Raw genomic sequence first — 56,535 nt, forward strand, 5'->3', positions numbered from 1 at the left:
TGGATGGCCGGATGGTGCGGATCCTGAGCTGGTATGACAACGAATGGGGCTTTTCCAACCGCATGGCCGACACCGCCGTCGCGATGGGCAAGTTGATCTGAGCAAGCCGGGGGCCAGCCCCCGGACCAAGCTGACGCGATGAGGGGGCCCGTTGCGGCCCCCTCTTTTTTGCCCATCACGCGCGCCTCACAGGTAGCGCACGGTTGCTCACCCGCAATGCCCCCAGCTTGAAAAGGGTTGAGCGAACCCGATCCCACCCCAGACGTTTCTCAGACATCCAAAGCGGCACTGGGCTGCCTTGGACGTAACCCACCTTTGAAAAGGGATTTGAGTCATGAAACGGAACACCACATTGCTCGCCTTGGCGATGTCCGGGGCGCTTATTGCAGGGCCCATGAGCTATATCGCGCCCGCTTTTGCTGGCTCCACGCCCGCCGCCAGCACGCAAACCAAAGACTCTGTCGCCAAAGCCACCGCAAGTTCGGCCAACAAACAACTGCTGACCACAGTCAATGATGCCTATACCTCGATGCGCGATGTGCGCGCGGCGCGGCTTGCCTTGTTTGACGGCAATACCGACATGGCCGGCAAGATGACCAATGACGCGATCGCCAAGATGAAGTCAGCCCAAGCCTCTGAGGCGAAATGGGGCGTGACCTCGAAAGCGGGCAAACAGGGCGTCACCTATGTGCCCTTTGACAGCTCAATCGCACTGGGTGAAGATTTCTCCGTCACGCCGGACAACGCCAAAACGGTGAGCAAAGCCAATGACCAGATGGCCAAAGGCGATGCGAAAGGTGCTGCGGAGACGCTTAAATCCGGCGATATCGCAGTCTCGCTAAGCGCGGCATTGGTGCCTACGAAACTCTCGCTGACACATCTGCAAGATGCCGCCAATCTGATCAAGAAAGGCAGCTATTACGAGGCCAATCTTGCGCTCAAAGGTGTTGAAGAAGGCGTGGTGATTGACCAATGGGCGCTGAACGATCTACCCCAACAGGCCGGAAACACGCAAACGTCGCAAACCACCACGCCAAGCGCCAAAACAGCGGGCTAAGACTTTAGTCCTTTGAATAGGCTTGCGAAATAGCTTCGCGCACGGCGGGGGTTACGAATTTCGACACATCCCCGCCGAGCCGCGCGATCTCTTTGACCAGCTTGGAAGCAATCGCCTGACGGCGCGCATCTGCCATCAAGAACACAGTCTCGATCTGCGGATCCAGTGCCCGGTTCATCCCAACCATCTGAAATTCATATTCAAAATCGGCAACGGCGCGCAGTCCCCGAATGATCACATTGGCCCCAACATCGCGGGCGCAATCAATCAGCAGATTCTCGAACGGATGCACAACGATCTCACCGCCACATCGCGCGGTGATAGCGCCGCATTCGGCCTTGAGCATCGCCACCCGCTGTTCAAGCGTGAAAAGCGGCCCCTTGTCACGGTTGATCGCGACGCCAATCACCAACCGGTCCACCAGCGCCAAGGCGCGTTCGATGATATCGATATGACCAAGCGTGACCGGATCAAATGTTCCGGGATACAGACCGATGCGCATGGCAACCCTCCTCTAAGTCCCCGTTTTCGGGTGCGCGCACGCAACTATATTGCGCACCCGAATGCAAGACCATTGTTGCCGCGACGCAGCATCAGTTGCCCATGATCATGCCGGTGAGCGCTTCTTTTTCCATATGCAGCTCGGCCAGGCGAGCCTTGACTACATCGCCGATCGAGATCACGCCGATCATCTCACCCTTGTCGCGCACCGGCATGTGGCGGAAACGCCCTGCGGTCATGCGCTCCATCACCTCATCGGTGCTGTCCATCGGGCCACAGCATTTGATCTCGCGCGTCATCACGTCGGAGGCCTTGAGCGTCAGGCATGCCGCACCGCGCCGCGCCACTTCGCGCACGATATCGCGCTCGGACACGATACCGGCGACATTGTGACCATCGGACAACACAACCACCGCACCGATCCGTTTGGCCGACAAAGTCGCCACGACATCGGCCAAACTGGTGTCCGGAGTCACCGTGACCACCGATGTTTGGCCCTTATCCTTTAAAATTTGCATCACTTGCATGGCGGTCTCCCTGAAACTTCTCGTTGAATCAAGCGTCTCACCGCGAAGAGCGGTTTGTCAACGGAAAGGCGATCACGGCGTCGCCAGAGTTGTGTCAGCTGCACGACGCTCCAACCGGGAAACCTCGTCACGCAAGCCCTGCCCCAGCGCCTCGGCAAAGCGCGTCAGCCGTTCCGAGCGTCGGTCATCCGCGTGACGGATCAGCCAGAAAGCACGCTTGAGCGAGACCTCATCGGCCAGTACCCGCACCACACCGGGCGCAAAGGGAATGGCAAAATCATGCACGATGCCAATCCCCGCCCCGCTTTGCACCATGCGCGTCTGCACCGAGGCCGAGTTTGAGGCCAGCCCAACCACCTGCGCCTCAGTTTCGGCAAAGTAATCAAGCTCTTTGTCGAAAATCATGTCGGGAATATAGCCGATCATGCGATGCGCGCGCAGATCGCCCTTACAGGTCAGCGGCGCCGATCTGGCCAGATAATCGCGATGCGCGGCGAGATGCAGGTGATAATCGGTCAGCTTTTGCACCGTCAGCCGCCCCGCTGTCGGGCGCGACACGGTGATCGCCATATCGGCCTCGCGCTTGGAGAGGTTGAACACCCGGGGCAGTGCCACGATCTGAATTTCCAGCCCCGGGTTGGCGTCTGAAATCTTGGCGCAAACCTGTGGCAGCAGGTAATTCGCACAACCATCGGGCGCACCGATGCGCAACTGCCCGCTCAACTGGCCCGCGGTGCCCGACAGCTCTTCTTGCGCGCCCCCAAAGGCCTGCTCGGCGGCCTCGGCATGGGGCAACAAACGGTCCCCCGCCTCGGACAGCGCATAGCCCTGCGGCGATTTCACGAACAGCTTGGCCGACAGCGCTTCTTCGAGGCGCGCGACGCGCCGCCCCACCGTCGCGGCATCCAGTTTCAACGCGCGCCCCGCCCGCGACAGGCTTTCTGCCCGCGCCACAGCCAGGAATATGCGCAGATCATCCCAATCGAGCATCACTCACCTTTGCAAAACTGCAAAACGCTTTTGAGTTACTTCCCCTTTTATCTACATTTTCGCAAGGCTATTGTTATGCCAAACCACAATCCCGTTTGGAGGAGAACCCTATGGAAGAGATCGGTCACTGGATCAACGGCAAGCGCGTTGCAGGCACGTCGGGCCGCTTTAGCGATGTCTACAACCCCGCCACTGGTGAAGTGCAAGCGCGCGTAGCGCTGGCCTCTCCGGCGGAAATCGACGTCGCTGTCGCAGATGCCGCCAAGGCGCAGCTGGATTGGCAAAAGGTCAATCCGCAGCGCCGCGCCCGCGTGATGATGAAATTCGGCGCGCTGATCGAGCGCGACATGGACAAGCTCGCCGAAGTTCTCTCGCGCGAGCATGGCAAAACCCTGCCCGATGCACGCGGCGATGTGCAGCGCGGTCTTGAGGTGATCGAGGTCTGCATGGGCGCGCCTGCTTTCCTCAAGGGCGAATTTACCGGCGATGCGGGCCCCGGCATTGATCTGTATTCGATGCGTCAGCCGCTGGGCGTCGTGGCGGGTATCACGCCGTTCAACTTCCCCGCGATGATCCCGCTGTGGAAAATGGGCCCAGCCCTGTCCTCGGGCAACGCGATGATCCTCAAACCGTCCGAGCGCACGCCCAGCACGGCGCTGATGCTCGCTGAAATCGCTCAAGAGGCCGGTCTGCCCGATGGCGTCTTGCAGGTGATCAACGGCGATAAAGAGGCGGTCGATACGATCCTGGATCATGAAACGGTTCAGGCGGTCGGCTTTGTCGGCTCGACCCCGATTGCGCAATATATCTACGGTCGCGCCGCCAATAACGGCAAGCGCGCGCAATGTTTCGGCGGTGCCAAGAACCACATGCTGATCATGCCCGATGCCGATATGGACAAGGCGGCCGATGCGCTGATCGGTGCCGGTTTTGGCGCGGCGGGCGAACGCTGCATGGCGATTTCGGTCGCAGTGCCGGTGGGTGACGCAGCCGCAGACGCGTTGATCGAACGCCTCGTGCCGAAGATCGAAAAGCTCAAAGTCGGCCCCTACACGGGTGGCGATGATGTCGATTACGGCCCCGTCATCACCGCAGCCGCCAAAGAGCGCATCCTTGGCCTGATCAACTCGGGCGTCGAGCAAGGCGCGAATCTGGTCTGTGATGGCCGCGACTTCAGCCTGCAAGGCTATGAAGACGGCTATTTCGTCGGCCCGTCGCTGTTTGACAACGTCACCCCCGAGATGGACATCTACAAAGAAGAAATCTTTGGCCCCGTCCTGTCGATGGTGCGTGCGAAAACCTATGAAGAGGCGCTCGATCTGGTGATCGACAACCCTTATGGCAACGGCACCTCGATCTTCACCGCTGACGGCGACACCGCACGCGACTACGCCGCGAAAGTGAATGTGGGCATGGTCGGCATCAACTTCCCGATCCCGGTTCCGCTGAGCTATTACACCTTCGGTGGCTGGAAAAAGTCGGGCTTTGGCGATCTTAACCAATATGGCCCCGATGCGTTCCGCTTCTACACCAAGACCAAGACGGTCACGGCGCGCTGGTTCTCGGGCATCAAGGATGGCGCCAGCTTGAACTTCAAAGCGCTCGACTGATCGCGCCCCCGATACAAACGAAAAGGCCGCGCATCACGCGCGGCCTTTTTCTTTATCGCTAACCCAAACGACTATCCAAGCTTTGCCAGCCCCGGGAAAGTATCAAGCAGCCAGAAACTAATGTTCGAGAACGCATTGGTCAGCAGCAAAATCCCGACAATCACCAACAGCGCGCCCATCGTTTTTTCGATGATGCCCATGTAGGGCTTGATGCGGTTCATCACGCCAATCGCGCGCTGGATGAACAGCGCCGCCAGTAGGAACGGAATCCCCAGCCCCAGCGCATAGACCGCCAGCAATCCGGTGCCGCGCGCCATATCCCCGCCTTGTGCTGCAATCGACAAGATCGCACCCAGTTGCGGGCCGATGCAGGGCGTCCAGCCAAAGGCAAAGGCCAACCCAAGCACATAAGCGCCTAAGCTGGAGCCGCCGCGATCCCCCGCGTCCAGCCGCGCCTCACGGTCGAGAAACCCGATCCGGAACAGGCCAAGGAAATGCAGGCCCAGCACGACAATCACACCGCCCGCGATACGCCCGAACAGCACCTGATTGGTCAGAAAGAACCGCCCGAAAGCCGAGGCCGTGAAGCCGAGGAACAAAAACACCGTCGACAGGCCCAGCACGAAGAAGATCGCAGGCACGACAGCCGAGCGTTTCCCCTCGCGCAGCTCGCCCATGCTCACCCCGCCCATATAGGCCAGATAGGGCGGCACAATGGGCAGCACACAGGGCGACAAAAATGACAAAAGACCCGCAGACAACGCGACAAACGCGGCGGGCAGGAAGGCGGCACTGGCAAGATCGATTCCAAACATGCCACAGCCTTACCCTATCGCGCAGGCGCGGTCACCTGTCCGTGAGATAACAACCTCGTGGACAAATCCGCGCGGGCGGCCTAATGCGATTTTCATGAGCGATACCCTAGAGATCGACGCGCGTGGCCTGCTGTGCCCGCTGCCCGTTTTGCGGCTACGCAAGGCGCTGGAGGGGCGCGCCCCCGGCACTTTGGTGCGCCTTGAGGCGACCGATGGCGCCAGCTGGGTCGACGTACCCCATTTTTGCGCCCAATGCGGCCATACGCTGATCTCGGCCGAGGATTGGGAAGGCGTGAAGGTCTATTTGGTGCGCAAGGGCTGAGGCCACCCCGCCCACGGCTGACATGTGCCCCCACACCCAATAGCAAAAAGGCCGGGCGCTGTGCCCGGCCTTTTACATGTTTCACAGCGCGATCTTAACCCCGGCTCCACCAACCGCGACGGCGGGATTTGGCGGGCTCGGGCTTTGTCTCAACCATCGTGTCGCCTTGCGGAATCTCGATGGGGGCCTCGGGCGGTGCCTCGGGAGGCATCTCCACCGGCGCTTCGCTTGGCGGGCTTGCCGGGGTTTCGTCAGGCACCTGCACCGGCATTTCGCTGGGTGCGGGCGGGGTTTCGACCGGCGCATTCGGCTGCGGCGCAGGCGGCGTTTCAACCGGTGCGTCGGGCTGCGGCGTTGCAGGAACATCCGGCGTTTCAACAGCTTCGGCAGCGACCGGCTCGGGCTTTTTACGCGTGCGCGTCCGGCGTTTCGGCTTGGGGGCCTCTTCAGCCACCGGAGCCTCAGCCTCGCCTTCAGCCACGGCTTGCGCCTCGGCGTCGGGTTCAACCTTCTTGCGCGAGCGGGTGCGCCGTTTCGGCTTGGGTGCCTCTTCCTCGGCAGCCGGTTCAGCCGCCTCAGTCGCAGGCGCGGCCTCAGCAACGGCCTCTCCCTCAGTCACAGGGGCTTCGACCTTCTTGCGCGACCGCGTGCGGCGCTTGGGCTTGGGGGCCTCTTCAACGGCCTCTTCGCTCACGGCAGCCTCAACCGGGCTCGCAGCAGGCTGATCGGCCCCGTCCGCTTGCACCGCATCAGCGGCATTTTGCGAATCGCTCTCGCCCTCGTCGCCATTCTGCGCGCCCTCTTCGCCATTGCCGCGCTTCTTACGACGACGACGACGGCGTTTTTTCTTGGGCTGATCGTCTTCACTCAGCTCGGGCGTTTCGGCCTCGGCCTCAACGATTTCCGCCTCTTCAACGGCCTCGTCCTCTTCATCCAGATCAATCTCGGCCATCAGGCTTGCCGTGGCAGACACCACCGCGCTGGAGACTTCGGGCACCAGACGGGTCGCGGTTTTCAGCTTTTCCATCGTGAAGTCGGGCGAGATCAGATCGGGGGCCGCTTCGATGCGCACGGACATGCCATAGCGCGCCTCAATCGAGGCGATATGTTCGCGCTTGGCGTTGATCAGATAGTTGGCCACGGCCACCGGCGCACGCACCAGAACCTCGCGCGAGCGTTTGCGCGTGCCCTCTTCTTCGATCGCGCGCAGAACCGACAGCGCGAGGCTGTCATCCGAGCGGATAATCCCCGTGCCATGGCAATGCGAGCACGGCTGCGTGGTGCTTTCCAGCATCCCCGGACGCAGACGTTGGCGCGACATTTCCAGCAGACCAAAGCCCGAGATGCGCCCGACTTGAATGCGCGCACGGTCGGTTTTCAGCTTGTCTTTCAGACGCTTCTCAACCGCAGCATTGTTGCGCCGCTCATCCATGTCGATAAAGTCGATCACGATCAGACCGGCCAGATCGCGCAGGCGCAACTGGCGGGCCACCTCTTCGGCGGCCTCAAGGTTGGTCTTGGTCGCGGTTTCCTCGATCGAGCCCTCTTTGGTGGCCCGGCCCGAGTTCACGTCGATCGCCACCAGCGCCTCGGTGATCCCGATCACGATATAACCGCCCGATTTGAGCTGCACGGTCGGGTTGAACATGCCCGTCAGATAGCTTTCGACCTGATAGCGCGCGAAAAGCGGCAGCGATTCCTGGTAGTGCTTCACGTTTTTGGCGTGGCTCGGCATGATCATACGCATGAAGTCTTTGGCCACGCGATAACCGCGCTCGCCCTCAACCAGCACCTCGTCGATCTCTTTCGAATACAGATCACGGATCGAGCGTTTGATCAGATCGCCTTCTTCATAGATCGGCGCGGGGGCGATGGATTTCATCGTCAGATCGCGGATCTGCTCCCACAGGCGCATGAGATATTCGTAATCGCGCTTGATTTCCGTCTTGGTGCGTTGCGCGCCAGCGGTGCGCACGATCAGGCCCGCGCCCTTGGGCACGTCGAACTCACTGGCGATTTCCTTGAGCTTCTTGCGGTCTGCGGCATTGGTGATCTTGCGCGAAATGCCACCACCACGCGCGGTGTTGGGCATCAAGACGCAGTAGCGACCGGCAAGCGACAGATAGGTAGTAAGCGCCGCGCCTTTGTTGCCGCGCTCTTCCTTGACGACCTGCACCAGCATGATCTGGCGCACTTTGATGACTTCTTGAATCTTGTAGCGGCGTGCGCGGGCCTTGCGGGGCGTGCGCATTTCTTCCTGAACGTCCTCATCGGCAATCGATTCAATGCCGCTGTCTACGGCGCGTTCGGCGGCGTCACTGTCGTCATCGTCTTGCGCGTCATCGTCGGAATCATCGCTGGACTCGTCATCGCTGGCGTCAGAGTCGGCTTCATCAGCAACAGGTGCCTCTGCAACAGGCGCATCCTCGGCGGGGAGATCTGCTGCGACGATTTGCGCTGCATCATCTGTCTCGACCGGAGCGGCCACAGCTTGCGCCGCATCGCCATCCTGCGCGTCGTCGGCCTCGTGATCGACAATCGCCATGCCCGGGATTTCGTCCGAGCTGACAACGGCCTCATCGTTCGTGGCCTTTTCGGCCTTGGCCGGACGGCGCGAGCGGCGGCGGCGCGTCGGTTTGGGTTTGTCTTCTTCGGCGTCGGCGGCCTCAGCCAACTGGCGCTCTTCCTCGATCAGAGCCTCACGGTCAGCGACCGGGATTTGATAATAATCGGGGTGGATTTCCGCAAAGGCGAGAAATCCGTGACGATTGCCACCGTAATCGACAAAAGCGGCCTGGAGCGAAGGCTCCACCCGCGTTATTTTTGCCAGATAGATATTGCCGGCGAGTTGCCGTCTGTTGATGGTTTCAAAGTCAAATTCCTCGACCTTGTTGCCGTCTGCCACCACGACGCGGGTTTCTTCCGCGTGGGTTGCATCGATAAGCATCTTCTTTGCCATGTAATTCCATTGCCCATGCCCTTGGCGCCAAACCCGGAGGGTCCAACGTACAAGCAGCATGATGTGTCCATGAGGCGATGGGCGGGCGGCACAGGCAAGCGGGCGCGGCCATTTCTGGCCCACCCTTGATCATTTGCCTCAGCTCGACACGCATCATCGCGGTTCTTTCCCAGGCGCACGGTTGTTCCGGCACCCCATTCATAACCTCCTTGCCCTGAAATCGGCAGAGGGAGGCAAACTAGCGGCCTTGCGGCCAATCGGTTGATCCAAAACACGCGCCACCTGCGCGTATTTTGCGCATCGGGGCTGCTTGGAGATCAGCGAATTTCGGTGGGTCACATAGGGCAGTGCCAAAGTGCGACCGACTGTTTATGACCATAGCGGCACGTTTGCCCGAAATACAATCGAATTTTCGTTGCGCTTGCGTTAATCGCACCGCCCAAACCGCACAACGCCCCCTCGGAGGTCCTCCGAGGGGGCGTGCTGATTGCAAGGTTTCGCGCGCCGCGCGGGCGCGAAACTTAAAGCGAGTTGATCTTGAGCAGGCGCGCCAACTCGCCCACGATACCCCGGCGGAACAGCAACACGCAGGCGATGAAGGTGCCCCCGATCACGACCTGCACCCAGGACCCGATGCCGCTTAGGACATGCTGCAACGTGACCACGACGAACGCGCCCACGACGGGGCCAAAGATCGTGCCCATGCCGCCCAGAAGCGTCATCAAGATCACCTCACCCGACATCTGCCAATGCGCATCCGTCAGCGAGGCGAACTGGAACACCAGCGCCTTGGTCGAGCCCGCAAGCCCCGCCAGCGCCGCCGACAGCACGAAAGCCAACAGCTTGAAACGGTCCACATTATAGCCCAGCGACAGCGCGCGCGGCTCGTTCTCGCGGATTGCCTGCAAGACCTGACCGAAAGGCGAATGGATGATCCGATAGATCACTAGGAACCCGACAAGGAAGATCGCCGCGACCGTGTAATACATCGCCAGTGGTTGGTTGAGGTCGATGAAGCCCAGCAGATGGCCGCGCGGAATGCCTTGCAAGCCGTCCTCGCCGCCGGTGAAAGGCATCTGCAGCACGAAGAAATACACGATCTGCGCCAGCGCCAGCGTGATCATCGCAAAGTAAATCCCCTGACGGCGGATCGCCAATGATCCCACGGCCCAACCCAACGCAGCCGCAAACAGCGTGCCCGCAGCGATCCCCAAAAGCGGCGGAAAGCCCCAGACCTTGAGCGCGTGCCCCGCGATATAAGCCGCGCCGCCAAAGAAGGCGGCATGACCAAAGGACAACAGCCCGGTAAAGCCGATCAGCAGGTTGAAGGCGGCCGCAAACAGCGCGAAACACAGCAGTTGCATCACGAAGACCGGGTAGAAAAGCGTCGGGGCAATCAGCAAGAAGCCGATCAACGCGACCCAGAACACTCCTTGCCAGATCCGCGAGCGCGTGCGGTGTTCGGGTTCTCCGGTGTTTTCCTCGAACTCGCCGATTTCGGTGGTCGTATCGCTCATATCTTGCACCCCTTAACTCTGACGCCCGAACAGCCCATTGGGCCGAACCAGCAAGACGATCACCATCAACAGAAAGATCACGGTATTGGCGGCGGGTGCGTAAAAGACCTTGGTGATCCCCTCGACCAGACCCAGCGAGAAGCCAGTCACCACCGCCCCCGCAATCGAGCCCATACCCCCAATCACCACCACCGCAAAGATCACGATGATCAGGTTGGCCCCCATCAACGGGCTCACCGAATAGATCGGCGCGGCCAGCACGCCCGCAAGCCCCGCAAGCCCGGTGCCAAAGCCAAAGGTCAGCATCACCATCAAGGGCACGTTGATGCCAAACGCTTTCACCAGTTCCGGATTTTCCGTGCCTGCGCGCAGGCGCGAGCCGATCCGGGTGCGCTCGATAATGTACCAGACCACGAAACAGACGATGATCGAGAAGATGATCACGAACAGGCGGTATTTCGGGAACATCATAAAGCCAAGGTTCACCACCCCGCGCAGGCTTTCGGGCATACCCGGATAGGGCGTTCCCGAGGCGTTGAAGAAGTTGATGAACAGCCCTTGCAGCACCAGTGTGACGCCAAAGGTCAGCAGCAAGGAATAGATCGGATCGAGTTTATAGAGACGGCGCAGCATAAAGCGCTCGATCAGCATCCCGAACCCGGCCACCATCAGTGGCGCAAGGATCAGCGCGGGCCAGAAGCCGATATGCAGCGCATCCAGCCCCACCCATGCCCCGGCATAGGAATACAGGATCAGCGCCAGAAACGCGCCCAGCATATACAGCGCGCCATGGGCGAAATTGACCACGTTCAGCAGGCCAAAGATCACCGCCAAGCCAAGGCTTAGCATCGCGTAGAACACACCGTTATTTAGGCCCAGCATACCCTGGGCGAGGATCAGTCGGATCATAGGGTCCATGTTTGGTCTCCCTCCTTACACGCTCAGGTAATGGTTGAGGCGGTCCATGCTCGCCTCGACATCGGCGGCCTCGATCGTGTCGATCACCTCGCCATGTTCGATGACGTAATGACGATCGGCCAACGGCGCGGCAAAGCGGAAGTTCTGCTCCACCAGCACAATCGTGTAGCCCCGCGTCTTGAGGTCGCGAATGACCCGGCCCAGCGTTTTCACGATCACGGGGGCCAGCCCTTCGGTGATCTCATCGAGCAACAACAATCGCGCGCCGGTGCGCAAGATACGCGCAATCGCAAGCATCTGCTGCTCGCCCCCCGACAGCCGTGTGCCCATGCGTTTGCGCACATTGGCGAGGTTGGGGAACATGTCGAACAGCTCTTCAATCGACATGCCATCGGCGCCCACCATCGGCGGCAGCAGCAGGTTTTCTTCCACCGTAAGCGAGGCAAAGATGCCGCGTTCCTCGGGGCAAAACCCGATCCGGCCATCGGGCGAGATGCGATGCGCGGGCTTGGTGATGAACTCTTGACCGTTGATCGCAATCGAACCCGTCCGGCGATCCACCATCCCCATGATTGAACGCAGGGTCGTCGAGCGCCCTGCCCCGTTGCGCCCGAGCAGCGTGATCAGCTGCCCCTCGCCCAGTTCCAGATTGACCCCGTGCAGGACATGGGATTCGCCATACCACGCATGCAGGTTTTCGATTTTCAGCATCGGTTTGATCAGGGTTGTCGTGCTCATACGGCCTCCTCCTGCTCATCGGCAGAGACGCCCATATAGGCCTCCATGACATTCGGGTTCTTGGACACCTCGGAATATGGCCCCTCGGCTAGAACCTCGCCGCGCGCCAGCACGGTGATCGTGTCGGCCAGTTCGGCCACGACGCCAAGGTTATGCTCGACCATCACGATCGTGCGGCCATCGCGCACACGCCCGATCAACTCGGTCACAGCACCCACATCTTCGGTGCCCATGCCCTGCGTCGGCTCATCCAGCAGCATCAACTCGGGCTCCAGCCCCAGCGTTGTCGCGATTTCCAGCGCCCGCTTGCGCCCATAGGGCAGCTCGACCGCGCGCAGGGTGGCGTAATCAGCCAGCCCCACCTGTTCCAGACGCGCCATCGCCTGCGCATCCAGATCATGCAGCAACGCCTTGGAGCGCCAGAAATGATAGCTCACCCCCAGCCCGCGCTGCAGCGCCAGGCGCACGTTTTCCAGTACGGTGAGGTGGGGAAACACAGCCGAAATCTGGAATGAGCGCACAACACCCATATTCGCGATCTCGGCGGGTTTCTTATTGGTAATATCGGTGTCGTTGAACAATATCTTGCCCGATGTGGGCGTGATGAACTTGGTCAACAGGTTAAACATTGTCGTCTTGCCCGCGCCATTGGGCCCGATAATGGCATGGATCGAACCGCGCTGGATGCGCAGATCAACCCCGTTCACAGCCACAAAACCGCCAAAACTTTTGGTCAGGTTGCGGGCCTCGAGGATGATGTCACTCATGGTCTGGCCTTCGCACTGATACGCGTTCGGGGGCGGCCTGTCGGTCGCCCCCGTCCGAGTTTTGATTGGCTTATTTATTGACGAGCGGGCAACCGCCAGCCGCAAGCGACGCATAGGCTTCATCGCCCGGAATGGTGCGCACGACATCGGCCACATCCCACGGGTCGGTGCCGCCGTCTTTGACTTTGAGCAGATACATATCATGCACCAGCAAACCGTCTTGACGGATCTGACCGCCCTTGGCGAAGAAATCGTCGATCTTCATTTTGCCAAGCTGTTCGCGCACCTTGTCGGGATCATCCGTGCCAGCCGCCTTGATCGCCTCAAGATAGGCCATCGTCAGCGAGTAATCCGCCGCATGCACAAAGGTCGGAGCCTCACCGCCCGAGAATTTCTCGTATTCGGCTTTCCACGCTTTGGACTTGTCGTCAGAGTTCCAATACCAGCCGCTGGTGAATTGCAGCCCCTTGGCCACATCCGTGCCCAACGATTTCACGTCCGAAATCAGCACCAGCATACCCGCCAGCTGCTGACCGCCCTCGACGATACCGAATTCATGCGCCTGCTTGATCGCGTTCACGGTGTCTTGGCCCGCATTGGCCAGACCGATCACCTTCGCGCCCGAGCTTTGCGCCTGCAGCAGGTAAGACGAGAAATCGGTCGAGCTAAGCGGCACGTCCGAGCTGCCCAGAACCTTGCCACCAAGGCTGTTGATCACCTCGGTGGTGTTGTCTTGCAGCGCATGACCAAAGGCGTAATCGGCGGTGATGAAATACCAGCTATCGCCACCGTTTTTCACAACGGCCGTCGCCGTGCCCACGGGCAGAGCGTGCGTGTCATAACCGTAGTGGATGCCGTATTTCGTGCAATCCGCACCCGTGAGCGCAGCAGAGGCCGCGCCCGTTGCCATCGTGATCACATGCTTGTCGGAGGCCAGTTTCTGCACTGCCAGCGCCACCGCCGAGTTGGTGAGATCGGTGATCATGTCGACATGCTCTTCGTCGATCCACTGACGCGCGGTCGCCGAGGCCACATCGGCCTTGTTCTGGTGATCCGCCGAGATCACTTCGATCGGCTTACCCAGAACGGTGCCGCCGAAATCACGCACGGCCATGTTCACCGCATCCACAGCGCCCTTGCCCGAGAAACCGGTCGAATAGACGCCCGACATATCGCCCAGCACGCCGATTTTCACGACGCCGTCCGAAACCGCGTCCTGCGCCAGCGCGCCATTTGCAGCCAGCATCAGCGCTGCGGCACTCACACCTGCATAAATTGTTGATTTCATGAATCTTCCTCCCTGATTGTTGTCTATTGTCCGCCCGAAACCACCCGCAAGCGGCATCGTTTGGATCCGTCTTGATCGCGCGAGCCCCAGCCTTGGGGGGCGATACGCAATTCTTGCGCCATCCTCACACACCCCGGTCCCGTCCTCCAATGGGGTGCGTCGTGAAGTCTTGCCAGACCGGCACTCACACGTTCACGTGTTGCATAAACCGCCACGACCCTCACTCAGAGTCAACATAGCGTTATCACACGCAAAACAAGCAATCACCGATCTAGGCCTAAAGGATAGGTGGGAGACGCCGCGCGGCCATGCCACGATTTGCGAAGTTGATGTGCGCAAATGCCCATACCCGTTCAGGAGATGTTATGACTTTCGATTGGGACGATCTTCGCTATTTTCTGGCCGTGGCGCGCGCGGGTCGTCTGACGGCGGCAGCGCGGATCATCGGATCGGATCATGCGACCGTGTCGCGCCGGGTGGGGGCGCTGGAAAAACAGCTTGGCGCGCAGTTGTTTGAACGCAGCCCGCGCGGCTATGCACTGACGAGCGCGGGCGAGCGGCTGCTGCGTCATGGCGAGCAGATCGAAAGCGTCGCGGCCAAGGTGCATGACGATATCGCAGGCGAGCTATATGCGCTGTCGGGTTCGGTGCGAATCGGCGCGCCCGACGGGTTCGGTGCGTTTTTCCTCGCCCCACGGCTGGCCGATTTCGCGCGCGACAATCCCGACCTCGAGGTGCAACTGGTCGCCACGCCGCGCATTTTCAGCCTGTCCAAACGCGAAGCCGATATCGCCATCACCCTGTCACGGCCCGAAAAGGGGCGGCTGATTTCGCGCAAACTGACCGATTACACGCTGCATCTCTATGGCGCGCCCGATTATCTAGACGCTCATCCCGTCACCGATACCGAAACCTTGGGCCAGCATCTGCTGATCGGCTACATCCCCGAGCTGATCTACACGCCCGAGCTGGATTACCTGTCACTGGTGATGGGCGATCACGTGCCCCAGCTGTCTTCGACCAACCTGTTTGCGCAGATGCGCGCGGTGGCGGCAGGCAAAGGTTTGGGGATTTTGCCCGATTTCATGGCTCAACACAGCCCCGAATTGATCGCCGTTCTGCCCGAGCAGATCGAAATCCGGCGTTCATTCTGGCTGGTGGCGCATCAGGATTTACGCGACAGCGCGCGGGTGCGCACCACGATGCGCTTTATCGCCGATCAGGTGGGGGCGGCGCGCGGCGAGTTTCTGCCCGACGCGCCGCTGCCCTGTCACAAATAATCTGACCGCTGAAGCCCGTATTTCGCCATCTTCTCGTTCAGGGTGCGGCGCGGCAGGCACAGTTCTTCCATCACCGCCGCGATAGATCCCTTGTGACGGCGCATCGTGTTGTCGATCAGCATTTTTTCAAAGCTCTCGACATATTCTTTCAGCGGCTTGCCCTCGGTGGTGATCGCCGCAGGGCCGGTATCTTCGTCATCGGCCATCAGAAGCGAGGCAATCGAACCCGAACCGCGCCGCGATTGCAGCACCGCACGCTCGGCCACGTTGATGAGCTGGCGCACATTGCCCGGCCACGGCGCTTGCAGCAGTTGCGCGGCCTCTTGCGCGGTCACCTCGGGGACGTCGCAGCCATATTCATCGGCGAATTGCTCTGACATCCGGTTGAACAGTGTCAGAATATCTTCACCGCGCGCACGCAGCGGCGGCAGGGTGATTTTCAACGCGGCAAGGCGGTAATACAGGTCGGGACGCAGCGCATCCTCGACCGTCTTGCCCTCGCCATGGGTGTTGCAGATCGCCACGATCCGGGTCTCGGCGGGCGTGCCTTGATCGTTGATGAATTGCAGCAACCGCGCCTGAAGCGGTTGGCTCAGCGCCTCGACATCCTCAAGGCAAAGGGTGCCGCCGCGCGCCTCTTCGACAAGGGGCAAACCGCCCTCTTCGACGGGGCCAAACAGCTTGGCCGCCAGCGCCTCTTCGGTGAAGGCGGCACAGGAAACCATGACGAATTTCTTGCCCGCGCGCGGGCCCGTGGCATGCAGCGCATGCGCCACCAAGGTCTTGCCCGACCCGGTCTCGCCATCAATCAGCACATGGCCATCGGCCTGACTGAGATCAAGCACGTCCTCGCGCAGCCGCTCCATCGGTTCAGAGGTACCGATCAGTTTGCCGATCACCTTTTCGCCCTTGGCCAGATCGCGACGCAGCGCGCGGTTGTCCAGCGTGGTGCGCCGGGCTTGCGTGGCACGTTTGGCCAGCTCGGTCATCCGGTCGGGGCTAAAGGGTTTTTCCATGAAATCCATCGCGCCAAGGCGCATCGCCTCAACCGCCATGGGCACATCGCCATGCCCGGTGATCATGATCACCGGCAAACCGCTATCAATGCCCATCAACCGCTTGAGAAACGCCATCCCGTCCATCCCCGGCATCCGAATGTCGGAAATCACAACGCCCGGCCAATCCGCGCCAATTTCCTTGAGCGCATCCTCAGCAGTGGGATAGGTCTCGGTGTCAAACCCCGACAGCGCCAGCCATTGGCTGACCGATTGGCGCATGTCCTCTTCATCATCGACGATCGCGACCTTCATCATTCTAGCCATATCTTACTCCGCAGCCCTAATGGACCTGTTCTTATCCGACAAAAGCGGCAACTGCACTTCGAACACAGCGCCCCCACCCTCAGAATTATGCGCGGTCATGCGACCGCCGAAATCAGCCACGATGGACGAGGAAATCGCAAGGCCAAGCCCCGTTCCCTCGCCCGGTTTCTTTGTCGTCCAGAACGGCTCGAACAGCTTGTCGAGATCGCTGATCCCGGGGCCATTATCGCGCACGCTCAAAACGGCAGTCTCCCCCGCCGTCAGCATCAGCTCGACCTGGGGTTCGGCCACTGACTTGGTGGCGTCCAAGGCATTGCGCAACAGGTTAATGATAACCTGCTCCAAACGGATGCGATCAGCCATCACCATAACAGATCCGCGCGGCATCGTGCGGATGATGTGCAATTTGCGGGTTTTAAGCTGCGGTTCCATCATCGCGAGCGCCTCAGAGAGCGCGGCGCGCAGATCGACTGGCTCAAACGCCTCGCCGCCTTTTCGGGCATAAGATTTCAGCTGACGCGTGATCGCCCCCATCCGCCCGATCAGATCGTCAATCCGCTGGAACGAGGAGAGCGCCTCTTCGGTGCGCGCGCGCTGGAGCAGAAGCTTCGCCCCCGCCAGATAGGTTTTCATCGCAGCCAGCGGCTGATTCAACTCGTGGCTCACTGCCGCCGACATCTCGCCCAAAGCGGCGAGTTTGGAACTTTGCGCCAAGGTTTGTTCGGCCACGGCAAGGTCCATCTGGGCTTTCTCGCGCTCGGCAATCTCGCGCGACAGGCGCACGTTCAGAGTGCGCAGCTCTGCCGATTCGGCGCGCAGGGCCTGACTTTGGCGCCGCGCACGCCGTGACAGCGCGTAAAACACCAGCGCCAGCAAAATCGCGAACCCCATGATTTCCAGCGCCAGCACCGCATTCACCCGCTCGCGGACCGAATCATAGCTGGTAAACGCGATCATTTTCCAACCGCGGAACGGCACGCGCGCCTCGGTGCGCATCACGGCCTGCCCCTTGAGATAGGCATCCGGGGCCTCATTGGCCCAATCGGCTGTGGCTTGCAGCGCGCGCTGAATCGCCGTGGGGGCCGAGCGCGCCGCCAAAGCCTGCGCCATCGTCAACCCGCGCCAACGCGGCTCGGTCGTCAAAATGATCGTGCCCGCACTATCCGTCACCGCCACCGCATCCGAAATGCCCGCCCAAGAGCGCTCGAACTTCGACAGATCGGCCTCAACCACGATCACTCCGACGGGGCGATTATCTTGAACGACGGCGCGCGAATAGTCGAACTCCGCGCCCCCCGCCGTATTGCTGTTAAGCGAAAAGATCGTATCGCGCGAGCGCGTCGCATCGACGAAAAACGCCTCTGTGGAAAAGCCCATGCCGATCTGCGTGCGGTTGGTTGAGGCCACCACCCGCCCCTGCATGTCCAGCAAGCGGATCGAGGCCACCGCCACCTCTTTGCGCGCCGATATCAGCTGCGCCGAGGCCGTAGAATAGTCATTTGAATCAAGCGCTTGTATCAGTTGCGGGTCACGCGCCAGCAAGAGCGGCACAACATTGGTGCGCTGCAACTCGGACATGATGTTGCCGGTATAAAGGGCCAGTCGCAACTCGGCGCGCACGCGCGTGGTTTCGGTGAAGCGCTGCGTCAGCCAGAGATTGCTGACCCACATCACTGCCACGGCCAGCACCAAAACCGCCGCCACAGCGATCCGCATCAGCCAGCGGGCACGCACGCGGCGCGCATTGGGCGCGGGCTCGTCTGCCTCGGGCAATATCAGATCTTGCGATGTTTCATCAGACATGGCGCCAACTTACGCCAGTGCAATGAGCGCGGGCAAGCATGCGCTCTCAGGCGCTTGCCATGATCCCAGACAACGCGCGGAAAAGCGCCGCCCCATCGGCGCCACCTTGCGCAGGCTCAATCGCGCGCTCGGGATGGGGCATCATACCCAGAACCCGACGGTTTTCGCTAAGCACTCCGGCGATATCATCAACCGATCCATTGGGGTTGTCGACATAGCGAAACGCCACCCGATCCTCGGCTTTCAGCGCGGCCAACCCCTCGGGGTCGATCTGGTAATTGCCGTCGTGATGCGCGATCGGAAAGGTCACCTGCGCCCCCGCCCCGTAGCTTTCGGTATAGGGGCTGTTGGCACTGGCCACGGTCAAGGCGACCGGCTTGCAGATATATTTCAACGAAGCATTGCGCATCAACGCGCCCGGCAGCAGGCCCATTTCGGTCAAGATCTGGAACCCGTTGCAGATGCCCAGAACATAGCCACCCCGTGCGGCGAAATCGGCAATCGCCTGCCCCACCGGAGAGCGCGACGCAATCGCCCCACAGCGCAGATAATCGCCATAGGAAAACCCGCCCGGCACGCCGATCACATCGATCCCGTCGGGCAGTTCGGTTTCCTTGTGCCAGACCTTGATCACCTGCGCGCCGGCCTTTTCAAAGCCCACGGCCAGATCACGGTCGCAATTGGACCCGGGAAAGGTGATGACAGCGGCTTTCATCGCAGCGGCTCCTGCTTTCAAGTGTTTGAAATATCCCGAGGTTCGGAGCAGCGCCCCGGCGGGTTCAGACGATCTCGACGGTGTATTTTTCGATCACGGTATTGGCGAGCAGCTTGTCGCACATCTTTTGCACTTCCGCCTCTGCGCTCGCGGCATCGGTTGCGGCCAGATCCAGCTCGATCACCTTGCCCTGACGCACGCCCTCAACCCCCAAAAAGCCCAGATGGCCCAGTGCATGACGCACCGCCTCACCTTGCGGGTCAAGCACCCCATCCTTAAGCATCACATGCACGCGCGCTTTCATCGCCGGGGCTCCTTTCAGTTGATCAGGGTCGGTTTGATCTGCGCGGTATTGGTGGGCAATACGCCCAGCCGCCGCGCAACTTCGGTATAGGCGTCGGTCAAGTTGCCCAGATCGCGCCGGAACACATCCTTGTCCAGCTTCTCGCCAGTCTTCATGTCCCACAGGCGGCAACTATCGGGGCTGATTTCATCGGCGACCAGAAGGCGCATGAAATCACCTTCCCAAACGCGGCCAACCTCGATTTTGAAATCGATCAACTTGATACCAACGGCATAAAACACGCCAGTCAGGAAATCATTCACCCGCAGCGCCAACGCCACGATGTCATCCAGATCCTGCTGATTGGCCCAGCCGAACGCGATGATATATTCCTCGGGCACCAGCGGGTCACCCAGATCATCGTTCTTGTAGCTGTATTCCACGATCGGACGGGGCAAAGGCGTGCCCTCTTCCAGCCCAAGGCGTTTGGAAATCGAGCCGGCCGCAAAATTGCGCACGATCACTTCCAGCGGCACGATCTCGACCTGACGGATCAACTGCTCGCGCATATTGAGCCGTTTGATGAAGTGGTTTGGCACGCCGATATTGGTCAAACCCGTCATGAAATACTCAGAAAGGCGATTGTTGAGAACGCCTTTGCCCTCGATCGTTGCCTTTTTCTGAGCATTGAACGCGGTGGCGTCATCTTTGAAATACTGCACAAGCGTGCCCGGTTCAGGGCCCTCATACAGCGTTTTCGCCTTGCCTTCGTAGATTTTCTTGCGCCGCGGTGCCATGGCGTCTCCGTTCTCGCTGCGCTCCCTGTCAGCCCGGGCGCGGGCGGCATGGGAGACCCTTGCTTGCCCTATAGAACAGGCCCGCCGCTGGGGCAAGGCAAACTGCGCAAACTCTCATGCGCCCGCGCGCGGTTCCTCTTGCGATGTGGGGGAAGGGTGTGCATATCAAGAGATAACGAAAAACTTACTTCGGGGGAAACAGCCGATGACCACGTTCGATGATCGCGAAAACGCCTATGAGAACAAATTCGCCCATGATGCGGAATTGCAGTTCAAGGCCGATGCGCGCTGCAACAAGATGCTCGGCGTCTGGGCGGCAGATCTTTTGGGTAAGACCGGACCGGCAGCGGCTGACTATATCAGCTCCGTCGTGACGGCGGATTTCGAAGAAGCCGGGCATGAGGACGTCTATCGCAAGCTGGCCGCCGATCTGGATGGCAAAGCCGATGAAGCCGCGATCCGGGCCAAAATGGCGGAATGCATGCTTGAGGCCCGTCGTCAGGTCCTCGAAGAAATCTGATCCCACAGCCTCACGCCGATATCTCACGCCGGACGCACCCGTTGCGCCCGGCGTTTTGCTGTGTGGGCGTTAAGCGCCTGTGAACGGCTCTGCGCTAGCCTGTTCGACAAGTTGGGGTCGGCCAGGAGCAATTTAATGGCGCAACACAAGTCCAGCACGTCGCGAACAGGGTCCGCCCGTTCGGCGCTGCAAGCGCGCCAGATGCGCCTGCCCGGTTGGGCGGGCGCGCTTAGGCGTCAGATCGTGGTGATCGCGCTGTTGGCGGGCTTTGCGCTGTTGCTGCGCGAACGGATTGCGGCGCTTGACTGGGGCGCGATTGCGGCCGCTTTCGCGCAGGTGTCGCCGCTGCAATGGACCCTCGCCGCACTCGCCAGCGCCTGTTCCTTCGCGGCTTTGGCCAATTATGACGCGCTGTTGCATCGCGCGCTTGGCACGGGTCAGCCGCCCGAGCGGGCGCGCCGCGCCGGCTGGGTTGCCATCGCGATTTCGCAAACCGTGGGCTTTGGCCTGATTTCGGGCGCGCTGGTGCGCTGGCGGATGTTGCCGGGAATGTCGCTGCTCGAGGCGTCGCGCCTGACTGCCGCAGTCGCGGCCAGCTTTCTGGCTGCCTGGGCGGTGCTTGGCGCCTTGGTGCTGATCGCGTTGCCTGTGCCATTGGCGGACCAAGGGGCTTGGGCCGTGCGCGCCATGGCGGGCATCGCTTTGCTGTTGGGCGGTGTGCTGACCGGAGTGGCCCTTTGGAAGCCGGGGATGAAAATCGCGCGCTGGCATCTGCGCCTGCCAACGCTGCCCGTCATGGGGCGTCTTTTGTGGCTGTGCTTGCTCGATACCGCCTTTGCGGCACTGGCGCTGTGGCTTTTGCTGCCTACGGGCTGTGGGATTGGCGCGCTGGCGCTGTATCCGGCCTTTCTGATCGCACTTGGGGCGGGGTTTGTCTCTGGCTCACCCGGAGGGGTTGGTCCGTTCGAAGTGACGCTGCTGGCGCTGCTTCCGCAGCCCGAAACCGCTCCGTTGTTGGCGGCAATTCTTGCGTGGCGGCTGGTCTATTACGGGGCGCCTGCCCTTTTGGCGATGGCAGTGCTTGCACTCTCGGATCGCGCGCATCCCGCGCGCCTGCGGCCCCATCTCGTGCCGCCCGCCCCCGTGCTCACACCGCGTTTGGCGCATCTGATCGGGCAATCGGATCAACCAGAGCTTGGCTTGCTGCGTCAGGGCGAGCATTCGGTGCTGCTAAGCCCTGATGCGCGCAGCGGTTGGATGATCGGGCGCACATCCCAAGCGCTGATCGGTCTTCTTGACCCCTTTGGCGATGTCGATATGCCAACCCATTTGGCCCAACTGCGCGAAAATGCGCGCGATGAAGGACGTATCGCTTGCGCCTATAAGCTTGGCCCGCGCTCTGCCAGCATTGCGCGCAAATCCGGCTGGCATGTGACCCCCGTGGCCTTGGAATGCTGGCTGGATCTGTCAGAGTTTCAGCTCGCAACGCCCGCGCGCGCCGGTCTGCGACGCAAGCTGCGCAAGGCAGAAAAGGCTGGGGTCTGCTGCGCGTTCGAGGCCGCTCCGGATGCGGGTGATTTGGCACGGATCGCGGCAGTTTGGGCGCACGCACGCGGGGCCGAGCGGGGCTTTTCGATGGGCCGTTTCAACGCCGCATATGTCGCAGATCAGGCTGTGATTGTCGCGCGCCACAACGGCGCGATCATCGGATTTGCCAGCTTTCATACCGGTCACGCCGCTTGGGTTCTGGACCTGATGCGCCCAGCCCCAGATGCGCCCGATGGCACGATGCATGCGCTGATACTGGCGGCGATTGACGCCGCGCGTGCGTGCGGTGTTTCGCGCGTTTCGCTTGCCGCCCTGCCCCCACGCGCCGCCGATATCGCTGGGCCTGCGCGCAAGATCTGGGATCGCGCCGAAAAGGGCGCCAGCGCTGCTGGGCTGCGCCAGTTCAAGATGGGTTTTGCGCCCCGCCTGAGCCCGCGCTACATCGCCGCGCCCTCACGCGGGGCGTTAATGCTCGGGGCGGCGGATGTCGCGCGCGCAATCCATGCGCCACCCGCCCTATGCGTCCCCTCCCAAACGCCAGTTTCCGAGCCAAACGAGGGGCAAATTCATCCGCCTGCGCGCGCCCCGTTCAAATCCTGCTCAAGATCATCTTGAAGGAAAGGAATTTGCCAATTGTCGCCCAGCGTGGCAGGACAGAGAAAAGGGCCGCCCCACCGCGCGCCCCACAACGCCATGGAATCGAGGCACTGATGACCGATGCGCTAAGCCGCCTTCTGGAAACTCGCGATTGGCTGATGGCCGATGGCGCGACGGGTACCAACCTGTTCAATATGGGGCTGTCCTCGGGGGATGCGCCCGAGCTGTGGAATGCCGATGAGCCGGGCAAGATCAAGCAACTTTATTCGCTGGCTGTTGATGCGGGCTCGGATATTTTCCTCACCAACAGCTTTGGCGGCAATGCCTCGCGCCTCAAACTGCATGATGCGCAAAGCCGTGTGCGCGAGTTGAACCGACTGGCGGCCGAAATCGGGCGCGATGTCGCGGATGCCGCGGGCCGCCCGGTGATCGTGGCAGGCTCGATCGGGCCGACGGGCGATATTTTCGCGCCGATGGGCACGCTGACCCATGAGCTGGCAGTGGAAATGTTTCACGAACAGGCCGAGGGTCTGAAAGAAGGCGGCGCGGATGTGCTTTGGGCCGAAACGATCAGCGCGCCCGAGGAATACAAGGCCGCCGCCGAGGCCTGCCATTTGGCGGGTATGCCTTGGTGTGGCACGATGAGCTTTGACACCGCCGGGCGCACGATGATGGGGCTGACCTCGACCGCGATGGTAGCGATGGTCGAAAAGCTGGCGCATCCGCCGATGGCCTTTGGCGCCAATTGCGGGGTCGGCGCGGCGGATCTTTTGCGCACGATTCTGGGCTTTGCCGCGACGGGAACCGAACGCCCGATCATCGCCAAGGGCAATGCGGGCATTCCGAAATATGTCGATGGCCATATCCATTATGACGGCACGCCCGAATTGATGGGTGCCTATGCGGTGATGGCGCGCGATTGCGGCGCCACGATCATCGGCGGCTGCTGCGGCACAATGCCCGATCACCTGCGCGCGATGCGGGCCGCATTGGAAAACACCCCGCGTGGCGAGCGCCCGACGCTGGAAGAGATTTCCGCCAAGCTGGGCGGCTTCTCGTCAGAAGATGACGGGCTGGGTGAAGGTGGCGCTAAGCGCGAACGGCGTGGACGCCGCCGCAGCTAAGCGGAGCGCCTGTTGCGGGGGCAGGATGCCTCCGGCGGGAGTATTTCTTGCCAGATGAAACGGGCCACCGGAGACAGAAATCTTCGGTGCGGGAGAGATTGGATCATGGCCGTGCTTTCAGAACAATTCAAACTGATCGCCCGCACGCGGGGGCAGGTGGAATTGCGCGCAGTCCAGATCGGGCAAGGCACGCGCCAGCCCCAATCGCTTGCACGACAGTGCGAAACGCTGCGCGAGCAGCTCGGCCATCTCGCCCTCACCCTTCATCCGTGTACCAAACCGCGGATCATTCAGCTTGCCACCGCGCATGTCGCGCACGCGCCCAAGCACCTTTGCGGCCTGACCGGGGCGATGGCGTTCGAGCCAATCGGCAAACAGCGGCGCGACCTCATGGGGCAAGCGCAAAGGCATCATCGAGGCGGCTTTGGCTCCGGCCCGGCGCGCCTCGGTCAAAATCGCTTCGAGCTCGTGATCGGTGAGGCCGGGGATCATCGGCGCGGCCATCACCCGCACCGGGATACCGGCGCGCGCGAGTTCACGGATCATGCGGATGCGCGTCGGCGGGCTGGGGGCACGCGGCTCCATTGCGCGCGCAAGGCTGGCATCGAGCGTCGTGATCGAGATACCGACCTGCACCAGACCAGCAGCAGCCATGTCGCCCAGCAAATCCAGATCGCGCAAGATCAACGAGCCGCGCGTTACGATGGCGACGGGGTGGCGATGGGCCGCCAACACCTCAAGCACGCCGCGCATCACACCCCATTTTCGCTCAATCGGCTGGTAGGGGTCGGTATTGGTGCCAATCGCGATCGGACGCACCTTATAGCCCGGTTTGCGCAGCTCCGTCTCCAGCACGCGCGGGGCCTCGGGGCGCGCCACCAGCCGGGTTTCAAAATCCAGCCCCGCCGAGAGTCCCAGATAGCCATGGCTGGGGCGCGCGAAGCAATAGATGCAGCCATGTTCGCAGCCGCGATAGGGGTTGAGCGAGCGATCAAAGGGCAAATCGGGCGAGCCGTTGCGCGTGATAACAGAACGTGGGCGCTCGACACTGACCTCGGTGCGCGCCAGCCGCTCTTCCTCGGGGATGTCCCAGCCGTCATGCTCGGGTGCCCGCGCATAGGGTTCAAACCGGCCCGCAGGCTGCGCAGCGGCACCACGCGCGCGCAGTCGCAGGTTGGGATCGGTGGGCGGCAGATCAAATGGCAGACTCATGCCGCCAATCTAGAACGAAATAGGAACACTTGCCAAGACACCACCGCATAACAGCGCGTGACGTCGCACGAAACACCGCGTATGTCGCAATTCGCCAAGACTTGACGGGCCACGCGCCCCACCACAAGGTCAAGGCGGCTATCAGGAGATCAGGCACATGGCCGAAGACAACGAAGACATCATCCTCTCCGAGCTCGACGATGCCGAGCTGACCGCGCAGATGATGGACGACCTTTACGACGGTCTCAAGGAAGAGATCGAAGAGGCCACCCATATCCTGCTGGATCGTGGCTGGACCCCCTATGACATTCTGACCAAGGCACTGGTCGCAGGCATGACGATCGTGGGGCATGATTTCCGCGATGGCATCTTGTTTGTCCCCGAAGTGCTGCTGGCGGCGAATGCCATGAAGGGCGGCATGTCAATTCTCAAGCCGCTGCTGATCGAGACCGGTGCCCCGCGCATGGGCAAGATGGTCATCGGCACGGTCAAAGGCGACATCCATGACATCGGCAAGAACCTTGTCGCGATGATGATGGAAGGGGCCGGATTTGAGATTATCGACCTTGGCATTAACAACCCGGTCGAGAAATATCTTGAGACCGCAGCCGCCGAAGGCGCAGATATCATTGGCATGTCGGCCCTGCTGACCACCACGATGCCCTATATGAAAGTCGTGATCGACACGATGAAGGAACAGGGCATTCGCGACGACTACATCGTTCTGGTCGGCGGCGCGCCGCTGAATGAGGAATTCGGCCGCGCGATCGGTGCAGATGCCTATTGCCGCGATGCTGCCGTCGCGGTGGAAACGGCCAAGGATTTCATCGCACGCAAACATAACCAACTTTCGGCGTGATCTTGCCCACCTGCGCGGCGCGACCGCGACATTTGACCTGACAAAAGGCTCCGATTTTTTTCGTCGGGGCCTTTTCCTTTGGCTTCGCGCGCCCCATACTTAAGACAATGGAGGGACCGCGCATGCCGCTACCACATTTTCTTATGCTGATCGTATTTGTCATCGTGATGGCCGGGGTGACGATTTGGGCGTTTGCCATGTCAGGCATGCCGATTGCGACGCTGGGGTTGATGGTTCTGATTGCGGCGGGTGTGATGCGGTTGATGGCACGGGTGGAATGACCCAGCTTCCCGGGGACAGTGTCCTGTCCAAAGACGGGTTGGCCCCGCAAGGCTCTGGTCGGCTTTTGTTGATTGCCTGTGGCGCGTTGGCGCGTGAGATTTTGGACCTCAAGCGGATCAATCGCTGGGATCATCTGGATCTGACCTGCTTGCCCGCCAATCTCCACCTGTATCCCGACAAGATCACCCAAGCGGTGGCCGATGCGGTGGCCAAACATCGCGCGGATTACGATGATATTTTTGTCGTTTACGCAGATTGTGGCACGGGCGGACACTTGTTGGAAAAATGCAAGGAACTGGGCGTCGAGATGATCGCCGGGCCGCATTGTTATTCCTTTTTTGAAGGAAATGAGGCCTTCGCCAAGACTGCCGAGAGTGAAATCACCGCGTTCTACCTCACCGATTTTCTGGTGCGCCAGTTCGATGCTTTCGTGTGGCGCCCGATGGGGTTTGATCGCCATCCCGAGCTGATCGAGATGATGTTTGGCAATTACGACCGGCTGATCTATCAGGCGCAAACCAACGATCCAGCCCTTGATGCCAAGGCTGCCGAGGCGGCAGCGCGGTTGGGTCTGCACTATGAACGGCGCTTTACTGGCTATGGCGATTTGGCCACAAGCCTTGCAGATTTTGCGCATAAACCCGTCACATCGGCTTAATCGGCCTTAAGTTTCTCTGAAATCCGCCAAGGTTTGCTTGGCTTTTCGGCGTTGCGGCGATATGTCCAGCCTCAAATTGACGTCGTTCGGCCCGCGCCTCCCCCGCTGCGGGCCTTTGCATTCCCGGAGTGTCCTATGACCTTTTCAATCTGGCGGACCCAATGGTTCGGCAATGTCCGCACCGATATCCTGTCCGGCCTTGTCGTGGCGCTGGCGCTGATCCCCGAGGCCATCGCGTTTTCGATCATCGCCGGGGTGGATCCGAAAGTGGGGCTTTATGCCTCGTTCCTGATCGCCACGATCACCGCGTTTTTCGGTGGGCGGCCGGGGATGATCTCGGCGGCGACGGCAGCCACTGCGGTGTTGATGGGCAGCTTGGTGCGCGAGCACGGGCTCGATTACCTGTTGGCGGCCACGATTTTGGCGGGCGTGATCCAGATGATCGCGGGCTTGCTGAACTTGGGTCATGTGATGCGTTTCGTGTCGAAATCGGTGATGACGGGGTTCGTGAACGCGCTCGCGATCATGATTTTCATGGCGCAATGGCCCGAGTTGGACCCCTCCAAAGTGCCCCCGATCACCTATGCGCTGGTCGCGGCTGGCTTGGCGATCATCTATCTGCTGCCGCGCGTGTTTCGGGCGATCCCTTCGCCGCTGATCGCAATCTTGGTGCTGTCAGCGATCACGATGGGGCTGGGTTTGGGCGATGTGCACACCGTCTCGGATATGGGCGCGTTGCCTGATGAGCTGCCCTCCTTCCTGATCCCCAACGTGCCGTTCAACCTGCACACGCTGCAAATCATCCTGCCCTATTCGGTCGCCGTGGCGGTCGTGGGGCTGCTCGAAAGCCTGATGACGCAGAATATCGTGGATGAGATGACCGACACGATCTCGGATCGCCGTCAGGAATGTTACGGCCAAGGCATCGCCAATTTCGCGACCGGTTTTGTCGGCGGCATGGCGGGCTGTGCGATGATCGGGCAGTCGGTGATCAACGTGACCTCGGGCGGGCGCCAGCGTCTGTCGACGCTGGTGGCGGGCGTGTCGCTGCTGATCTTTTGCGTTGTACTGGGCGAATGGGTCGGGCGCATCCCGATGCCCGCGCTGGTTGCGATCATGATCATGGTGTCGATTGGCACGTTCAGCTGGGCCTCGCTGGGCCAGCTGCGCACGATGCCGATGTCCTCCAATATCGTGATGCTGGCCACCGTGGGCTTTGTCGTGGCCACGCACAATCTCGCCATCGGGGTGCTGGTGGGCGTGCTGCTGTCGGGGATCTTCTTTGCCGGCAAGATCGCGAAGATGACCGATATGTCCTCGCGTCTGAACGAGGAACACCGCCTGCGCACCTATTACATCAAGGGTCAGATCTTTTTCGCCACGGTCGAGGAATTCAACCGCGCCTTTGATTTCCGCGAGAAACTGGATCGCGTCGTGATCGACCTGACCCATGCCCATATCTGGGACATTTCCTCGGTGGCCGCACTGGATCGTGCGGTGGGCAAGTTCCGTATGCAAGGCACCGATGTGAAGGTCGTGGGCATGAACCAGGCGACCGAAACGATCATCGACCGGCTGTCCAATGGCGGCAAAGCGGTCGCCGATCACTAACCCAGGCTTTGGGGGCGCAGAGAGCTGCGCCCCCTGCCCTGACTGCCCGCCCCCGACTGCCCGGCTTGACGCAATCGCGACCCGGCGCTAACCAAGACCACAAGGGCGATGGCGTCGCCCGGCCTCTCCGCAGGTTTCACAGCCATCCTGAACGCCCGGATCAAAGATGTTGCCCCGTTTTCACGGTGCATTTGCGGGAGGTTTCAATGTCCAACGCCGATTTCAGCGCCCAGCCCGACGCCGCGCCCTCCCAGATCGCCGGCATGATGGCGATGTGTGCAGCGATGGCGCTGCTTCCGATCGGCGATGCGATTTCCAAGACGCTGACCGGGTTCGCTGCCCCCTTTGACGTAACGGTCTGGCGCACATTGGCGCAAGCGATCTGGTTTTTGCCCTTGCTGCTTTTGGCGCGCAAAGGGCTGCGGGGATCGGTGCTGTCTTGGCCTGCAGTGCTGTCCGGGGCGCTGGTGGCGGTGGTCTCGCTATGCTTGATTTATGCCTATCGAACCATGCCTATCGCCACGGCGATCTCGATTTTCTTTATCGAGCCCTTGGTGCTGACGCTGCTCGCGGGCCCGTTTCTGGGTGAGAAACCTGGGATGCGGCGCTACATTGCGGTGGCGATCGGGCTGATCGGCGCGCTGATCGTGATCCGCCCGAATTTCGAGATTTTCGGGCCGGTGGTGTTGCTGCCAGCCCTTGGCGCGCTGGCTTATGCGCTCAATATGATCGTGCTGCGCAAGGCCACGCGCAAGCACCGCTCGGCGCTGTCGTTTCAGATCGGAGTGGCGCTGTCGGGGGCGGCCATTCTCGGGGGGGCGCAGCTTGCGCTGGGGCTCATGGGGCGCCACACCACGCCGCTATCGGACCTGCCGGGCTGGGCGCTGGGGGCGCTATTTGCCTCGGGAGCGTTGATCGCTCTGACCTTTTTGCTGATCACTCTGGCCTTCAGCAAGGTCGAGGCCAGTCTGCTTGCACCGCTGCAATATCTCGAGATTCTGGGGGCCACGCTGGTGGGATATCTGGTCTTTGGCAATTTTCCCGATGCGCTGACGATACTGGGCACGTCGATCATCCTCGCATCCGGGATTTATGTGTTTTACCGCGAGCGCAAATCGGGCGCACCGGCGCGCAAGATCCGCGCCCGCATTGATCGCTAGCGACGCCGAAACAGCAGCGAGACCATGAAAATCACCGTCGCTGCGGACACGATCGAGGGGCCAGCGGGGGTGTCAAACTGCATTGAGGCCCAGAGCCCTAGCAACACCGACGCGATGCCGACACCCGTCGCGCCCGCCGCCATCGTCTCGGGGCTGCGCGCAAGTTGACGCGCGCTGGCGGCTGGCACGATCAGCAGGGCTGCGATCAGCAACGCCCCCACGATCTTGATCGAGACCGCTACTGTCAGCGCCAGCGCCACCGTCAGCACCAGTTGCTCGCGTTTGGGATTAATGCCCGAGGCCATCGCCAATTCATCATTGATTGTGGCCGTCAGCAGCCCTTGCCAGCGCCATGCTAGCAGCGCGAGCACCACCGCCGCCCCGCCCCACACGATCACCAGATCGGTTTTCGACACCGCCAGAATATCGCCAAACAGCCACGCGCTCAGATCGACGCGCAACCCCGTCTGGAACGAGGCCGCCAGCAGCCCCAGCGCCAGCGCCGAATGGGCCAGCACGCCCAGCATCGTATCCATCGCATGGCCCCGCCCCGACAGCCGCGCCACCGTCAGCGCCATCGCCAGCGCCACGCCCAGCGTGCCAAGATAGACCGAGGTGCCAAAGGCGAAACTCAGCGCCACGCCCAGGATCGCAGCATGCGCCGTCGCATCGCCAAAATAGGCCATGCGCCGCCACACCACGAATGCGCCCAGCGGCCCGGTTGCCAGCGTCAGGCCAATCCCGGCAAGCCCCGCGCGGATCAGAAAATCGTCAAACATGTTCGTGCTTATGCCCTTCATGGCTGCAAGCGGCACCCTCGGCACCCGCCTCATGCCCGTGATCGTGATCATGCTGATACAGCGCAAAGGCCCCGCGCGTGCCCATGCCAAACAGCGCGCGATATTCCGGTGCTTCGGCCACCACCTTGGGCGCGCCCTGACAGCAGACATGGCCATTGAGACAAATCACCCGGTCCGAGGCCGACATCACCACATGCAGATCATGGCTGACCATCAACACCGCCGCCCCGGTCTGCGCGCGCACCTCTTCAATCAGCTTGTAAAACGCCGCCGTGCCGGGCTGATCAAGCCCCTGCGTCGGCTCGTCCAGAATCAGGATTTCAGGGTCCACCAGCAAGGCGCGCGCCAGAAGCACGCGCTGAAACTGCCCCCCTGAGAGGCGCGCAATCGGGCGCGCGCCAAGACCTGCAACACCCGTGCGCTCCAGCGCTTCTTGGGCCTGTGCGTTTGAGACGCGCTTGGGCAGCGACAAGAACCGGCGCACCGTCAGCGGCAGGCTCGCGTCGATATGCAGCTTTTGGGGAACATAACCAATCGCCAGCCCCGGCGCGCGGACCACCTGCCCGGTTGCCGCAGGCTGCAGCCCGATCAGCGCGCGGATCAGCGTGGATTTGCCCGAGCCGTTGGGGCCGATCACGGTGACGATCTCGCCCTGGGCAATGGTGAAATTGACGTTTGAGAGCACCTCGGTCGCGCCATGGCGCACGGATAAATCCTGCGCGGTGATCAGGTCTTTCATGCCTCGGCCTCGGGTGTTTGCGCACAGCGCGGGCACAGGCCCAAAGCCTCGACCGTGGCGCGTTCGACGGTGAAATTATGGCGTGCGGCGGCGGCGAGCAAGGCGCTGCGCACCTCATCCGCGCCCGCCTCGGCGACCTCGCCACAGTCGCGACAAATCAGGAAAACCGGCGCGTGATCTTCGCCCGGTCGCATGCAGGCTGCAAAGGCATTGAGCCGACGCACCCGATGCGCCAAGCCGTTCTCGACCAGAAATTCCAGCGCGCGATAGGCCACGGGCGGCTGATTGCCAAAGCCATCTGCCGCCAGCCGATCCAGCACCTCATAGGCCCCCATCGCGCGATGCTCCTCAAGCAAAATCTCCAACGCGCGCTGGCGCACCGGGGTCAGCCGCGCCCCTTTTTCCTGTGCGACCTCTTGCGCGCGATGCAGCGTGCTTGCGGCACAACCAGCATGATCATGGGGCGCGAAAGCGCTGTTTGCATGGGATTTCGGGTCGCAAGGCTGGGCCACTGATATGTTACCTTATCACATTTTCACTTGACGTGTGATTTTATAACATACATCTATCAACGCCGAGATCAAGTTCAGGAGAGACAGATGCGTTTCATAATTCCGTTGTCGATTGCCGCCTTTGGCACATTTGCGAGCCTCGCTCAGGCCGAAGTGCCCAAAGTGGTGACGGATATCCCCCCGGTGCAGTCGCTTGTCGCGCAGGTGATGGGCAATTTGGGCACGCCTTCAGTGCTGCTGGGCCAGAATTCCGACGCCCATCACTATCAGCTCAAGCCAAGCCAAGCGGGGGCGCTACAGGATGCGGGCCTGATCGTATGGATCGGGCCGCGCCTGACCCCGTGGTTGGAGCGCGCGCTGAACGGGATCAACGCGCAGGATCACGCCCTGACCTTGCTGGGTGCGCCCGGCTCGCATACCCGCCAGTTCAGCGCCGCCGACCCCCATGATCACAGCGCCGATCTGGATGAGGATGAAGACCACGACGCGCATGACGCACACGCCACCGAGGCAACGCAACCCGATGCCAATACAGACCCCCATGCCTGGCTTGACCCCGACAATGCCAAGGTCTGGCTGGGCCTGATCGCGCAGGATCTGGGCAAGCTTGATCCCGAACATGCCCAAACCTATGCGGCCAATGCCAAAGCCGCCCAGGAACGCATCAGTGCGATGGACACCCGGATCAAGGCGCAATTTGCCCCGGTGCAGGACAAAGCCTTTCTCGTCTATCACGCCGCCTATGGCTATCTTGCGGATCACTACGAACTCAACGTGGCAGGGGCGCTTTCGCCCAGTGATGCAACCGCACCCGGGGCGGCGCATATGATCAGCCTGCGCAAGGAAGCGACGGCAACCGTCCCGGCGGCCAAGATCTATTGCGCCTTCCCCGAGGCGCAGCATGATCCCAAAATGGTCGATATTCTGGTCGATGGCACGCCCGTCAAGCTGGGCGGCGCGCTGGATCCTTCGGGCAGTTCGCTGACCTACGGGCCGGGCCTGTATGAAGCGCTGATGCAAAAGACCGCCGATACGATCACCACCTGCCTGTCCTCGCAGGATTGATCTGGCCGCGTAGGCATGCCATCTGCATCCGATGACTGATTGGATTGCATTGATAGAAGAAGCCGGGCGCTGGCGTGCTCTCAGCGTGGATGGCACGGGCGCGATCACAGGGTCGCGCACCAACCCATCGCCGCGCCCGCTTTTGCCCCAGACCGATCCCCAAACAGAGGTGGTGCTGGCCGCCGCCTCTGTCGGGCTTGAGGCGCGCGCGCTGCCTTGCACGCCGCTGCCCGAGGGGGCCTGGCCCGTGGCAGAAATCGCGGATCGCGCCCTGCCCGCCCTGCCCGGCTTGCTGCAAACCCAGCCGCGTGACCCGATCACCCCGCCCGAAGCTGCGCGCATCGCGGGCATTCTGGCGGGCGCACCGCAATTTGACGGGGTGATCTGGATTTGCGGTGCAACCGCGCTTTGGGCGCATATCTCAGCGGGCGAAGTCGTCAGCGCGGCGCGGGCCGGATCGGCGGCGATGCTGGCGGGGCTTGGCGCTGAATTGGACGCGGGGGCTGCGTTTGACGCCGCCCTTAGCGACGCGCTGTCACGCCCCGAACGGGCCAGCCGCGATCTTGGCGCGCTGGCGCTGAACGGACAATCAGAGCGCGCGGCGGGGGCGGTTCTGGGGCTGGAATTGGCCGCAACGCGCCCGTGGTGGCTTGGCCAGCCCGTGCTGGCGCTCAACTCACCCACCGCTCCGGGCTGGGGCGAGGTTTGCCTGCGTGCCTTGCAAAGCCAAGGTGCACAGGTCACGTTGGGCGATGGTGAGGCCGCGCTGATCGCAGGGCTGGCCCAAGCCCGCAACCGCTGAAGGGAGCCAGCCTCATGACCGATCTGGATCTGTCTGACAGCTTTGGCGAAATTGCTCCGCGCTTTGGGCTGAGCCGTCCGGCGGGGCGCTGTTTCGGGGCGATCTGGCGCGCCGCACAAGCGCCCAGCGCCGAGGATCTGGTCGATCAGCTTGGCCGGTCGCGCTCAAACATTTCGGTTGCGCTGAAAGAGCTGCGCGAGGCCGGGCTGATCCAAAGCGCGCGCACGCCGGGCTCGCGCAAGGAATTTTTCGTCGCCCCCGCCGATCCGTGGGAACTGGCACGGCTGGTGCTGGGCGAACGCGCGCGCCGCGTCATCGGACCTGCGCGCGATCAGTTGGCCGTGCTGGAAACCCGCAGCGCCGATCCGCGCGCAGCGGCCCTGTGCGAGGTGCTGGATGCCGTGGCAGGCCATATGGGCGCGCTGTCACGGCTCACCCCCGAGGCGCTGGCCACCCAGATCGATCCTGCGCGCAGCGCCCCGAAATCGAGCGGCAAGAAGAAGAAAAAGAAGGCCGATAAAGCGGCTACGTAAGCCCCCGGTCACGAGCCCGCATCTTCAAAGGCGCGAGCGGGCAATAGCTGCGCACCAACCATTAAAAAGGGCGCCACGCGGCGCCCCCTTTTCATACCCGGCCCAAGCCCCGAACCTTACTTGAAGTTGCGGCTTTCTTTAAGCTGTTCCCAAGCCCAAAGCACCTCTTGCAGCATGTCTTCCTGAGAACGATCCCCGCCGTTCATATCGGGATGCAGCACCTTGATCAGCGCCTTGTAGGTCTTGCGAATATCCGCCTTTGTGGTGCTGTCACGCAGATCCAGAATATCCAGCGCACGCTTTTCCGTGGGCGGCAATTTGCGCCCCAGCGAGCGACCCGGATTGAGCGTGGCATTCACGCCCAGCATCTCATGGGGGTCGGAAATGCCGTGACGCGCCCAGCCCTGTTCCTCTTTGGCCTTGGAAAATGGCTTGGTCGGGCGTTCCCACACCGTCGCATTATCAAGGAAATTCTGGAATTCTTCCTCGGACTGACCTTGGAAATAGTTCCAGTTCAAATTGTAATCGCGCACATGGTCTTTGCAGAACCAATAGTAATCATCCAACACTTTTGGACTTTTGGGCGCGCGGTATTTGCCGGGTTCTTCGCAGCCTGCGTGATCGCACACGCGGGTGGACGATTCAAACGCGCCTGACATGCCACGGCGCCCCTTAGAGCGGCGCTTCTTGTCGGCGGCGGCCGAAATATTGAACCCGAAAGGATCGCTCTTGCTCATGCTTGCCTCTTGTTCTGCCCGATGCCTGGTTCGGTGAAAGCGAGTGGACCTACACGCCGAGTCGGGCCACGCAGTTTAGTGGAAATAGCGCTTGAGGGAAGGGGGCGAGCCCTTTGAGCCAAACAAAAACGCCGATCCGCAAGAATTGCACCTCGACGCGCCCGGTTCGCCCTTGTTTCCTGCAAAGAAAGACGAAGGAGCGACGCGCGCGGCCCAAGAACAGGACCAGCCACCGCCTTTCATGCGGATTTCCTTGCCAGATCAATACCCTATCAGGCGTCGTTCACCCAAGCGCGCGCGCCCAATCTCTTAGCTGTCGTCCTCGGACCGGCTGGCGCGCAGGCTGGGCGCACGCCCTTCAGGCGCTTCGGCCTTCAGGCTACGCTCGACGGGTTTGTCGCCCTCAGCCATCAGGCTCACTTTCGGGGCGACCTTGGGCGCGCCTTCGGCATTCGCAGCCGTGTCATGGCTGCTCAGATGTGCGCCGATCCCCTGCGCGGGTTCCAGCGACAGCGCGCGACGAAACACCAGCAGGTTGTGATAGACGGTGGTCTTGCCCGTGAGGCCCGTGCGCTCTTCGGCAGGCAGGGTCTCGGCGCGCAGATACTCCCAGCCCTGCACGGCCATGTCGTTCATCAAACCCGACAGGGTATGGGCAAACCGATCGATCCCGGTCTTCAGCCCACGCTCTTTTTCTCCCCGCGCCGGGGCGGGAATGACTTTGTATTCGAAATGTTGCATTTGGCCACCTTTTGCTTGGGGGTCTTTCTATCGCATGCGCAGTCCCGGTCAACCGAAACACCCGTGAGGTGGCGGGAACGGGCCGAGCCGCGTGTAACTGAGACAATTGCGGCTCTTGAACCCCTCTCGCTGATGGTCCACAAATCGCGTCAAGCAAGGAAAGGACGCCCGAGATGCTCGATCAGAACGCCAAACCGACTGAAGAGGTTGATATCCGAGAAGTTTTCGGCGTCGAGTCCGATATGAAGGTCAAGGCATTCGCCGAAACCAGCGAGCGCGTGCCTGCCATCGATTCCACCTACAAGTTCGATCCCGACACCACCTTGGCGATTTTGGCAGGTTTTGCCTATAACCGCCGGGTGATGATTCAGGGCTATCACGGCACGGGAAAATCCACCCATATCGAGCAGGTGGCTGCGCGGCTGAACTGGCCCTGCGTGCGCGTCAACCTTGATAGTCATGTCAGCCGGATCGACCTGATCGGCAAGGATGCGATCAAGCTGGTCGATGGCAAGCAGGTCACGGTGTTCCACGAGGGCATCCTGCCTTGGGCGCTGCGCAACCCGACCGCGATCGTGTTTGACGAATACGACGCGGGGCGCGCGGATGTGATGTTCGTGATCCAGCGCGTGCTGGAAGCCGACGGTAAGCTGACGCTGCTGGATCAAAACGAGGTGATCACGCCGAACCCCTATTTCCGTCTGTTTGCGACCTCCAACACCGTGGGTCTGGGCGACACGACGGGCCTGTATCACGGCACACAGCAGATCAACCAAGGCCAGATGGACCGCTGGAGTCTGGTGTCGACGCTGAACTATCTCAGCCATGACGCCGAGGTCGCCATCGTTTTGTCGAAAAACCCGCAATACAACACCGAGACCGGGCGCAAGACGATCAGCCAGATGGTGACCGTCGCCGATCTGACGCGCACGGCGTTCATGAATGGCGATCTGTCCACCGTCATGAGCCCGCGCACGGTGATCGCTTGGGCGCAGAACGCGCGCATCTTCAACAATATCGGCTATGCGTTCCGCCTGTCCTTCCTGAACAAATGCGACGAGTTGGAGCGCCAGACCGTCGCCGAGTTCTACCAGCGCCTGTTTGACGAAGAACTGCCCGAATCTGCGGCCGCGATGGCGAAGTGATCCGGGCGCTGGCGGCACTGGTGTTGGGGCTCGCCCCCGCGCTTGCGGCGGCGCAAGACACCAGCGTCCCGGCCAAACCGGGCGAGCTGATCGCGGCGCTGTCGGGCGACTGGAACGGCGACGGGCTCCCTGATGCCGCCACGCTGACGCAAAATGATAGCGATGCCGCCGATTTGACGATCTACCTTGGCGATGCGGTCTATGGCCTGAAGCCTGCGCTGACGCTCACGCGCGTGGTGTTCTCGGGTCAGGGCGGCGGGCAGACCCCCAGTTTGGCCGCGCTCTCGCCCTCTGCCTTCTCGCTGCACCAAGAACAGATCGGCTTTGGCCGCACACCTTGGGAATCCACGTTTTCCATTGCTTGGCGCGACGAGCAGTTCACCGTCTCGGGCTACAGCTATCAATATTACGACCGTATCGACCCTGAATCTCAGGGCGCGTGCGACGTCAACCTGCTTACGGGCGGCTATGAGATCACGCTCGATGGCCAGACCAAAAAAGGCCAGCAAGACCTGCGCGCCTTTGATGCAAGCAAGCTGGGCCCGGATTTCATTCCCGGGATCTGTCAGCAGATTTTCGACCGCTAGAATCGCGACGGTGTGCGAAACGCCCGGCCTTGCGACCGGGCGTTTTATACTGTGACGGGTTTAACCTCAGACGTTGACCTCGGCCCATTTCGCCGCGCGCCCCCAGAACACCATATCGTCCAGCAGTTCTTTGGTCGGTCCGTTCAGGTGATCACCCAATTCGCCAATCGGCGTGCCTTGGCTGGCCTTTACGAAATCCGCGCCGCCAATCGTGACTGCGCCGCGCACCGGCACCATGCCGAAATTCACCGCGATCAGGCGCAGATGCTCGACCGCGCGCGCCGCCCCCACACCGCCATAGCCCACCGTGCCAATCGGTTTGCGATGCCAGCCCTTGAAGGCGTAATCAAAGGCGTTCTTGATCGTGGCCGGGATCGAGTGGTTATATTCCGCCGTGAGCACGATGAAGCCATCGCATTCCTCAAGCTTTTTCTCCCATGCCTGCGCGGCGACGTTGGTCACGGGCTTGGCAGCAGGCGGAGCGACCTCATCAAAGAACGGCAAGGCAGCGTCACGCAGATCCAGTACCTCATAGGTCAGATCATCGCGCGCCGCGATTTTGCCCTCAAACCACTCCAGCGCCCGATCAGCAAAGCGCCCGTCGCGCGTGGTGCCCACAACGATCCCTAATTTGAGTTTATCCGTCATAGCGCTCTCCTGTTTTGCCTCTGGCCTGCGCGGGACGGCAGGCGAAATTCTCAAACGAGATATTAGGTTTAGCAGGTCACGTTCCAACCCCGCAGACTGTGCGCCCCTGAACCGGGGGCGCGCGCATTTGCAGGGAACCCTTGCGCCCTCTTGCGGGCGCGCCCGAGCGGTGCTTTATCTGGGATATGAGCAAGCCCTCCGATAACCCCGCTGATCCGTTCAAGAAGGCGCTGGCCGAGGCCACCAAAACGATGGCCGATGCGCCTGAATTGACGGTGAGCTATTCGGTCGACCCATCTGGGATGACCTCTGACACGATGCGCCTGCCGCAGGTGTCGCGCCGAATGACGCGCGACGAGGTGCTGCTGGCGCGCGGCACCGCAGATGCGCTGGCGATGCGCCGTCGCCACCACAATGCGAAAATCGACGCCCGCTATGCGCCCACGGGCGAACTGGCGGCCTCGATTTATGAGGCGATGGAAACCGCGCGCTGCGAGGCTTTGGGCGCGCGCGACATGCCCGGCACGCTGACCAATATCGACGCCAAGATCGCCCATGAGGCCGAGCGCAAGGGCTATGCCCAGATTCGCGCTCCCGAAGAGGCCCCCTTGTCGGTCGCGGCGGGCTATTTCGTGCGCGAATTGGCGACGGGGCGCAAATTGCCCGCAGGCGCTGCAAATGTGCTTGATCTGTGGCGCCCCTTCATCGAGCAATCGGCAGGCGATGATCTGGAGGGCGTCGATCACGTTCTCTCAGATCAGGCGGCGTTCGCGCGTATGGCGCGCAAGGTGATCGCCGATCTGGGCTATGGCGATCAACTGGGTGACGATCCCGACGAAGAGGCCGGGGACGAGGGCGAGGACGACAATCAAGCCCAGCAAGACGACGAGCAGGGCGACAATCAGGGCCGCGACGAAAGCGAGGAAGACGACGCCGACGCCGCGCCTGAATCCAGTCAGGAAACCCAGCAAGATCAAAGCCAGACGACCGTCAGTTCCGACGATCTCGCCGATCAGGAGATGGGCGACGAGGTGGACATGCCTCAGGCCGATGCGCCACTGGAGCCCCCGCCACCGCCCCCCCATTCCGCTGCCGATCCGAATTACACGGTCTATTCAACCGCGTTCGACGAGGAAATCGCCGCCGAGGATCTGGCCGAACCCGCCGAGTTGGAACGCCTGCGTCTTTATCTCGATCAGCAGTTGGAACCGCTGAAAGGGGCCGTGTCGCGCCTCGCCAACAAGTTGCAGCGCCGCCTGCAAGCCCAGCAAAGCCGCTCGTGGGAGTTTGACCGCGAAGAAGGCATGCTGGACGCGGGCCGCTTGGCGCGCGTGGTTGCCAACCCGACGATGCCGCTGTCCTTCAAGGTCGAGAAGGATACCGAGTTTCGCGACACCGTGGTGACGCTGCTGCTGGACAATTCCGGCTCGATGCGGGGCCGCCCGATCTCGATTGCCGCGATCTGCGCCGATGTTCTGGCGCGCACCCTCGAGCGCTGCGACGTGAAAGTCGAAATCCTCGGCTTTACCACGCGGGCGTGGAAAGGTGGGCAATCGCGCGAGAAATGGCTCGCTGATGGGCGCCCGCAATCGCCCGGTCGCCTGAACGATCTGCGTCACATCATCTACAAGCGCGCCGACGCCCCGATGCGCCGCACGCGCACCAATCTGGGCCTGATGATGAAGGAAGGCCTGCTGAAGGAAAACATCGACGGCGAGGCGCTGGAATGGGCACATCGCCGGATGATGGCGCGTTCAGAAGCGCGCAAAATTCTGATGGTGATTTCCGATGGCGCGCCGGTGGATGACTCAACTTTGTCCGTCAACCCCGCGATTTATCTTGAAAAACACCTGCGCGACGTGATCGCAATGGTGGAAAAACGCCGCGCGGTCGAACTGATCGCCATCGGGATCGGCCATGACGTGACGCGCTATTACCAGCACGCCGTCACGATCACCGATGTCGAGCAATTGGCCGGCGCAATGACCGAGCAACTCGCCGGTCTGTTTGACAGCGATCCGCGCGCGCGCGCGCGCCTGCTGGGTATCAAAAAGGCAATGTGATGTTTCAGGATTTCTCGGTGCAGTCGCGCCCCGAGCTTGGCCCGCCCCGGCTGGCCGATTTGCGCGCCGCAATGGCCAAAGCCGATCTCGACGGGTTCATCGTGCCCCGCGCCGATGCCCATCAGGGCGAATATGTCGCCCCCTGCGATGCGCGTTTGGCATGGCTGACGGGCTTTACCGGATCGGCCGGATTTTGCATCGCTACCCGCGATCAGGCGGGCGTGTTCGTCGATGGCCGCTACCGCGTGCAAGTGCGCGCCGAGGTCGATCTGGCCCATTTTACCCCCGTCAACTGGCCCGAGGTCAAACCCGGCGCTTGGCTGCGCGACCACCTGCCCGAGGGCGCGACGGTGGGCTTTGATCCCTGGCTGCACACCCAATCCGAGATCGCCAAGATCCGCGCTGATCTGGAAGGCAGCGGCATCGCCCTCATTGAGAGCGCCAATCTGATCGACGCGATCTGGACCGACCGCCCTGCCCCGCCCAGCCAGCCCGCACGCCTCCATCCACCGGAATTCGCAGGCGAAACGGCTGCTGACAAACGCGCGCGTCTGGCCGCCGATCTGCACGCCCAAGGCGTTGCAGCGGCTATCCTCACCCTGCCCGATTCGATCTGCTGGCTGTTGAACATTCGTGGCAGCGATATTGCGCGCAACCCGGTGGTGCAGGCCTTCGCGGTGCTGTTTGCCAATGGCGGAGTCAAGCTGTTTGCCGATGCTGCAAAGTTCGACGACAGCCTGCGCGCCGATCTGGGCGATCAGATTGCCATTCTGCCACCACATGCATTCGAAGCGGCGCTTGAGGCGATCGAAGGCCCGGTGCTGGTCGATCCCGATACAGCCCCCCTTGCGGTCAGCCTGCGGCTGGCCGATCACGACACCCACATCACATGGGCGCGCGATCCCTGCATTTTGCCCAAGGCACGCAAGAACGCGACCGAAATCGCAGGCATGCAGACCGCCCATCATCGCGATGCCTGCGCGATGGTCGAATTTCTTGCTTGGCTGGATGCCGAGGCCCCCAAAGGCAAGCTGAACGAAATTGCCGTCGTCACCGCCCTAGAGGGGTTCCGCCGCGATACCAACGCCTTGCTGGATATCAGCTTTGATACGATTTGCGGCGCAGGCGGCAATGGCGCAATCGTGCATTACCGCGTCAACGAGGCCACCAACCGCCCCGTCAACCCCGGCGAATTGCTGCTGGTGGATTCGGGCGGGCAATATGTCGATGGCACGACCGACATCACCCGCACCGTGGCCGTGGGCGACGTGCCGCCCGAGGCTCGCGCGCCCTTCACCCGTGTGCTGCAAGGCATGATCGCTCTGTCGCGCGCGCGGTTTCCACGCGGGGTCGCAGGGGCGCATCTTGACGCTCTGGCCCGCGCACCGCTTTGGGCCGAGGGCTGGGATTACGATCACGGCACGGGTCATGGCGTGGGCGCAGCACTAAGTGTGCACGAGGGCCCTGCGCGGATCTCACGGGTCTCCGAAATCGCGTTGGAACCCGGCATGATCCTGTCGAACGAGCCCGGTTATTACCGCGAAGGACAGTTCGGCATCCGCATCGAAAACCTGATCGTCACACAGATTGCGCCCGCAAAGGGCGATAATCGCGACCAACTCAGCTTTGACACGCTCACCTGGGTGCCCATCGAGCGCCGTCTGATCGACTCGGGCCTGCTCTCACCAGATGAGCGCATCTGGCTGAACGCCTATCATGCGCAAGTGCTTGACCAGATTGGCCCGCATGTCAGCGCGGCTGCGAAAGTCTGGCTGGAGAGCGCCTGCGCGCCGCTTTGAATGCGGCCCTGCGTTGAAAATCTCGGATGCCTCCGGCGGGAGTATTTCTAGCTAGATGAAAGGGAGGTCGCTTTCATCTAGCCATTAAATACTCCCCGCGGAGCGTCCCGGAGGTCGGCCCAAGCCGCATCGGTTATTGGCTCAGCACCTGACGCGCCGCGCGCGCGATCACGATTTCCTCATTCGTCGGGATCACCAAGACGCGGACCCGATCAGATCCGATCTCGAGGGCATTTTGTGCATTCGCTTGAGGATCAAGTGCAATCCCGAGCCAGTCCATATTCGCACAGACCTCGGCGCGTAGCCGCGCCGAATTTTCCCCGATTCCGCCGCAAAACACGACCCCGTCTAGACCGCCCAAGGCGGCCGCCATCGCGCCGATCTCGCGTTTGATGCGGAACGCGAAATAGGCGATGGCTTGGGCGGCATGTGGATGATCGCTTGCCTCGAGCGTGCGCATATCATTGGAGATACCCGAGAGGCCAAGCAGCCCTGATTTCTTATAGAGCAGGTCCGAAATATCAGCGGCGCTCATCCCTTCCTGATCCATGAGATACAGCACGACGCCCGGGTCCAACTCGCCCGAGCGGGTGCCCATGGGCAGACCATCCAGCGCCGAAAACCCGAGGCTGGAGGCGATCGATTTACCGCCCTTGAGCGCGCAGATCGACGCGCCCGATCCCAGATGCGCCACCACCACGCGCCCCGCATGAAGGCCCGGTTCGCGACGCGCCAATTCACCGTTGATATAGTCATAGCTCAACCCATGAAACCCGTAGCGGCGCACGCCCTTGTCATAATAGGCGCGCGGCAGGGCGTAGACGTCAGACACAAATGGATGGCCGCGATGGAAGGCCGTGTCATAGCACACGATCTGGGGCACCCCGGGGAAGGCGTCGATTGCGGCGCGAATCCCGGCGAGATTGTGGGGTTGGTGCAAGGGCGCAAACGGGGCGAGCCGCGCAAGATCCTTGATCAGCGCGGGCGTCACCCTTTCGGGGGCGGCGTGATCGATCCCGCCATGCACCACGCGATGGCCAACCGCGACGATTTCGAGGCGCTCAAAATCGGCGTGAAAGGCGGCCAGCGCGGTCTTTAGCGCGGCGGCGTTTGTAGCGAAGGCCTCGGGGGCGGTCTCGGGCAGCGGCAGCGGCGCGCCATCCGATCCCGTCAATTTCATCGCCGCCTCACGGCGCCCGATCCGATCGACATGGCCCATCGCCAGCGCATTGAGATCTTCATCAAACAGCCCCAGCTTGAGCGAGGAAGACCCCGAATTCAGCGTCAGAATAGCGCGCGTCATTCCTGTTTCCCCCGCATCCGGTGGTAATGGATTGAGGCCACCGCCGCCGAGGCCAGCCGCGCCATGGCACTATCTGAGCGCGAATTGAGGATCACCGGCACCTTCGCCCCCAGCACCAACCCCGCTCCTTCGGCATGCGAAATATAGGCCAGTTGCTTGGCCAGCATATTGGCGGAATCAATGCCCGGCGCGACCAGAACCTCGGCGCGACCAGCGACCTGACCACGCAACCCCTTGATGCGCGCGGCCCCCAGATCCACCGCATTGTCCATCGCCAAGGGACCATCCACCTCACCGCCGGTGATCTGCCCACGCTCGGCCATTTTGGACAGCAAGGCGGCATCCAGCGAGGACGGGATCGAGGGCGTTACGGTCTCTACCGCGCTCAGCACGCCCACCTTGGGCACGGCAATGCCGATTGAGATCGCCACATCGATTGCGTTTTGCACGATATCGACCTTGGTCACCAGATCGGGCGCGATGTTGATGGCGGCATCGGTGACGATCAGCGGGTGCGAGATACCGGGCACATCCATCACGAAGACATGGGTAAAGCGGCGTCCCGTGCGCAGCCCGGTCGCCTTGTCCAGCATCGGCTTGAGCAGCGTGTCGGTATGCAGATGGCCCTTCATGATCGCCCCCGCACGCCCCTCATGCACGAGTTGCACGGCAAGGCGCGCTGCGTCGCGCGCGCTCTCGGCGGGAAGAATTTCAAAGCGGGTCGCATCAAGTCCACAATCTGCTGCGGCCCGCATGATCCGTTCAGGATCCCCGATCAACAGCGGCTCGATGATGCGCCGCTCAGCAGCTAGAATCGCGCCCTCCAGCGAGGCGGGTTCCTCGGGACAGACCACGGCGGTGACCAGATCGGGCAGCGGCTCGGCGCGCTCAAGCAGTTTCTCGAAATGGCGATGGCGCTGGCTGATCAGGCCGGGCACTTCGAGCGCGTCGAATTTCAGGTGTTTCTTGGGGGCGAACACCTCGGCGATACCATCCACGATCAGCGCGCCATCGGACACGCGCGTCACCTGCGTGGCAAAGCGCACCGCGCCATCGGCAAGTTTTTCCACCACCTCGACGCGCGCGCACAGCTCTTGGCCTGCCATCGCGTGATCATGAAAGTTCAGCATCTGCGAGCGATAGAGCGTGCCGGGACCGGGCAGCAGATTTCCCAGCACCGCCGTGATCAGCGAGGCCACGAACATGCCCGGCGCATAGGCCTCGCGCACCCCGTCGCCATCGCCGTCCTCGGCCTCAAGATGGACCGGGTTGTGATTGCCCGAAGCCGCGGCAAAGACGTAAAAGTCATCCGCCGTGCACAGCCGTTTCAGCTCTGCGCTCTGGCCGACCTCCATCTCATCCCATTTCCGGCTTTCCAAAATCATCGCGGTCTCCTGTTCCTTTTCGGAGCGCCCACCTTGACGGGTCGCGCGGCTTTCACCTAGCCCCTAAACCGTGACAAATCCTTGATCCGAGACAAAAACCGCCGAGTTTTTCCAGCCCCCCTTCCCTGTGCAAGCGCAGACGCCTAAGACTTGGGCAGCATCTAAAGGAGACTGGGACATGGCATTTTCTGAGTCGTTGAGCGCGCTCGAATCGCTGTTGGGGGAACGGTTGAATCGCTCGGCCGGGGATCGCGATCAGCATGGGCGCAATGAGACCTGGTTTCCCTTCAGCCCGCCCGATGCCGTGGCTTATCCCGAGACCACGCAAGAGGTCGCGGAGCTGGTGAAAATCTGTGCCGCCCATGATGTCGCGATCACGCCTTGGGGCACGGGCACCTCGCTTGAGGGGCATGCGGTGCCGTTGCGCGGCGGGATCAGTCTGGACATGAGCCGGATGAACCGCGTGCTCGAAGTGTTGGATGCGGATATGCAGGTGCGGGTCCAGCCCGGCGTGACGCGTATGGCGCTGAACGACGATCTGCGCGCGACGGGGCTGTTTTTTCCCGTCGATCCGGGCGCGAATGCTTCGCTTGGCGGGATGGCGGCGACGCGGGCCTCGGGCACAACGACGGTGCGCTATGGCTCGATGCGCGACAATGTGGCGGCGCTTGAGGTCGTGCTGGCAGACGGGCGCATCATTCGCACCGGAAGCCGCGCCAAGAAATCTGCCGCTGGCTATGATTTGACCGCGCTGATGGTGGGATCCGAGGGCACTTTGGGCATCATCACCGAGCTGACCCTGCGCCTGCACGGTCAGCCCGAGGCGATCTCATCTGCGGTCTGCGCCTTTGAGACGCTGGAGGCGGCGGTCGAAACCGTGCAGCTGACGATCCAGATGGGCATTCCGATGGCGCGGATCGAATTTGTCGACGCGCTGACGGCCGAGATTTTCAACGAGGCGAATGGCACTAATTTCCCCGCCAAACCGCATCTGATGATCGAGTTTCACGGCTCGGACGCGGCGGTGGCCGAGGCGTCGGAACGCTTTGGCGAGGTGGTGGCAGATATGGGCGGGGCCGATTTCCAATGGGCCACCACGACCGAGGATCGCAACAAGCTTTGGCGGATGCGTCATGGCGCCTATCCGGCCTCGATCGCGCATCGGCCCGGCTGCATGGGGTTGGTGACCGATATCTGCGTGCCGATCTCGCGCCTCGCCGAGGCCGTGGCCGAGATGGCGGGTGAAATCGCGGCGGCGGGGCTGATCGGGCCGATGGTGGGCCATGTGGGCGACGGGAATTTCCACTCGGTGATGCTGCTTGATCCCAATGATGAAGACGAATTCAAACGCGCCAAGGACGTGGCGGGCAAGATGGCCAAGCGCGCGCTTGAGATGGGCGGCACGGTCACCGGCGAGCACGGTATCGGCATGGGCAAGATCGGCTATATGCGCGCCGAACACGGGGCGGGTTGGGATGTGATGGGCACGCTTAAAGCCGCGCTTGATCCGCAAAATATCCTCAACCCCGGCAAGTTGGTGGAGCAAAAAGCATGAGCTTTGAGACGCCCGATGATCTACCGCGCGCCTTCGCACGCTCTTGGGGGGCGCGCGATGCGCTGACGCTGGCGAGCTATTTCGTGCCGGATGCAGATTTTCTGTCGCTCACCGGCGGCGCAGCGGTCGGGCGCGAGGAAATCGCCGAATTGCTGGCGGGCGAGTTAAGCGGGGCGTTCGCGCGCGCGCGCCTCGTGACGGGGCGCGTCAAGATGCGCCCTGTCGGATCAGAGGCCTGCGTGGTGATCCAGCGCTTTGTGCTATCGGGAATCGTGCATGCAGATGGCTCGGATGCGGGCCGTGTCGGGGCCGTGCTGGCTGCAACGATGGGGCTGTCGGACGCGGGTTGGCAGATCGTGGCGGCGCAATTCGTGGTCGAACCCGCAGTGTAATCGCCCGCGCCGCGTCAGCCTGCCAGCAGTGATTTCGCAGCAGCGCGCGCGGCGTCCGTCACTTCGGCGCCTGCGATCATGCGCGCGATCTCGTCGATGCGCTCGGCCTCGGGTAAGGCGCGCACTTGCGACGTCGTCATCTCATTTTGAACCGATTTCGCGACCCGGAAATGGGTGGCGCCACGCGCGGCGACCTGCGGGGAATGGGTGACAACAAGCACCTGCGCGCCCTCGGCCAGCTTGGCCAACCGACGGCCCACCGCATCTGCCGTCGCCCCGCCAACGCCGCGATCAATTTCATCAAAAATCAGCGTCAGCGCATCGGCCCCGCGTGACAACACCACCTTGAGCGCCAGCAAGAAGCGCGACAACTCGCCCCCCGAGGCGATCTTGTTCAGCGGACCTGCGGGCGCACCCGGGTTCGTGGCAACAGTGAAGGCCACCGTGTCGCGCCCATCCGGCCCCGGATCGCCTTGCGTGATATGGGTTTCAAACAGCGCGCGTTCCATCTTGAGCGGGGCCAACTCACCCGCCATCGCAGCATCAAGCCGGGTGGCGGCGGCTAGGCGCGCGCGGCTCAGATCACTGGCTGCGCGTTCGAATTCAGCGCCGGCCCGGGCCAACTCGACCTCCAGCTCTTCGATCCCCTCAGCCCCGGCATCAAGGGCCGCCAGCTTATCACGCAGACCCGCAGCAAAACTGCCCAGATCATCGGCCAAAACGCCGTGCTTGCGTGCCAGCGCGCGGATCGCAAACAAGCGCTCCTCGCAGGCCTCCAGTGCACGGGGATCAAAATCAAGCGCTTCCAGAGCGTCGTCGACCCCCTGCGCCGCCTCGCCCAGTTCAAACAACGCGCGTTCCAGCATTGTAAGCGGGCCATCCAGACGCCCCTCAGCGCGCGCAGCCGCCCCCTGTAACCAGCGATCCGCGTCGCGCATCGCACCCTCAGCTCCCTCGGGGCCCAAAGCCTGCGCGGCCTTGGCCACATCGTCGCGAATTTTTGCAGCCCCCTGCATCTGGCGGCGCTGAGTGTCCAACGCGCCCTCTTCGCCGGGCTGGGGATCAAGCGCGTCGAGTTCCTTGACGGCATGGCGCAGGAAATCTTCTTCAAGGCGCACCGCCTCAAGATCGGCGCGCGCGGCGTCCAGCTGGCGCTGCGCGCTTGAGCGCGCTTTCCACGCAGACCGGCTGGCAGCCAGTAGCGCGGGATGATCGGCGAACAGATCGAGCAGTGCGCGGTGTCCGCGTTCGTTCAAAAGCCCGCCATCATCTTGCTGACCATGCAATTCGACCAGCGATTGCGAGACCTGACGCAGCACTTCGCCACTGGCGCGCCGATCATTGATCCAGGCGGTTTTGCGGCCATCGCGCGCATTGACCCGGCGCAAGATCAGCTCGTCTTCGCAGGGCAACCCCGCCTCGGCCAAGATCGCGCGCACAGGATGGGTCAGGGGCAGTTCGAACACCGCCGTAACCTCGCCCTGATCGGCCCCTTGACGCACCAATTCCGCGCGCCCACGCCACCCCAGCACAAAGCCCAGACAGTCGAGCAAAATCGACTTGCCCGCCCCCGTCTCACCGGTCAGCACGTTCAGACCGGCTCCGAAACAGAGTTCGAGCCGGTCTATAATCAAGATGTCGCGGATTTCGAGCGAACGCAGCATGTCAGCCAGCCTCGCATGCGATCAGAGCCATTCGCCTTTGATCACCTGCCGATAGACCTTCGCCAGCCAACCATCCCCCTTGGCTTCGGGCTTGAGGCCCTTTTTCTCAAGCAGGTTATAGGCGTCTTGATAGAAGGGCGATGACTGGAAGTTATGGCCCAGAATGGCGCCCGCGGTCTGTGCCTGATCGTTGATGCCAAGGGCAAGATAGGCCTCGACCAGACGCTCCAGCGCCTCGGGGGTGTGTGCGGTGGTCTGGAATTGCTCTACCACGACGCGGAAACGGTTGATCGCGGCGGTATAATTGCCCCGCTTGAGGTAATAGCGCCCGATCTCCATCTCTTTACCGGCCAGATGGTCGAAGGCGAGATCGAATTTCAGAATCGCGGATTGCGCATATTCCGAGTTCGGATATTTCTCGATCACATCACGCAGCGACTGCAGCGCCTGATAGGTCAGCCCCTGATCGCGGCCCACCTCGTCGATCTGATCGTAATAGGACAGCGCGAGAAGATATTGCGCATAGGCTGCATCCTCATCGCCCGGATAGGTATCAAGGAAGCGCTGCGCCGAGGCCCGCGCCTCTTCGTATTTCTTCGCGCGATGCTGGGCATAGGCTTCCATGATCAGCGCGCGCTTGGCCCATTGTGAATAGGGGTAAAGCCGCTCGACCTCAGAGAAATACTTGAGCGCATCGGCGGGGCGGCGCGGATTGCCGACCTCTAGCTCATATTCGCCACGCTCATAGATTTGTTGCGCGGTGAAGTTTTCCAGATTGGGCGTTGCCTTTGAATTTCCACCGCACGCGGCCAAAACGGTCACAAGACCAAGAGCCCCGAGTTTCGCTGCCGCTGTTTTGCCGCGCCCCATGCCCTGCCCCATTCCTCTTCACTACCGGGGGAAAGGCCCCGGACCCGTATCCTGACACCCGCTTCGCGCGGGGGGTTTGGGTTGTCCTAGCACAGAAAAATCCGGGGCGCAAAATGCCTTTGATGCCTTTTTGCCCAAGGTTGCGTAGCGTGACAAACCGGTTCGACTGGCGCAGAGCAAATCAGGCCGAAACCAGCGCCTTTGCTGGGCAAACACCGGCACCCGGCAAGCTATAGGCCTGCGCGTCCGAACACTCTTCCCACGTCCAGGCGGTGGGATCCGCAAACAAGGCACGCAACAGTTTATTCGTTAGCGCGTGGCCCGAACGCGTTCCGGTGTAGCGCCCCAGAATCGGTGCCCCTGCCAGCGCGAGGTCGCCAAGCGCGTCGAGCATCTTGTGGCGCACCGCCTCATCGACATGGCGCAGACCGCCGGGGCTTAGTACTTTGTCGCCCTCGATCACAACTGCGTTTTCATAGGTGCCGCCAAGCGCAAGGCCATTGGCTTGCATCATATCCACGTCGGCGCGACGGCAGAATGTGCGGCTGTCCATCAACTCGCGCACGAACGCCCCGTTCGACATTTTCAACCGTTTGCGCTGCACACCGATCGCGGCATCGCTGAAATCAATGTGAAAGTCGATCTCAAGCGCTGCGGCCGGTTCCAGCCGGGCCACGGCAGCCCCCTCACGCACTTCAACCGATTTGAGCACCCGGATCGCGCGCACCGCACCGCTCAACTGGCGCAGCCCCGCCGCGCAGAACGCAGCGACGAAGGGCGCGGCAGAGCCATCAAGGATCGGGACTTCGGCACCGTCGATTTCGACCAGCGCGTTATGCACCCCCGAGCCGACAAGCGCCGCCATCACATGCTCGATCGTGGACACCTGAACGCCATCGGCGTTTTCGATCTTGGTGCACAGTTGGGCAGAGGGCACATTGCTCCAGAGCGCCGGGATACGCGGGTTCACACCGGTCACATCGGTGCGGCGAAACACAACTCCACTGCCCGCGGGTGCGGGATGCACACACATCTCGACCGCAGCCCCGGAATGGAGCCCGACGCCCGAAAAGCGCACGGATCTGGCAAGGGTTGTCTGCACGGGGTGACCTCACAACTTTTATCTCTGGCGGTAACGAAATATCAATTCCCGGTACCGCAGTCTCAGTTAGTCAGGTGGACGCCGCATCTCAACTCACTCTTTGTAACGGAGTGAAACAATGAGGCATGGCCGGGGCAAAACATCGCTCAGAGCCATTTAAGGTAATGTTTTTCATAAAGAAAGGGCCGGAAAAATCCGGCCCTTGTTACAGTTTTGTGATGACGTTTTTTTTAGTTTGCCTGACGACGCAGGAAGGCGGGGATCTCAACGCGATCCTGTTCGTCGGTTTGTTCGTCGTCATAGACCTCGGCGCGCGGTTGCGCGGGGGCTTGCGCGCGCGGTTGCGCAGGGGCTGGCGCGCGCGGCGCAGCTTGGGGTTGGGCAGCATGGCCCTCACCGCTGTGGCCGGTCATCCGATTGATCAGCGAGTTGATCCCAAAGCGCGGCTTATCGGCCTGCGGATGGGGCGCATCCTGGGGATGCGCAGGGCGGGTTGCTGCCATCGGGCGCTGCGACATCGGAGCCTTGCCCACGGCCGCTTCGAGACGACGCAGCGCTTCGGGGGACGGCGTGCCGGGCTGACGCGGACGCGGGGCGACATAGCCCTGTGCCTCATCCTCGACATACAGATCGGGCTGGGGCTCACGCGGGGCGCTGTAGGCCGGGGGCGGCAGGTCGTCGCCCGCTTGTGCGGCAGTTGCGCGCGCGGCGGGGGCATCAAACAGCGTGCGCTCGGGGGCCTGTTGAGGCTGCTGAGGCGCGGGCTGTGCCATCTGCGGCTGCGGCGCGGGGCGCGCAGCCGGCTGAGCCGACAAGGCCGCAGGCTGCTGCTGAGGCTGCTGCGCCGGAGGCTGGGGGGCCGGAGCGGGCTCATAGGCTTGCTGCGGGGCGTAATCTTCGACGTGATGCGTCGCAGCTTCGATCGCCTCAGCGGCCGGCTTCAACGGCTGCGCCATTGAGCGGCGCGGCACCGGCAGATCGGTCGTGGCCACAACAGCGTCGATACCGGTGGCAACCACCGAAACGCGCATCGAACCTTCCATGTCGGGATCAAGCGTCGAGCCGACGATGATATTGGCTTCGGGATCGACCTCTTCGCGGATCCGGTTTGCGGCCTCGTCCAGTTCGAACAGGGTCAAATCGTAGCCACCGGTGATGTTGATCAGCACGCCTTTCGCGCCAGCCAGAGAAATCTCGTCCAGCAGCGGGTTGGCAATCGCCTTTTCGGCGGCTTGAACGGCGCGATCATCGCCATCTGCCTCGCCCGTGCCCATCATCGCCTTGCCCATTTCGTCCATCACGGCGCGCACATCGGCGAAATCAAGGTTGATCAGGCCGGGACGCACCATCAGGTCGGTCACGCCTTTGACGCCTTGATACAGAACGTCATCGGCCAGCGCGAAGGCTTCGGTGAAGGTGGTCTTTTCATTGGCCAGACGGAACAGGTTCTGGTTGGGGATGATGATCAGCGTATCGACGACCTTTTGCAGCGCCTCAAGCCCCTCTTCGGCCTGACGCATCCGCTTGGAGCCTTCAAACTGGAACGGCTTGGTCACAACGCCCACGGTCAACACGCCCAATTCGCGCGCAGCCTGCGCGATGATCGGCGCAGCGCCCGTGCCCGTACCACCGCCCATACCGGCAGTGATAAAGCACATATGCGCGCCCGCGAGGTGATCAACGATCGTCTCGATGCTTTCTTCGGCAGCGGCCGCACCCACCGAGGGGCGCGCGCCGGCACCCAAGCCTTCGGTCGCCTTCACACCCATCTGGATGCGTGATTGCGACTTGGACTGTTGCAGCGCCTGTGCATCGGTATTGGCGACCACGAACTCCACGCCCTCCAGCTTCTGTTCGATCATATTATTGACCGCGTTTCCGCCTGCGCCCCCGACACCGAAAACAGTGATCCGAGGCTTGAGGTCTTGATGCTCTGACATCATGAGATTCAACGTCATGTGGTTTATCCGCCTGTTGCTGCTGCCCGGCCCTGTCCCAGACCGTAATGAATAGAAATTAGGTCTAATTTAGCCTTGAATCGCTTCAGCGTCACGCAAAAACTGACCCCAAGACACAAAATCTGGAGTTCCCTTTCCCGTGACAAGCGGTATTTCGCGCATTGCGCTGAATATTGTGGGTGTTAGCGGGCATGATGCTGCCCCTGCGCTACATCATGAAAATGACATCCCGCTGCGTGTTTCCCGAAATTTCACTTTTTCAACATTTCACCAATTATCGCGAAACCACCGGATCGCCCGACGGATCGAGCGTCCGCCCATCGTTTCAGCGGGAATTTCGAAGTCCCACCATTCATCTTGCGGATGCGCAGCAAACAGCGCCAAGCCAACCACCGAGGAAAAGCCCGCCCCGGTCGCAGCCTGTGGCAGGCCCTGCACCCGCATGGGCCGTCCCAGACGCACATTCTGCCCCAAAATCCGTGCCGCCAGCCCGTCCAGACCCGGTATCTGGCTTGCGCCACCGGTCAGCACGATCTGCTGGCTTGGCAGATGCTCAAACTCTGCCGCATCCAGGATCGCGCGCACATCTTCAAGGATCTCCTCGACCCGTGGACGCATAATTCCAATCAGTTCAGCGCGGCTGATTTGACGGCGATCCTTTTCCCAATCACCGGAATCTCCGCCCAACTCGATCATCTCGCGGTCATCCATACCCGTTGCATGCACGCCGCCATGGAAGGTCTTGATCCGCTCGGCGACGGCCATCGGCACTTGCAGCCCGGCCGCGATATCGCGGGTGACGTGATCGCCCCCCAGCCGCACCGCATCGCCATAGATCATGTGCTTTTTCATGAAAATCGAGACGCCTGTCGCGCCACCGCCCATATCGATGCAGGCCGCGCCCAGTTCCTGTTCGTCCTCAACAAGGCTGGAAATGCCCGACACATAGGCCGAGCTGGCAATCCCGGCGAGTTCCAGATCGCAGCGCCGGATACAGTAGATCAGGTTTTGAATAGCGGTGTCGTCGACCGTCAACAGATGCATATCGACGGCCAAGCGCGCACCAGCATGGCCACGCGGATCGCTAAGCCCCGAGCGATGATCAAGCGCAAAGTTCACCGGTTGCGCGTGCAGCACCTCGCGGCCATGTCCGATCGGGGGCATGTCGCAGGCGGCCAGCACCCGGCCGACATCGCTCTCCGAAACCTGATCGCCTTGCAGCTCAATCGCGCCCTCAATGCCGTACGATCGCGGCTGAGCGCCCGAGAAACAGGCAATCACATGATCCACGCGGGTGTTGGCCATCTTTTGCGCGGCCTGAACGGCTGTGCGAATGGCGCGCTCGGTTTCCGCCATCGCGTCGATCTCACCAAAGCGCACGCCGCGCGAGCGGGTCGTCGCCGCGCCAATCACGCGCGCCGCCGCATGCCCGGCGAGCGAGCCTTCGCCCTCGGTGCCGCCGGGACTGTCAAAGCGCAGCACGAGACAGGCAATCTTAGAGGTGCCGATATCAAGCAGCGCGATCACCCCGCGCTGCATCGCCGCCTTACGCATGTTACGCATCGCGCGCTGGGACTCATACAAATCGGTCATTGGCTGGCCCTTACTTTGAGACTGTCGGATTGCACCTGACGGAACGCATCAAGCGCGTGTTCGCTCAGGCGGATCGTTGGGCGGTCCTTGTTTCGAAAATCAATCACGGTGAAATCACGTGCGAGCAGATCCTCGGCGGTATTGAGCGCTAGGATGCGATCAAGGGCTGCCTGCGGATCGGCCTCGGGCAGCATGATGCGCTGGTCATGATCAAGCACCAGATCCCAGCGCCGCTCACCGACCCGTTCCAGACCGCGCAAACGGGGCAAAATCGGCCCGGCATCCGCGATCAGACGCAGCGCTTCGGGCACCGCTTTGTCTGCGCCCTGCCCCACCATCAGCGGCAGACCCGGGCGCGCCTCGCGCGTCAGTAGCGTGGCGACGCGATGCCCGGTCACATCCAGCATCTCGATCCCTTGCGGCTTGCGCCACAAAATGGCGGGCACGCGCTGGGTCACATCGGCCTCAAGCACGCCGCCGGGACGGATCACCAGCGTCACATCGGCCACCGCATCCAGCTTGCGGATCGTGTCGCGATAGGCATCAAGGTTGAGATCAAAGCTAGAGGCGGGCAGCTGCGCGGGCAGCATGGTGCGGATCGCGCGCGACACTTCGGGGCCTGCGCCATCAATCTTGAGCAGCGAGACCATGAACTCGGGGCGATGCTCGATCTTGTCTTTCAGGTCCTGATATTGCGCGATCAGATCGGCACGCCGCCCCTGATCGCCCAGCCAGACACCAAGCCCCAAAACCACGATGAAAACGGGCACACCGATCCGCGTCAGCGCGCGCACGGCGGGCGTCAGCCAAAGCCGCTGCAGCCGGAAGGACAGCCGCGAGGGGGCCGGGTCGCGCGTGCCGGGGCGACGCGCGCGTTGATAGACATGCGCAGCCACCCCGCCGCGGTGATCGGCGGCCGCAAACAGCGGCAAGCGCGTCAACGATCGCATGAGGCATCCTCCACCAACCACGCACACAGCGCGGGGAAATCCATTCCGCAGGTGGCGGCATGTTCGGGGGAAAGCGAGGTCGGCGTCATGCCCGGCTGGGTGTTGGTTTCCAGCAGCACGAGACCAGCCAGTCCGCGTGTATCATCCCAGCGAAAGTCGGTGCGCGAGAGGCCACGGCAGCCCAATGCGTCATGGGCGCGCAGGGCGTAATCGAGGCAAGCCTCGGTGATCTCGTCGGGTAGCTCGGCGGGGCAGATATGGCGCGACCCGCCGACCTGATACTTTGCAGCGTAATCATACCAGCCAGAGGTGATAAGCTCGGTCACACAGAGCGCGCGATCCCCCAGCACCGAGCAGGTCAGTTCCCGGCCGGGAACATAGGTTTCCACCATCACCCGATCGGGCATTTCATCGGACAATTGCGGCGGGTCGTTGGCCCCCTCCATCACCAGATAAACGCCGACAGATGAGCCTTCGTTATTGGGTTTCACGACGTAGGGCGCAGGCAATACATGGCGCGCCATCACATCGGCCTTGGAGGCGATCACCGATTGCACCACCGGCAGGCCAATATTGGCGTAAATCTGCTTGGTGCGCGCCTTGTCCATCGCCAGCGCCGAGGCCAGTACGCCCGAATGGGTATAGGGAATACGCAGCCATTCGAGGATGCCCTGAACGCAGCCATCTTCGCCCCAACGGCCATGCAACGCGTTGAAAACGCAGTCGGGCTTCACGTCCAAAAGACGCTCAACGAGGTCCGCCCCCGCGTCAATCTCGATTGTTTCAAATCCCGCCGCGCGCAGTGCCTTGACGCATTCGCGCCCAGAGGACAAAGACACCTCCCGCTCAGCAGAAGGGCCGCCCAATAATACTGCCACACGTTGGGATGCCCTGCTCGACATGCCCGCCACTTTCGCCACTTGCGGGGGTTATCCCCCGTCTAACCTTATTCGGTATCCACGTCGCAGGCCGGTGATCTTACGTCCCGAATTCGCCCACGCGCTTGATTTCCCACTCTAACGAAATTCCGCTATTGTGCAAAACCTTTTTGCGCACCTCTTCACCAAGGTTTTCCAGATCAGCAGCACTTGCCTGCTCCGCATTGATCAAGAAATTGCTATGTTTTTCTGACATTTGCGCCCCGCCAAGGCGCGCGCCGCGCAGCCCCGCATCGTCAATCAATTTCCACGCCTTGAGATCATGCACGTCATCTTCGCGCCCAGTCGAGGAAAATCCGGCTGGATTGCGAAAGGTCGAACCGGCCGAGCGCTCCTTAGTCGGCTGGCTGGCGTCGCGACGCGCAAGCTGATCGTTCATGCGCGTTGCAAGCGCCGCAGGATCGCCGGGATCGGTGCGAAATACCGCCTCGATCAGCACAGCACCTTCGGGCAAGTCACTGTGACGATAGCCGAAATCCAGCTCTGCAGGCGGGAAGGTCACGATCTCGCCGCTGCGGGTCACGGCGCGCGCCGAAATCAGGTGATCGGCGACATAGGCACCATAGCAGCCCGCATTCATCACCACCGCGCCGCCAATACTGCCCGGAATGGTGCGCAAAAATGTCAGATCGCGCCCGGCCTCTGCGGCACGGCGCGCCACATGTGCATCCAGCGCGGCCGCCCCGGCAGTGACCTGCGCGCCCTCAATCTCAATCGCATTAAATCCACGCCCCAGCCGGATCACCACCGCGCGCAACCCGCCATCGCGTACGATCAGGTTTGAGCCCACGCCCATCGGGAATACCGCCACATCGTCTGGTAGCCCGCGCAAAAAATCGGCCAGATCATCGGCATCTGCAGGCTGAAACAGCCA

At 61.9% G+C, this 56,535-nt stretch carries 53 protein-coding genes (1 of these 53 only partly in view); 21 read left to right on the top strand and 32 right to left on the bottom strand.

What is annotated here, in order from left to right; translation table 11 throughout:
* Nucleotides 1–334: 334 nt before the first annotated feature.
* Nucleotides 335–1,057 carry a YfdX family protein gene (locus tag QZ571_RS00865; protein ID WP_295530250.1) on the top strand — a complete coding sequence of 241 codons (723 nt, stop codon included), beginning with the start codon at nt 335–337 and terminating at the stop codon, nt 1,055–1,057.
* Between the two features lie 4 nt (nt 1,058–1,061).
* On the opposite strand, the gene coaD is transcribed toward QZ571_RS00865, so the two are convergent.
* The 3 genes from coaD to QZ571_RS00880 all read right to left on the bottom strand — a co-directional run bounded on the left by coaD (nt 1,062) and on the right by QZ571_RS00880 (nt 3,075).
* Nucleotides 1,062–1,559, bottom strand: coding sequence for a pantetheine-phosphate adenylyltransferase (gene coaD / locus QZ571_RS00870; protein ID WP_295530253.1), 498 nt, complete (start codon nt 1,557–1,559; stop codon nt 1,062–1,064).
* Between the two features lie 91 nt (nt 1,560–1,650).
* Nucleotides 1,651–2,085 (bottom strand): CBS domain-containing protein, encoded by a 435-nt coding sequence (locus QZ571_RS00875; RefSeq protein ID WP_295530256.1) that lies wholly within the window; start codon nt 2,083–2,085, stop codon nt 1,651–1,653.
* Nucleotides 2,086–2,157: 72 nt separating this feature from the next.
* A complete protein-coding gene (locus QZ571_RS00880; RefSeq protein WP_295530259.1) occupies nt 2,158–3,075 on the bottom strand; it encodes a LysR family transcriptional regulator in 918 nt (305 codons plus the stop codon).
* A 110-nt stretch (nt 3,076–3,185) separates the two neighbouring features.
* On the opposite strand from QZ571_RS00880, the gene QZ571_RS00885 reads away from it, so the two are divergent.
* Entirely contained in the window at nt 3,186–4,685 is a 1,500-nt protein-coding gene (locus QZ571_RS00885) for a CoA-acylating methylmalonate-semialdehyde dehydrogenase (RefSeq protein WP_295530261.1), read from the top strand.
* 71 nt (nt 4,686–4,756) lie between these two features.
* On the opposite strand, the gene QZ571_RS00890 is transcribed toward QZ571_RS00885, so the two are convergent.
* Nucleotides 4,757–5,500, bottom strand: a complete 744-nt coding sequence (locus QZ571_RS00890; protein WP_295530265.1) for a cytochrome c biogenesis protein CcdA — start codon at nt 5,498–5,500, stop codon at nt 4,757–4,759.
* A 94-nt stretch (nt 5,501–5,594) separates the two neighbouring features.
* On the opposite strand from QZ571_RS00890, the gene QZ571_RS00895 reads away from it, so the two are divergent.
* Complete coding sequence (locus QZ571_RS00895) at nt 5,595–5,822, top strand: sulfurtransferase TusA family protein (protein WP_295530268.1); 228 nt, start codon at nt 5,595–5,597, stop codon at nt 5,820–5,822.
* Between the two features lie 94 nt (nt 5,823–5,916).
* Here QZ571_RS00895 and QZ571_RS00900 read toward each other — a convergent pair whose 3' ends face one another.
* From QZ571_RS00900 to QZ571_RS00925, 6 genes are all read right to left on the bottom strand, one after another.
* Nucleotides 5,917–8,781: an Rne/Rng family ribonuclease gene (locus QZ571_RS00900; RefSeq protein ID WP_295530652.1), complete on the bottom strand. Its 2,865-nt coding sequence runs from the start codon at nt 8,779–8,781 to the stop codon at nt 5,917–5,919.
* 521 nt (nt 8,782–9,302) lie between these two features.
* Nucleotides 9,303–10,298: a branched-chain amino acid ABC transporter permease gene (locus QZ571_RS00905; RefSeq protein ID WP_295530271.1), complete on the bottom strand. Its 996-nt coding sequence runs from the start codon at nt 10,296–10,298 to the stop codon at nt 9,303–9,305.
* Nucleotides 10,299–10,310: 12 nt separating this feature from the next.
* On the bottom strand, nt 10,311–11,216 hold the full coding sequence (locus tag QZ571_RS00910) for a branched-chain amino acid ABC transporter permease (protein ID WP_295530274.1): 906 nt from the start codon (nt 11,214–11,216) through the stop codon (nt 10,311–10,313).
* Between the two features lie 15 nt (nt 11,217–11,231).
* Entirely contained in the window at nt 11,232–11,954 is a 723-nt protein-coding gene (locus QZ571_RS00915) for an ABC transporter ATP-binding protein (RefSeq protein WP_295530277.1), read from the bottom strand.
* Nucleotides 11,951–12,721, bottom strand: a complete 771-nt coding sequence (locus QZ571_RS00920) for an ABC transporter ATP-binding protein (RefSeq protein ID WP_295530280.1) — start codon at nt 12,719–12,721, stop codon at nt 11,951–11,953. The genes QZ571_RS00915 and QZ571_RS00920 overlap by 4 nt, the downstream gene beginning before the upstream one ends.
* 70 nt (nt 12,722–12,791) lie before the next feature.
* Complete coding sequence (locus QZ571_RS00925) at nt 12,792–14,009, bottom strand: ABC transporter substrate-binding protein (protein ID WP_295530284.1); 1,218 nt, start codon at nt 14,007–14,009, stop codon at nt 12,792–12,794.
* 365 nt (nt 14,010–14,374) lie between these two features.
* Between QZ571_RS00925 and QZ571_RS00930 the strand changes: the two genes are divergently transcribed.
* Nucleotides 14,375–15,289 (top strand): LysR family transcriptional regulator, encoded by a 915-nt coding sequence (locus QZ571_RS00930; protein ID WP_295530287.1) that lies wholly within the window; start codon nt 14,375–14,377, stop codon nt 15,287–15,289.
* On the opposite strand, the gene QZ571_RS00935 is transcribed toward QZ571_RS00930, so the two are convergent.
* The 5 genes from QZ571_RS00935 to purC all read right to left on the bottom strand — a co-directional run bounded on the left by QZ571_RS00935 (nt 15,280) and on the right by purC (nt 20,209).
* A complete protein-coding gene (locus QZ571_RS00935) occupies nt 15,280–16,611 on the bottom strand; it encodes a sigma-54 dependent transcriptional regulator (protein ID WP_295530290.1) in 1,332 nt (443 codons plus the stop codon). The genes QZ571_RS00930 and QZ571_RS00935 overlap by 10 nt on opposite strands.
* 3 nt (nt 16,612–16,614) lie before the next feature.
* Entirely contained in the window at nt 16,615–18,327 is a 1,713-nt protein-coding gene (locus QZ571_RS00940) for an ATP-binding protein (RefSeq protein WP_295530655.1), read from the bottom strand.
* A gap of 133 nt (nt 18,328–18,460) precedes the next feature.
* Nucleotides 18,461–19,129: a phosphoribosylformylglycinamidine synthase subunit PurQ gene (gene purQ, locus QZ571_RS00945; protein ID WP_295530293.1), complete on the bottom strand. Its 669-nt coding sequence runs from the start codon at nt 19,127–19,129 to the stop codon at nt 18,461–18,463.
* Nucleotides 19,130–19,193: 64 nt separating this feature from the next.
* A complete protein-coding gene (purS, locus tag QZ571_RS00950; protein WP_295530296.1) occupies nt 19,194–19,433 on the bottom strand; it encodes a phosphoribosylformylglycinamidine synthase subunit PurS in 240 nt (79 codons plus the stop codon).
* Between the two features lie 14 nt (nt 19,434–19,447).
* On the bottom strand, nt 19,448–20,209 hold the full coding sequence (gene purC / locus QZ571_RS00955; RefSeq protein WP_295530298.1) for a phosphoribosylaminoimidazolesuccinocarboxamide synthase: 762 nt from the start codon (nt 20,207–20,209) through the stop codon (nt 19,448–19,450).
* Nucleotides 20,210–20,414: 205 nt separating this feature from the next.
* Here purC and QZ571_RS00960 point away from each other — a divergent pair, with 205 nt between their 5' ends.
* The 3 genes from QZ571_RS00960 to bmt all read left to right on the top strand — a co-directional run bounded on the left by QZ571_RS00960 (nt 20,415) and on the right by bmt (nt 23,998).
* Nucleotides 20,415–20,729 carry a DUF1476 domain-containing protein gene (locus QZ571_RS00960; protein ID WP_295530301.1) on the top strand — a complete coding sequence of 105 codons (315 nt, stop codon included), beginning with the start codon at nt 20,415–20,417 and terminating at the stop codon, nt 20,727–20,729.
* A gap of 135 nt (nt 20,730–20,864) precedes the next feature.
* Nucleotides 20,865–22,892, top strand: a complete 2,028-nt coding sequence (locus tag QZ571_RS00965; protein ID WP_295530304.1) for a phosphatidylglycerol lysyltransferase domain-containing protein — start codon at nt 20,865–20,867, stop codon at nt 22,890–22,892.
* A 95-nt stretch (nt 22,893–22,987) separates the two neighbouring features.
* Nucleotides 22,988–23,998: a betaine--homocysteine S-methyltransferase gene (gene bmt / locus QZ571_RS00970; RefSeq protein ID WP_295530307.1), complete on the top strand. Its 1,011-nt coding sequence runs from the start codon at nt 22,988–22,990 to the stop codon at nt 23,996–23,998.
* A 117-nt stretch (nt 23,999–24,115) separates the two neighbouring features.
* On the opposite strand, the gene QZ571_RS00975 is transcribed toward bmt, so the two are convergent.
* Complete coding sequence (locus tag QZ571_RS00975; protein WP_295530310.1) at nt 24,116–25,210, bottom strand: PA0069 family radical SAM protein; 1,095 nt, start codon at nt 25,208–25,210, stop codon at nt 24,116–24,118.
* Nucleotides 25,211–25,367: 157 nt separating this feature from the next.
* On the opposite strand from QZ571_RS00975, the gene QZ571_RS00980 reads away from it, so the two are divergent.
* From QZ571_RS00980 to QZ571_RS01000, 5 genes are all read left to right on the top strand, one after another.
* Nucleotides 25,368–26,069 (top strand): B12-binding domain-containing protein, encoded by a 702-nt coding sequence (locus QZ571_RS00980; protein ID WP_295530315.1) that lies wholly within the window; start codon nt 25,368–25,370, stop codon nt 26,067–26,069.
* A 122-nt stretch (nt 26,070–26,191) separates the two neighbouring features.
* A complete protein-coding gene (locus QZ571_RS00985) occupies nt 26,192–26,350 on the top strand; it encodes a hypothetical protein (RefSeq protein WP_295530318.1) in 159 nt (52 codons plus the stop codon).
* The gene (locus tag QZ571_RS00990; RefSeq protein WP_295530320.1) at nt 26,347–27,009 is read left to right on the top strand and encodes a DUF1638 domain-containing protein; all 663 of its coding nucleotides are present in this window, start codon (nt 26,347–26,349) and stop codon (nt 27,007–27,009) included. Before QZ571_RS00985 ends, QZ571_RS00990 begins: the two co-directional genes overlap by 4 nt.
* Before the next feature lie 135 nt (nt 27,010–27,144).
* A complete protein-coding gene (locus QZ571_RS00995) occupies nt 27,145–28,620 on the top strand; it encodes a SulP family inorganic anion transporter (protein WP_295530323.1) in 1,476 nt (491 codons plus the stop codon).
* 206 nt (nt 28,621–28,826) lie between these two features.
* Nucleotides 28,827–29,780 carry a DMT family transporter gene (locus QZ571_RS01000; RefSeq protein ID WP_295530326.1) on the top strand — a complete coding sequence of 318 codons (954 nt, stop codon included), beginning with the start codon at nt 28,827–28,829 and terminating at the stop codon, nt 29,778–29,780.
* Here the strand turns inward: QZ571_RS01000 and QZ571_RS01005 are convergent.
* From QZ571_RS01005 to QZ571_RS01015, 3 genes are read right to left on the bottom strand one after another with little or no spacing between them, the layout of a single operon-like run.
* Nucleotides 29,777–30,559, bottom strand: a complete 783-nt coding sequence (locus QZ571_RS01005; protein WP_295530329.1) for a metal ABC transporter permease — start codon at nt 30,557–30,559, stop codon at nt 29,777–29,779. The genes QZ571_RS01000 and QZ571_RS01005 overlap by 4 nt on opposite strands.
* Nucleotides 30,552–31,319: a metal ABC transporter ATP-binding protein gene (locus QZ571_RS01010; protein WP_295530332.1), complete on the bottom strand. Its 768-nt coding sequence runs from the start codon at nt 31,317–31,319 to the stop codon at nt 30,552–30,554. Before QZ571_RS01010 ends, QZ571_RS01005 begins: the two co-directional genes overlap by 8 nt.
* Nucleotides 31,316–31,831 carry a Fur family transcriptional regulator gene (locus QZ571_RS01015; RefSeq protein ID WP_295530334.1) on the bottom strand — a complete coding sequence of 172 codons (516 nt, stop codon included), beginning with the start codon at nt 31,829–31,831 and terminating at the stop codon, nt 31,316–31,318. Before QZ571_RS01015 ends, QZ571_RS01010 begins: the two co-directional genes overlap by 4 nt.
* Before the next feature lie 87 nt (nt 31,832–31,918).
* On the opposite strand from QZ571_RS01015, the gene QZ571_RS01020 reads away from it, so the two are divergent.
* Genes QZ571_RS01020 through QZ571_RS01030 form a run of 3 tightly spaced genes read left to right on the top strand, consistent with a single transcriptional unit; the run spans nt 31,919 to nt 34,231 of the window.
* Nucleotides 31,919–32,896: a zinc ABC transporter substrate-binding protein gene (locus QZ571_RS01020; protein ID WP_295530336.1), complete on the top strand. Its 978-nt coding sequence runs from the start codon at nt 31,919–31,921 to the stop codon at nt 32,894–32,896.
* A 31-nt stretch (nt 32,897–32,927) separates the two neighbouring features.
* Entirely contained in the window at nt 32,928–33,698 is a 771-nt protein-coding gene (locus tag QZ571_RS01025) for a 2-dehydro-3-deoxygalactonokinase (protein ID WP_295530339.1), read from the top strand.
* Between the two features lie 14 nt (nt 33,699–33,712).
* Nucleotides 33,713–34,231, top strand: coding sequence for a MarR family transcriptional regulator (locus QZ571_RS01030; protein ID WP_295530342.1), 519 nt, complete (start codon nt 33,713–33,715; stop codon nt 34,229–34,231).
* Between the two features lie 116 nt (nt 34,232–34,347).
* Here QZ571_RS01030 and QZ571_RS01035 read toward each other — a convergent pair whose 3' ends face one another.
* Together QZ571_RS01035 and QZ571_RS01040 are read right to left on the bottom strand one after the other, a co-directional pair.
* Nucleotides 34,348–34,968, bottom strand: a complete 621-nt coding sequence (locus QZ571_RS01035) for a J domain-containing protein (protein WP_295530345.1) — start codon at nt 34,966–34,968, stop codon at nt 34,348–34,350.
* A gap of 309 nt (nt 34,969–35,277) precedes the next feature.
* Nucleotides 35,278–35,709, bottom strand: coding sequence for a DUF4177 domain-containing protein (locus tag QZ571_RS01040; protein WP_295530348.1), 432 nt, complete (start codon nt 35,707–35,709; stop codon nt 35,278–35,280).
* 173 nt (nt 35,710–35,882) lie between these two features.
* Here QZ571_RS01040 and cobS point away from each other — a divergent pair, with 173 nt between their 5' ends.
* Entirely contained in the window at nt 35,883–36,854 is a 972-nt protein-coding gene (cobS, locus tag QZ571_RS01045; RefSeq protein WP_295530351.1) for a cobaltochelatase subunit CobS, read from the top strand.
* Nucleotides 36,851–37,441, top strand: coding sequence for a hypothetical protein (locus tag QZ571_RS01050; protein ID WP_295530355.1), 591 nt, complete (start codon nt 36,851–36,853; stop codon nt 37,439–37,441). Before cobS ends, QZ571_RS01050 begins: the two co-directional genes overlap by 4 nt.
* Before the next feature lie 66 nt (nt 37,442–37,507).
* Here the strand turns inward: QZ571_RS01050 and QZ571_RS01055 are convergent, their stop codons facing one another.
* The gene (locus QZ571_RS01055; RefSeq protein ID WP_295530359.1) at nt 37,508–38,089 is read right to left on the bottom strand and encodes an NAD(P)H-dependent oxidoreductase; all 582 of its coding nucleotides are present in this window, start codon (nt 38,087–38,089) and stop codon (nt 37,508–37,510) included.
* 185 nt (nt 38,090–38,274) lie between these two features.
* On the opposite strand from QZ571_RS01055, the gene cobT reads away from it, so the two are divergent.
* Complete coding sequence (cobT, locus tag QZ571_RS01060) at nt 38,275–40,152, top strand: cobaltochelatase subunit CobT (RefSeq protein ID WP_295530363.1); 1,878 nt, start codon at nt 38,275–38,277, stop codon at nt 40,150–40,152.
* Nucleotides 40,152–41,951: an aminopeptidase P family protein gene (locus QZ571_RS01065; RefSeq protein WP_295530366.1), complete on the top strand. Its 1,800-nt coding sequence runs from the start codon at nt 40,152–40,154 to the stop codon at nt 41,949–41,951. Before cobT ends, QZ571_RS01065 begins: the two co-directional genes overlap by 1 nt.
* Before the next feature lie 133 nt (nt 41,952–42,084).
* On the opposite strand, the gene QZ571_RS01070 is transcribed toward QZ571_RS01065, so the two are convergent.
* Together QZ571_RS01070 and QZ571_RS01075 are read right to left on the bottom strand one after the other, a co-directional pair.
* A complete protein-coding gene (locus QZ571_RS01070; protein WP_295530369.1) occupies nt 42,085–43,254 on the bottom strand; it encodes an acetate/propionate family kinase in 1,170 nt (389 codons plus the stop codon).
* On the bottom strand, nt 43,251–44,639 hold the full coding sequence (locus QZ571_RS01075; RefSeq protein ID WP_295530371.1) for a bifunctional enoyl-CoA hydratase/phosphate acetyltransferase: 1,389 nt from the start codon (nt 44,637–44,639) through the stop codon (nt 43,251–43,253). Before QZ571_RS01075 ends, QZ571_RS01070 begins: the two co-directional genes overlap by 4 nt.
* 178 nt (nt 44,640–44,817) lie before the next feature.
* Here QZ571_RS01075 and QZ571_RS01080 point away from each other — a divergent pair, with 178 nt between their 5' ends.
* Nucleotides 44,818–46,194 (top strand): FAD-linked oxidase C-terminal domain-containing protein, encoded by a 1,377-nt coding sequence (locus QZ571_RS01080; protein WP_295530374.1) that lies wholly within the window; start codon nt 44,818–44,820, stop codon nt 46,192–46,194.
* A complete protein-coding gene (locus QZ571_RS01085; protein WP_295530378.1) occupies nt 46,191–46,586 on the top strand; it encodes a DUF4440 domain-containing protein in 396 nt (131 codons plus the stop codon). Before QZ571_RS01080 ends, QZ571_RS01085 begins: the two co-directional genes overlap by 4 nt.
* A gap of 14 nt (nt 46,587–46,600) precedes the next feature.
* On the opposite strand, the gene recN is transcribed toward QZ571_RS01085, so the two are convergent.
* From recN to murB, 8 genes are all read right to left on the bottom strand, one after another.
* Complete coding sequence (gene recN / locus QZ571_RS01090) at nt 46,601–48,250, bottom strand: DNA repair protein RecN (RefSeq protein WP_295530381.1); 1,650 nt, start codon at nt 48,248–48,250, stop codon at nt 46,601–46,603.
* Nucleotides 48,251–48,271: 21 nt separating this feature from the next.
* Nucleotides 48,272–49,120: an outer membrane protein assembly factor BamD gene (locus QZ571_RS01095; RefSeq protein ID WP_295530385.1), complete on the bottom strand. Its 849-nt coding sequence runs from the start codon at nt 49,118–49,120 to the stop codon at nt 48,272–48,274.
* A 181-nt stretch (nt 49,121–49,301) separates the two neighbouring features.
* On the bottom strand, nt 49,302–50,222 hold the full coding sequence (gene lpxC, locus QZ571_RS01100) for a UDP-3-O-acyl-N-acetylglucosamine deacetylase (RefSeq protein WP_295530388.1): 921 nt from the start codon (nt 50,220–50,222) through the stop codon (nt 49,302–49,304).
* 230 nt (nt 50,223–50,452) lie between these two features.
* The gene (gene ftsZ / locus QZ571_RS01105; RefSeq protein WP_295530391.1) at nt 50,453–52,180 is read right to left on the bottom strand and encodes a cell division protein FtsZ; all 1,728 of its coding nucleotides are present in this window, start codon (nt 52,178–52,180) and stop codon (nt 50,453–50,455) included.
* A gap of 267 nt (nt 52,181–52,447) precedes the next feature.
* Nucleotides 52,448–53,773 (bottom strand): cell division protein FtsA, encoded by a 1,326-nt coding sequence (gene ftsA / locus QZ571_RS01110; RefSeq protein WP_295530395.1) that lies wholly within the window; start codon nt 53,771–53,773, stop codon nt 52,448–52,450.
* Nucleotides 53,770–54,723 (bottom strand): cell division protein FtsQ/DivIB, encoded by a 954-nt coding sequence (locus tag QZ571_RS01115; protein WP_295530399.1) that lies wholly within the window; start codon nt 54,721–54,723, stop codon nt 53,770–53,772. The genes ftsA and QZ571_RS01115 overlap by 4 nt, the downstream gene beginning before the upstream one ends.
* A complete protein-coding gene (locus tag QZ571_RS01120; protein ID WP_295530403.1) occupies nt 54,711–55,625 on the bottom strand; it encodes a D-alanine--D-alanine ligase in 915 nt (304 codons plus the stop codon). Before QZ571_RS01120 ends, QZ571_RS01115 begins: the two co-directional genes overlap by 13 nt.
* Before the next feature lie 76 nt (nt 55,626–55,701).
* Nucleotides 55,702–56,535: the 3' portion of a UDP-N-acetylmuramate dehydrogenase gene (gene murB / locus QZ571_RS01125; RefSeq protein WP_295530406.1), read on the bottom strand. It continues 96 nt past the right edge of the window; 834 of the gene's 930 nt are visible here — the last part of the coding sequence; its start codon lies beyond the right edge, outside the window — the gene reads right to left on this strand; it ends in the stop codon at nt 55,702–55,704.

This window comes from uncultured Thioclava sp. (assembly GCF_913064665.1).
GTDB classification, from domain to species: Bacteria; Pseudomonadota; Alphaproteobacteria; order Rhodobacterales; family Rhodobacteraceae; genus Thioclava; species Thioclava arctica.

Coding starts and splice junctions, on each gene's coding strand:
- QZ571_RS00865 (WP_295530250.1), top strand. CDS start 335: ATGAAACGGAACACCACATTGCTCGCCTTGGCGATGTCCGGGGCGCTT.
- coaD (WP_295530253.1), bottom strand. CDS start 1,559: ATGCGCATCGGTCTGTATCCCGGAACATTTGATCCGGTCACGCTTGGT.
- QZ571_RS00875 (WP_295530256.1), bottom strand. CDS start 2,085: ATGCAAGTGATGCAAATTTTAAAGGATAAGGGCCAAACATCGGTGGTC.
- QZ571_RS00880 (WP_295530259.1), bottom strand. CDS start 3,075: ATGCTCGATTGGGATGATCTGCGCATATTCCTGGCTGTGGCGCGGGCA.
- QZ571_RS00885 (WP_295530261.1), top strand. CDS start 3,186: ATGGAAGAGATCGGTCACTGGATCAACGGCAAGCGCGTTGCAGGCACG.
- QZ571_RS00890 (WP_295530265.1), bottom strand. CDS start 5,500: ATGTTTGGAATCGATCTTGCCAGTGCCGCCTTCCTGCCCGCCGCGTTT.
- QZ571_RS00895 (WP_295530268.1), top strand. CDS start 5,595: ATGAGCGATACCCTAGAGATCGACGCGCGTGGCCTGCTGTGCCCGCTG.
- QZ571_RS00900 (WP_295530652.1), bottom strand. CDS start 8,781: ATGGCAAAGAAGATGCTTATCGATGCAACCCACGCGGAAGAAACCCGC.
- QZ571_RS00905 (WP_295530271.1), bottom strand. CDS start 10,298: ATGAGCGATACGACCACCGAAATCGGCGAGTTCGAGGAAAACACCGGA.
- QZ571_RS00910 (WP_295530274.1), bottom strand. CDS start 11,216: ATGGACCCTATGATCCGACTGATCCTCGCCCAGGGTATGCTGGGCCTA.
- QZ571_RS00915 (WP_295530277.1), bottom strand. CDS start 11,954: ATGAGCACGACAACCCTGATCAAACCGATGCTGAAAATCGAAAACCTG.
- QZ571_RS00920 (WP_295530280.1), bottom strand. CDS start 12,721: ATGAGTGACATCATCCTCGAGGCCCGCAACCTGACCAAAAGTTTTGGC.
- QZ571_RS00925 (WP_295530284.1), bottom strand. CDS start 14,009: ATGAAATCAACAATTTATGCAGGTGTGAGTGCCGCAGCGCTGATGCTG.
- QZ571_RS00930 (WP_295530287.1), top strand. CDS start 14,375: ATGACTTTCGATTGGGACGATCTTCGCTATTTTCTGGCCGTGGCGCGC.
- QZ571_RS00935 (WP_295530290.1), bottom strand. CDS start 16,611: ATGGCTAGAATGATGAAGGTCGCGATCGTCGATGATGAAGAGGACATG.
- QZ571_RS00940 (WP_295530655.1), bottom strand. CDS start 18,327: ATGCGGATCGCTGTGGCGGCGGTTTTGGTGCTGGCCGTGGCAGTGATG.
- purQ (WP_295530293.1), bottom strand. CDS start 19,129: ATGAAAGCCGCTGTCATCACCTTTCCCGGGTCCAATTGCGACCGTGAT.
- purS (WP_295530296.1), bottom strand. CDS start 19,433: ATGAAAGCGCGCGTGCATGTGATGCTTAAGGATGGGGTGCTTGACCCG.
- purC (WP_295530298.1), bottom strand. CDS start 20,209: ATGGCACCGCGGCGCAAGAAAATCTACGAAGGCAAGGCGAAAACGCTG.
- QZ571_RS00960 (WP_295530301.1), top strand. CDS start 20,415: ATGACCACGTTCGATGATCGCGAAAACGCCTATGAGAACAAATTCGCC.
- QZ571_RS00965 (WP_295530304.1), top strand. CDS start 20,865: ATGGCGCAACACAAGTCCAGCACGTCGCGAACAGGGTCCGCCCGTTCG.
- bmt (WP_295530307.1), top strand. CDS start 22,988: ATGACCGATGCGCTAAGCCGCCTTCTGGAAACTCGCGATTGGCTGATG.
- QZ571_RS00975 (WP_295530310.1), bottom strand. CDS start 25,210: ATGAGTCTGCCATTTGATCTGCCGCCCACCGATCCCAACCTGCGACTG.
- QZ571_RS00980 (WP_295530315.1), top strand. CDS start 25,368: ATGGCCGAAGACAACGAAGACATCATCCTCTCCGAGCTCGACGATGCC.
- QZ571_RS00985 (WP_295530318.1), top strand. CDS start 26,192: ATGCCGCTACCACATTTTCTTATGCTGATCGTATTTGTCATCGTGATG.
- QZ571_RS00990 (WP_295530320.1), top strand. CDS start 26,347: ATGACCCAGCTTCCCGGGGACAGTGTCCTGTCCAAAGACGGGTTGGCC.
- QZ571_RS00995 (WP_295530323.1), top strand. CDS start 27,145: ATGACCTTTTCAATCTGGCGGACCCAATGGTTCGGCAATGTCCGCACC.
- QZ571_RS01000 (WP_295530326.1), top strand. CDS start 28,827: ATGTCCAACGCCGATTTCAGCGCCCAGCCCGACGCCGCGCCCTCCCAG.
- QZ571_RS01005 (WP_295530329.1), bottom strand. CDS start 30,559: ATGTTTGACGATTTTCTGATCCGCGCGGGGCTTGCCGGGATTGGCCTG.
- QZ571_RS01010 (WP_295530332.1), bottom strand. CDS start 31,319: ATGAAAGACCTGATCACCGCGCAGGATTTATCCGTGCGCCATGGCGCG.
- QZ571_RS01020 (WP_295530336.1), top strand. CDS start 31,919: ATGCGTTTCATAATTCCGTTGTCGATTGCCGCCTTTGGCACATTTGCG.
- QZ571_RS01025 (WP_295530339.1), top strand. CDS start 32,928: ATGACTGATTGGATTGCATTGATAGAAGAAGCCGGGCGCTGGCGTGCT.
- QZ571_RS01030 (WP_295530342.1), top strand. CDS start 33,713: ATGACCGATCTGGATCTGTCTGACAGCTTTGGCGAAATTGCTCCGCGC.
- QZ571_RS01035 (WP_295530345.1), bottom strand. CDS start 34,968: ATGAGCAAGAGCGATCCTTTCGGGTTCAATATTTCGGCCGCCGCCGAC.
- QZ571_RS01040 (WP_295530348.1), bottom strand. CDS start 35,709: ATGCAACATTTCGAATACAAAGTCATTCCCGCCCCGGCGCGGGGAGAA.
- cobS (WP_295530351.1), top strand. CDS start 35,883: ATGCTCGATCAGAACGCCAAACCGACTGAAGAGGTTGATATCCGAGAA.
- QZ571_RS01055 (WP_295530359.1), bottom strand. CDS start 38,089: ATGACGGATAAACTCAAATTAGGGATCGTTGTGGGCACCACGCGCGAC.
- cobT (WP_295530363.1), top strand. CDS start 38,275: ATGAGCAAGCCCTCCGATAACCCCGCTGATCCGTTCAAGAAGGCGCTG.
- QZ571_RS01065 (WP_295530366.1), top strand. CDS start 40,152: ATGTTTCAGGATTTCTCGGTGCAGTCGCGCCCCGAGCTTGGCCCGCCC.
- QZ571_RS01070 (WP_295530369.1), bottom strand. CDS start 43,254: ATGACGCGCGCTATTCTGACGCTGAATTCGGGGTCTTCCTCGCTCAAG.
- QZ571_RS01075 (WP_295530371.1), bottom strand. CDS start 44,639: ATGATTTTGGAAAGCCGGAAATGGGATGAGATGGAGGTCGGCCAGAGC.
- QZ571_RS01080 (WP_295530374.1), top strand. CDS start 44,818: ATGGCATTTTCTGAGTCGTTGAGCGCGCTCGAATCGCTGTTGGGGGAA.
- QZ571_RS01085 (WP_295530378.1), top strand. CDS start 46,191: ATGAGCTTTGAGACGCCCGATGATCTACCGCGCGCCTTCGCACGCTCT.
- recN (WP_295530381.1), bottom strand. CDS start 48,250: ATGCTGCGTTCGCTCGAAATCCGCGACATCTTGATTATAGACCGGCTC.
- QZ571_RS01095 (WP_295530385.1), bottom strand. CDS start 49,120: ATGGGGCGCGGCAAAACAGCGGCAGCGAAACTCGGGGCTCTTGGTCTT.
- ftsZ (WP_295530391.1), bottom strand. CDS start 52,180: ATGACGTTGAATCTCATGATGTCAGAGCATCAAGACCTCAAGCCTCGG.
- ftsA (WP_295530395.1), bottom strand. CDS start 53,773: ATGACCGATTTGTATGAGTCCCAGCGCGCGATGCGTAACATGCGTAAG.
- QZ571_RS01115 (WP_295530399.1), bottom strand. CDS start 54,723: ATGCGATCGTTGACGCGCTTGCCGCTGTTTGCGGCCGCCGATCACCGC.
- QZ571_RS01120 (WP_295530403.1), bottom strand. CDS start 55,625: ATGTCGAGCAGGGCATCCCAACGTGTGGCAGTATTATTGGGCGGCCCT.